We start from the raw sequence: 55,322 nt of genomic DNA, 5'->3' as shown, positions 1-55,322 counted from the left end.
GCGGGCCTGCATGGCCGGGATCCAGTCCGCGTTCACCGCGTCGATCACCGGCGCGGCTTCGGCGAGGTCGTCGGCGGGGGTGGCGAGCGCAGGCGTGGCGCTCATCAGGGCGGCGGCGGCGAGGCTCGCCAGGCGGACGCGCATGGGTTCTTCCTCAGGCTCTGCGGAACACGTGGATCTCGCCCACGCCGCCGAGCGGCGCGGGCGCGCGATGATAGGTCAGGCCGGCCGCCGCGGCGAACGGCGTCGGGTCGGCCATGTAGTAGGTCAGGCGCTCGGGCGAGCGGCGGAGCGAGCGGCCCTGCGCATCGAGCTCCTCGTACTCGATCACCTGCTCCAGCCGCCCGACGCTCTCCTTGAAGGCGCGGGCGGCGACCCGCAGGCGCAGCCGCCCGCCGCCGGGCAGGGGCTCGTCCAGCACGACCGCGTCGGGATCGGGCCGCGTGGCCTGTCGCATCAGCTCCAGCAGGGGCAGGTGCACGGCCGCGAGGCCGCCCGGCGCCAGGTGCCGGGCGATGGTCGCGAAACTGTTCCTCCAGGCCGCCCCGGCCGGCACGTGGGCGAGGGTGAAATAGGGACAGATCACCAGGTCGAAGGACCGCTTCAGGTCCAGGGCCGTCATGTCGCCGAGCCGCAGCTCCAGGCGACCGGCCGCGGCGGCGGGCAGGGCGGCTCGCCGCTTCTCGGCCTGCTCGAGCATGGGCCGCGAGAGGTCGACGCCGGTGACCGCCAGGCCGCGCTCGGCCAGGGCCACGGCGATCCGGCCCGAGCCGGCGCCGAGCTCCAGCACCGAGCCGGCGACCGGCGCCAGGCCCGCATAGATCTCCACGTCGCCGGCCAGCCGGGCGTCGGCGGCCGTGACCACGTCGTAGAACGCCGCGCTCAGCGCGCCCGGCGCATAGTAGGCCTTCACCCCCGCCATCCCGTCCCCCACGACACAGCTTGCGCCATGGTCATGCCGGAGCCGTTGCGCTCGATCAACGCGCAGGCCACATATTGGCCGACCAAGCGAGGCTTGGACCTGCCACGGACCCTTTGGGGGAGCCCCTGATCGTGACCACCCTTCGCCACCGCATTTCGCGCGCCGCCCTCATCGTGCTCGCGCCGCTGATCGTCGCCGGCTGCGGGATCAACACCATCCCGACCAAGGAAGAGCGCGCCAAGGCACAGTGGGCGGAGGTGCAGAACCAGTACCAGCGCCGCGCCGACCTCATCCCCAACCTGGTCAACACGGTGAAGGGCTACGCCGCCCAGGAGAAGAGCGTCCTCGTCGAGGTGACGGAGGCCAGGGCTTCGGCGACCCAGGTGAAGGTCGACGCCTCGACCATCACCAACCCCGCCGCCTTCCAGCAGTATGAGCAGGCCCAGGACCGCCTGTCCGGCGTGCTCGGCCGCCTGATGATGATCCAGGAGCGCTATCCGGACCTGAAGTCGAACGAGAACTTCATGGCCCTGCAGAGCCAGCTCGAGGGCACGGAGAACCGCATCGCCATCTCCCGCCGCGACTACAACGAGGCGGTCCGCGACTACAACACCACCCTGCGCACCTTCCCGCAGGTGTTCTGGGCCAAGACCATGTACTCGTCGTCGAAGCCGATGATGCTGTTCTCGGCGACCGCCTCGGCCCAGTCGGCGCCGACCGTCAGCTTCGACACCACCCCGCCGCCGGCCCCCTCCGGCACGGTCCCGGCCCAGCCGCAGGCCGGCGCTCCGGCGCCCGCGCCCCAGGCCCTGCCGCCCGGCCAGGCGCCGGCCTCTAAGTGAGCCTGGTTGCCGCCGGCCTCGGGCGCATGAAGGCGGTCCTCGCGGCCGCCTTCGTCCTCGTCCTTCTCGCCGTGCCCGCCCTGGCCGAGCCCAAGTTCCCGCCGCTCACCGGCCGGGTGGTCGACGACGCGCACCTGCTGTCGCCCCAGACCACCCAGAAGCTCGACGGCGAGCTCGCCCAGCTCGAGCAGCAGACCGGCCACCAGCTCGTCGTCGCCACCGTGCCCGACCTGCAGGGCTACGAGATCGAGGACTACGGCTATCAGCTCGGCCGCACCTGGCAGATCGGCCGCAAGGGGGTGAACGACGGGGTCATTCTGCTCGTCGCGCCCAAGGAGCGGAAGGTCCGCATCGAGGTCGGCTACGGCCTCGAGCCGGTGCTCACCGACGCCCTCTCCAACGTTATCCTGCAGCGCAAGGTGCTGCCCGCCTTCAAGGCCGGCAACATGGAGCAGGGCATCGTCGACGGGACCGAGGCGCTGATCCAGCAGCTCGGCCTGCCCGAGGACCAGGCCAAGGCCAACGTCGCCCAGGCCGAGCAGCTCCAGGCCCAGCGCGCCAACCAGGACCAGGCGCCGCCGATCCCGGTGATCATCGCCGTGGTGGTGATCTTCTTCATCCTCGCCGGCCTGTTCAGCCGCCGCCGCTACGCCGGCGGGGGCGGGGGACTGTGGTGGCTGCTGCCGCTCATCCTCTCCTCCGGCGACCGGCGCGACCGATGGGGCGGCGGCGGCGGCTGGGGCGGTGGGGGAGGCGGCGGCTTCTCCGGCGGCGGCGGCTCGTTCGGCGGCGGCGGCTCGTCGGGAAGCTGGTAGGGGGGAAGCTGGTGACATGACGAAGACCCTGACGCCTTCGGACCTCTCGGCCATCGAGGCCGCGGTGCGCGAGGCCGAGACCCGCACCTCCGGCGAGATCTACTGCGTCGTCGCCGAGGAGAGCGCCCACTACGGCGAGACCCCGCTGGTCTGGGCGGCCGCCGTGGCCCTGCTCGGCCCCGCCGTGCTGCTGCTCGGCGGCGTCCACGTCAGCGCCCCGGACCTTTTCGAAGGCTGGACCTCGGCCCAGGTCGGCGCCGTCGCCGAGGCCGCGGCCCGCAGCGCCCTGATGGGCGCGATCCTGATGCAGGCGGTGCTGTTCGCCGTCGTGGCGGTGGTGGTCTCGATCCGCGGCGTGCGGCTGGCGCTCACCCCGCGCGGCATCAAGCGCCACGAGGTCAAGCGCCGCGCCACCGGCATCTTCCTCAGCAAGAACCTGCACCTGACCCGCGAGCGGACCGGCGTGCTGATCTTCGTCTCCCTGGCCGAGCGCATGGCCGAGATCGTCGCCGACGAGGGCATCGCCCAGCACGTCGAGACCAAGGTCTGGGACAAGGCCATGGCCGCCCTCGCCGAGGGGCTGAAGCGCGGCGAGCCGGCGGCGGGCTTCGCCGCGGCGGTCGGCCTCTGCGGCGACGTCCTGGCCGAACGCTTCCCGCCGCATCCCGGCGACAACCCTAACGAGTTGCCGGATGCGGTGGTGCTCCTGCCGCGGGTATAGTCGGGCGGCAATCACCCGAGCGTGCGGGGGCGCGCAGCATTCGGTGTTGTTTTCAGAAGCTTAGCGGCTTCACAGTGTTGGGTCGCTCGGAAGGGCCCAGGCTTGACGGACCAGCGGAACGAAAGCGGCGCGCAGGACCTGCCCGCGTTCGGCCAGATGGCCGAGGCGCTCGGGCTCGGCATGGCCTACCAGATCCTCGTCGCGCCCGACCGCGCCGGGCGCCGCTTCACCTACGTCTCCGACAACTGCCTGGCGCTGAACGGGATCACCGCCGAGGCGGCGCTGGCCGACCCGGCCGCGCTCTACGGCCAGATCCTGCCGGAAGAGCGCGCCGCCTTCGCCGCGGCCGAGGCGGCGGCGCTGGACGACGACGGCCGGTTCGAGGTCGAGGTCCGCATGCGCCTGCCCTCCGGCGAGGTCCGCTGGCGCCGGATCGCCTCGGCTGGCCGCCGGCTGGCCGACGGCTCCACCGTCTGGGACGGGCTGCTCACCGACATCACCGAGGCCAAGCAGACGGCCCTGCAGGTCGAAGAGCAGCGCTGGCGGCTCGAGGTGGCCGTGGAATCCGCCGGCCTCGGCTTCTGGCAGTGGGACCCGCGGACCAACGCCCTCACCTGGTCGGAGCGCAACAAGACCCTGTTCGGCCTGCCGCCCGAGGCGCCGATCACCATCGACATCTACCTCGCCATGATCCACCCGGACGACCTGGCGCGCTGCGTCGAGACCTACCGCTCGGTGCGCGACCGGCCGGAGGGCGGCGACTTCGTGCTCGAGTACCGGGCCGTGGCCCCCAACGGCCAGCTCCGCTGGATCTCGACCCACGGCCGGGTCATCACCGACGCCCAAGGCCCGGCCCTGGTGGTCGGCACCACCCTCGACATCACCGACCGCCACGAGGCCGAGGAGCGGCGCAACCTGGTGATGGGCGAGCTCGCCCACCGGGCCAAGAACGGCCTGCAGGTGATGATGGCCATCGTCACCGAGACCGCCCGCTCGGCCGAGACGGTGAAGGGCTTCGAGAAGGTGCTGATGGCCCGGCTCGAGGCCATGGCCCAGTCGCAGGAGCTGGTCACCGCCGCCGGCGGCCGCCCGGTGCACCTCAACGACCTCGCCGCCCGCGCCCTCAAGCCCTTCGGCCTCACCCACTTCGACATCGAGCCGGCGATCGCCGACCTCATGGTGCAGGGCGACGTCGCGGCGGGCCTCGCCCTGCTGCTGCACGAGATGGCCACCAACGCGGTGAAGTACGGCGCCCTCTCCCGGCCCGGCGGCCGCATCAGCCTGCGCCCCGGCCGCGCCGGCCCCGGCATGGCCGCCCTCCACTGGAAGGAGCGCGGCGGCCCGCGCGTCGAGCCCACCAACCGCCGCGGCTTCGGCTCGCGCCTGCTGCAGGCGGCCCTGCGCCAGCAGGGCGGCAAGGTCGAGCCGCTGTTCGAGCCCGACGGCTTCGCTGCGCGCATGGAGTTCCGCGTCACCCGCTGAGGCCTTCGAGGAAATCTCGGCTCCCGCTTTCGCCAGCAGCGCCGTAGAATCCCCGCGCTCGTGGGAGGAGCGTCATGGCCATCAAGCTCAACATCAACGGCAAGGTCCTCACCGCCGACGTGGACCCCGACACCCCGCTGCTGTGGGTGCTGCGCGACACGCTGGGCATCGTCGGGCCCAAGTACGGCTGCGGCGTCGGCCAGTGCGGCGCCTGCACGGTGCACCTCGACGGCCAGCCGATCCGCTCCTGCCAGGCGCCGGTCTCGGCCATCGGCGCGGCCAGGGTCACCACCATCGAGGGGATCGGCGCGACGCCCAACGGCCAGAAGGTCCAGGCCGCCTGGAGCGAGCTCGACGTGGCCCAGTGCGGCTACTGCCAGCCCGGCCAGATCATGTCGGCCACCGCCCTGCTGAACAGCAATCCCAAGCCCAGCGACGCCGACATCGACGCGGCCATGAGCGGCAACATCTGCCGCTGCGCGACCTACACGCGGATCCGCGCGGCCATCAAGCGCGCCTCCGGCCAGCCGGTGGAGGCGTGAAGACCATGACCGTCCAACCGACCCTCCAACAACCTGCGGGCGCCTCGCGCCGCGACTTCATCAAGGCGACCAGCGCCGCCGGCGGCCTGGTGCTCTCCTTCTCCATCGCCCCCAAGGCGGGCGCCGCCGACGCCGGCGCCAAGCCGCTCAACGCTTACGTCCGCATCGCTCCCGACGGCGTCGTGACGATCATGTCCAAGAACCCGGAGATCGGGCAGGGCATCAAGACCAGCCTGCCGATGATGATCGCCGAGGAGCTGGACGTGCCGTGGGAGGCGGTCCGCATCGAGCAGGCCGACAACGATCCCAAGACCTACGGCCGCCAGTTCGCCGGCGGCTCCATGGCCACGCCCCTGCACTGGGACGAGCTGCGCCGCGTGGGCGCCGTCGCGCGGGCCATGCTGGTCCAGGCCGCGGCCCTCGCCTGGAACTGCCCGGCCGGCGAATGCGTCACCGACCGCGGCGTCGTCATCCACGCGGCCACGAAGCGCAAGGCGAGCTACGGCTCCCTCGCCGGCCAGTGCGCCGCCGTCACCCCGCCGGATCCCAAGTCCGTGCCGCTGAAGGACCCCAAGGACTACAGGATCGTCGGCCACGCCAAGCCGCAGTACGACACCGCCAGGATCGTCACCGGCCAGCCCCTGTTCGGCATCGACGTGAAGCGCCCGGGGATGCTCTACGCCACCTACGAGAAGGCGCCCGTCTTCGGGGCGCGCGTGGCCGGCGCCGACCTCGCCGCCGCCAAATCCGTGAAGGGCGTGAGAGACGCCTTCGTGGTCGATGGCGGGACCGAGCTCTCCGGCCTCCTGCCCGGCGTCGCCGTGGTCGCCGACAGCTGGTGGGCCGCCCGCAAGGGCCGCGACCGGCTCGCCGTGAAGTGGGCCGACCACCCCACCGCCCAGCAGGGCAGCGCCGCCTTCGCCCAGCGCGCCAGGGAGCTCGCCGCCGGCGCGCCGCAGAAGATCGTCCGCAACGACGGCGACGCCGACGCGGCCCTCAAGGGCGCGGCGAAGACGGTGAAGGCGGCCTACGCCTATCCCTTCCTCGCCCACGTGCCCATGGAGCCGATGAACTGCACGGCCGAGTTCAGGGACGGCAAGCTTGAGATCTGGGCTCCGACCCAGAACCCCGAGCCCGGCCGCCAGCTCGTCGCCCGCACCCTCGGCCTCCAGCCCGACGACATCACCGTCCACATGACCCGCTGCGGCGGCGGCTTCGGCCGCCGGCTCAACAACGACTACATGGTCGAGGCCGCGGCCATCGCCCGCCAGGCCAAGGCGCCGGTCAAGCTCCTCTGGACCCGCGAGGACGACGTCCGCCACGACTTCTACCGCCCCGCCGGCTTCCACTTCCTGGAGGCCGGGCTCGACGCCTCGGGCCGGATCACGGCCTGGAAGGACCACTTCGTCACCTTCGGCGCCGCGCCCGACCAGCCGGCCCCCTCGGCGGGCATGAGCCCCAACGAGTTCCCGGCGCGGTTCCTCGCCAACTGCCAGCTCGGCGTCTCGGCCATGCCGCTCGGCGTGCCCACCGGTCCGCTGCGCGCGCCCGGCTCCAACGCCCTGGCCTTCGTCATGCAGTCGTTCATCGACGAGCTGGCGCACGCCGCCGGCAAGGATCCGCTGGCCTTCCAGATCGACCTCCTCGGGACCGAGAAAGTGGTCGGCGGCCCCGGCGGCTACAACGCCGAGCGCATGCGCGGCGTGCTCAAGGCGGCGGGCGAGATGTCCGGCTGGGGCAAGGTGAAGCTGCCCTCCCGCACCGGCATGGGCGTCGCCTGCTATTTCAGCCACCTCGGCTACTTCGCCGAGGTGGTCCAGGCCACCGTCTCCCGCGACGGGACGGTCAAGGTCGACAAGGTCTGGGTCGCCGCCGACGTCGGCCGCCAGATCGTCAATCCGTCCGGCGCCATGAACCAGGTGCAGGGCGCGGTGATCGACGGCCTCTCGGCCGCCCTGTTCCAGAAGATCACCATCGAGAACGGCCAGGTCGTCCAGGCCAACTTCGACACCTACCCCTTGCTGCGCATGGCCGACGCCCCGCCGGTCGAGGTGAAGTGGGTCCTCACCGACTATCCGCCCACCGGCCTGGGCGAGCCGGCCCTGCCGCCGGCCCTGCCGGCGCTGTGCAACGCCATCTTCGCCGCCACCGGCCAGCGCGTCCGCGAGCTGCCGATCGACACCGGGCGCCTCAAGGCATGAGCGACGACGCCCAAACCCTGGACGGCCGGGAGTCCATCGCCGCCCTCGCCAAGCGGTTCTTCGACGCCGTCGAGGCGGGCGACATCGAGACCGTCGCCGCCTGCTACGCGGACGAGGCGGCGATCTGGCACAACACCGACGGCCTCGCCCAGACCAAGGACCAGAACCTGAAGGTCCTCAAGGGCTTCACCCGGCACATCGGCGAGATCCGCTACCGGGACCGGCGGCTCGACGTCTTCCCAGGCGGCTTCGTGCACCAGCACCGCCTCACCGGTCGCCGCCCGGACGGGGTCGAGGTCGAGCTGCCGGCCACCCTGGTCTGCCGGGTGAAGGACGGCCGCATCACCCGCCTCGACGAATATTTCGACTCCGCCCACGAGGCGAGGTTCCGGGGCTAGACCGGCGCGCGTCGGCCGAGCCTCGCCCTGAGGGTGCGGTTCACGCCATAGCCCAGCACGTCCAGGTTCCGGATCAGCCGCGGCAGCGCCGCGCCGAGGTCGCCCTGCGCCTTGGCGTCGAGGGCGAAGTGGTAGGCCCACTTCTGGCGCACGAAGTGGATGTGCCGCCGCAGCACGCGCCGCTCCTCCGGGGTCAGCTCCAGGGTCTGCAGCAACCGCCGGTCCGCCTGCAGAAGTGCGTGCAGGTCGCTGGAGCTGTGGCGGTGGCTCAGCGAATTGGCCCGCGCGACCGCCACGTAGCCGTAGCTTCGCACGACCTCGAAGCGGGCCCCCTGGCCCAGCGCCTCGGCGTAGAACAGGTAGTCTTCGCCCAGCCGCACGGCCTCGTCGTAGCGGATCGCATGGGCGTCCAGGAAATCGCGCCGGAACACCGGCTGCAGATAGCCGAGCTCGGTGCGCGGGCGCTTCGGATCGGTGATGTTGCCGCTCACGAAGGCGGCGAAGCTGACCAGGCCGTCGGCCGGTATGGCGCCGCCCCAGTGTTCATAGGGGCCGTCCTCGGCGCCTTCCCGCGCGAGCAGCAGCCGGTCGGCCGCCATGTCCCAGTCCGTCCGGCTCTCCTGGAAGATCCGCGTCAGGCGGCCGGGCAGGAAGAAGTCGTCGGCGTCGAGGACGCAGACATAGGGCGCGGTCGAGGCGGCATGCCCGCGGTTCAGGGCGCCCGAGGGGCCGGTGTTGGCCTGCCTGAGGATCCGCAGCCGGCCCGATCCGTCGTCCATCCGCCGGGCGGCATCGGCCGTGTCGTCCGTCGAGCCGTCATCGATGACGACCACCTCGGCGGTCGCCGCATCGGTCAGGGCGGAGCCGACCGCTCGCCCAACTGTCGGCGCGGCGTCCTTCGCGGGTATCAGCACGGCGACCTGCACGCTCGCCTTCTCCCTGGGAGTCGATCTCCCCGGAACATGTTCAGATCATTGAGGTTCCTGGCGCAATCCGTGGCCAGATCTCCTCACCAATCTTGGGGAGAGCCAGGCGCCGCATCGGGGCGTCGCGTGCATGCCGTGTCGTCAAAACCTGAGGTGGCGCCGCCCGGCGGGCGGGCGCCGCCCAAGCCCTCGCCCGCCGCAACAGCCGGTTGATCCGCCTCAGCCGCCGCGCGGGTAGAGGATGATCTGGGTGCAGCGGAAGGCGGCCATGAGCTTGCCGCTCGCCGCGTCCTCGACCCTGGCGTCCCACACCTGGGTCGTGCGCCCGCCGTGCAGCAGCTCGGCCGTGCAGCGCACCTCGCCCTCGCGCAGGGTGCCCATGAAGTTCGCCTTCACCTCGGCGGTGGTGAAGCCGCTCGCCCCCTCCGGCCAGGCGGTCGAGACTCCGTAGGCGCAGAGGATGTCGGCCACCGACAGCACCGCCCCCGCGAGCAGGTAGCCGGTATGGGCGACGAGGTCCGCGCGCACGGCGAAGCGGCCCACCACCTTGCCCGGCTCGACCTCGACGATCTCAAGCCCCAGATGCCCCGGCAGCTTGCCCGCGTTGGCCCGGTTCAGGTCCTCGACGCTGGTGCGGTTCACGGTCGCCGGCATGCGCTTTCCCCTAAGCTCCCGGACAGCCTAGCTGCTCCACCCTCGGTGTCATCCCGGTTTGGCCGCAGGCCACGCCCGGGACCCCTTGCACCGGGCCACCGCCTTCCGCGTCCTTCTGCGCTTTCCGCGGTTCTTTCCTTGACTTCCCGCAGCCTCGATGTTCTATATTTGTTCTCAATGGAAACCGACGCCGAGATGATGGAGCGGCACGGCCGGCTCCTGGCGCGGTTCGCCGAGCAGGCGGCCGAGCTGGCCGACGACCTGCACGCCGCCGCCCTCGCCGCCGAGGCGCCGGAGGAGAAGCGCGCCCACCATCTCGCCTTCCACCGCATGGGCCGCGCCCTGCGCCAGACCATCGCCCTGGAGGCCAGGCTGCGCCACGACGCCCGCCGCCAGGCGCAGGCGGCGGCGGAGGCCGGGCGCAAGGCCGCGATCGAGGACGAGAACCGCCGCATCGGCCGTCGCCGCGCCTACCTCCAGGCCGCCGTCACCCGCCTCGTCTGGGACGAGCACGAGCAGGACGAGGACCGCCGCGAGGCGCTGACCGAACACCTCGACGCCTTCCTTGCCGAGGACGTCCTCGAGGACGGCTTCGCCGAGGCCCCCGTCGAGACCCAGCTCCGCCGCCTCTGCGACGAACTCGGCCTCGCCTTCCCCGGCTGGAGTCCAAATCCTTCCCCGTCAAATCCTCCCCTCGGGGGGAGGTGGTCCGAAGGACCGGAGGGGGTTGAAGCCCGCTCACCTCTCCCCACTGCCCCTCAACCCCCTCAGTCCTTCCGGGACAGCTCCCCCTCGGGGGGAGCATTGGACGAGCCCGACCGCGACGTCTGGAACTCGGCTTAGAGTCCGCCATCGCCGAAGCCTTGGACCCGTAGGGCGCGGACCGGCCGCAGCGCCTGCCTGATATTGCCGAGCGCGCGGGTCCGATCCCGGCGACCGGTCCAAAGCGCCTGCGCCGCCCTCTCCAACCTCTCCCATGGCGCGATGCGCCTGGGAAAGGAGCAGGCCACTCCCGCCTCTTTCCGCTTCCCTCTCGAACAAGCGTTTGCATGATGGCTGGCGACGCGGCGTCGAGACCGCCCCAAGACCGCCCCAGGGGGAGTGCCAGTGAAGAAGCTTCTGATCGCCAACCGTGGCGAGATCGCCGTCCGCATCGCCCGCACCGCCGCCGAGATGGGCCTCGCCACCGTCGCGATCCATTCCGAGGACGACGCCGCCTCCCTGCACATCAAGAAGGCCGACGAGGCGGTGGCCCTGAAGGGCGCCGGCCCCGCCGCCTACCTCGACATCGACCAGATCATCGCCGCGGCCAGGGCCGCCGGCTGCGACGCCGTTCACCCCGGCTACGGCTTCCTCTCCGAGAACCCCGCCTTCGCCCGCGCCTGCGCAGCCGCCGGCCTCACCTTCGTCGGCCCGAGCCCCGAGACCCTCGACCTGTTCGGCGATAAGGGCCGCGCCCGCCAGCTCGCCACGGACGCCGACGTCCCGGTGCTGCCGGGCACGCAAGGGGCGACCAGCCTCGCCGAGGCCAAGGCCTTCCTCGCCGCCCTCGGCGCTGGCCGCGCCGTGATGGTCAAGGCGGTTGCCGGCGGCGGCGGGCGCGGCATGCGTCCCGCGGCGAGCGAAGCCGAGCTGGAACAGGCCTTCGAGCGCTGCGCCTCCGAGGCCAAGGCCGCATTCGGCGACGACGCCCTCTACGTCGAGCAGTTCCTGCCCCGCGCCCGTCACGTCGAGGTGCAGATCCTCGGCGACGGGGTGCGTGTCAGCCACCTGTGGGACCGCGAGTGCAGCCTCCAGCGCCAGCGCCAGAAGGTGATCGAGATCGCCCCCGCCGACAGCCTGCCCGAAGCCCTGCGCGCCGAGCTCTTCGCCGCCGCCGTGCGGCTCGGCGAGGCCGCCGCCTACAGGGGCCTCGGCACCATGGAGTTCCTGGTCGACGCCGAGCACCCGAACGATGGTCCCGGGCGCTTCGTCTTCATCGAGGGCAACGCCCGCCTGCAGGTGGAGCACACCGTCACCGAGGAGATCACCGGCCTCGATCTCGTCCGCATCCAGCTCCAGCTCGCCGCCGGCCGCAGCCTCGCCGAGCTCGGCCTGGAGCAGGCCCACATTCCCGCGCCCCGCGGCCATGCCGTGCAGGTCCGGGTCAACCTCGAGACCATGGCCGACGACGGCTCGGCCCGCCCGGCCGGCGGCGTCCTCTCGGTCTTCGAGCCGCCTTCCGGACCCGGCGTCCGCGTCGACCACTTCGGCTACGCCGGCTACACGACCTCCGCCCGCTTCGACAGCCTCCTGGCCAAGCTGATCGTCCACGCCGGCGCGGGCGGCCTCTCCCGCGCCGTCGCCAAGGCCTACCGCGCCCTCTCGGAGTTCCGCATCGAGGGCTCGGAGACCAACATCGCCTTCCTGCAGAACCTGCTCGCCCTGCCGGCCGTGGCGGCGGGGGACGTCCACACCCGCTTCATCGAAGAGCACATGGGCGCGCTCGCCCATCCGCCCGAAGCCCATCCCCGGCTCTACTTCGACGCCGCGGCCCGCGGATCGGCCGCCGCCGGGCGCGCCGCCGAGCCCGAGGCGCCGGCGGGCACGACGCCGCTGCGCGCGCCGCTCCAGGGCACCGTCATCGGGCTCCAGGTCCAGCCGGGCGACACCGTGCGCAAGGGCCAGGCGATGATGATCATGGAGGCCATGAAGATGGAGCACGTGATCGCCGCCGAGGCCGCCGGCGTCGTCCGCGCCATCGCCGTCCAGCCCGGCGACACGGTCTTCGAAGGCCATCCGCTCGCCTTCGTCGAGGAGGCCGCCGAGCAGGAGGTGGTGGGCGAGGCTGAGGCCGCCATCGACCTCGACGCCATCCGTCCCGACCTCGCCGAGGTGATCGAGCGCCACCGGCTGACCCTCGACGCCGCTCGCCCGGACGCCGTCGCCCGCCGCCGCAAGACCGGCCAGCGCACGGCGCGGGAGAACCTCGACGACCTCTTCGACCCGGGCACCTTCAGCGAGGTGGGCGCCATGGCGGTCGCCGCCCAGCGCCGCCGCCGAAGCCTCGAGGACCTGCGCGTCAACACCCCGGCCGACGGCATCGTGGTCGGCGTCGGCGAGGTCAACGGCGCCCTCTTCGACGAGGACCGCGCCCGCTGCGTCGGCCTCGCCTACGACTTCACCGTCCTCGCCGGCACCCAGGGCCACTTCAACCACAAGAAGACCGACCGCATCCTGGAGTTCGCCGAGCACTGGAAGGCGCCGATCGTCTGGTACACCGAGGGCGGCGGCGGCCGGCCGGGCGACGTCGACGGCGGCCAGCTCTCCGCCTCGTCGCTGGACACGACCAGCTTCACCACCTTCGCGCGCCTCTCGGGCCTGGCGCCGCGCATCGCCATCAACTCGGGCCGCTGCTTCGCCGGCAACGCCGTGTTCTTCGGCTGCGCCGACGTCACCATCGCCACCCGCTACTCCAACATCGGGCTCGGGGGGCCGGCGATGATCGAGGGCGGCGGCCTCGGGGTCTTCACCCCCGACGAGATCGGCCCCTCGGACGTTCAGTACGCCAACGGGGCCCTCGACCTGCTGGTCGAGGACGAGGCGCAGGCCACGGCGGCCGCCAAGCAGATCCTCGGCGTCTTCCAGGGCGCGGTGAAGGACTGGGCCTGCGAGGACCAGCGGCGCCTGCGCCACCTGATCCCGGAGAACCGGGTCCGCGCCTACGACGTGCGCGAGGTGATCCGCACCCTCGCCGACACCGGGACCTGGATCGAGCTGCGCGGCGGTTACGGCAAGGGGATGATCACCGGCTTCCTGAGGATCGAAGGCCGGCCCATGGGCCTGATCGCCAACGATCCGCGCCACCTCGGCGGGGCCATCGATTCCGAGGGCGCGGAGAAGGGCGGCCGCTTCCTCCAGCTCTGCGACGCCTTCGACGTGCCGGTGCTCTCGCTGTGCGACACGCCCGGGTTCATGGTCGGCCCACAGAGCGAGACCACGGCGGCGATCCGCCGGGGCTCGCGCCTCTTCGTCACCGCCACCAGCCTGACCGTGCCGTTCTTCACCGTCGTCCTGCGCAAGGGCTATGGCCTCGGCGCCCAGGCCATGGCGGCAGGCGACTTCTCGGCCCCGGCCATGACCGTCGCCTGGCCGACCGCCGAATTCGGGCCGATGGGCCTCGAAGGCGCGGTGCGCCTCGGCTACCGCAAGGAGCTGGAGGCCGAGCAGGACCCCGCCGCCCGCCAGGCGCTGTTCGAGAAGCTGGTCGGCCGGATGTACGAGACCGGCAAGGCGCTCTCCGTCGCCTCCGTGGTCGAGATCGACGCCGTCATCGACCCGGCCGAGACCCGCGCCTGGCTGGTCCGCGGCCTCAAGGCCTGTCCCGTCCCGCCGAAGGTCCGCGGCAAGAAGCGCCCGTTCGTCGACGTGTGGTGAGGCTCAGGGCCGCAGCGGCTCGCAACTCGCGGCCTGGCCCAGAGGGGCGGCCTGGACGCTCGCCGGCGCCTCGACCTTGGCGGACCAGACGGCGGCGTCCTCGAGGCCCATGCGCCAGAGGGCGACGCCGCGCACGCCCATGGGCGCCAGCATCGCCCGCTGGCGGGCGACGTCCGCGCCGCCGACCCACCAGACGTCGTGGCGCACGGCGCCGGCCTGGTAGGTGAAGTGGGGGTTGGAGCCGGGTACGTGGACGACCTTGGCGTGGTTGGCGGCGGCGATCTGCCGGGCCTTCGCCGCCGAGACCACCGTGGCCTTGCCGCCCTGCGGCCAGTCGTAGGCGTAGGAGGCGAGGGCGACCACGTAGCGCTTGGGGTCGCGGCTCCCCAGCTTGGCGGTGAGGTTCGCCTTCAGCCAGGCGTCGGCCGCGATCGGCCCGGGGTGGGAGGTGGCCCAGCACTGGTCGTAGGCCATGAGCACCACCGCATCGACGTCGTCGGCGAGGTCCGGCGGCAGGCCGTCGGTGTTGGTGATGGTGCTGGTGACCCAGACCTCGAGCCCGGCGGCGTTCAGCCGCTGGCGCAGGGTCTTCAGGAACGCCGGATAGCCGGCCACCGCCCGGGGCGTCAGGTTCTCGAAGTCCATGACGACGCCGGCGAGGTTGTCGGCCTTGGCGTGGTCGATCAGGCCCTGGGCGAAGGCTGCGGCTGCGGTGGGGTTGAGGATCACGGCCTCGGCCGCCTTGACGTCCCAGATGTCGTCGTGCGCGTTGGAGAGCATCGGCATGACCTTCGGCCGCCGCGTGGCCTCGCGCAGCACCAGGTGCGCCTCGGGGTCCTCCTCCCAGACGATCTTGCCGGACGGTGCGACGAGGCTCCCCCAGAACGGGGCGAAGACGTCGATGTCGTTCACATGGGCCTTGAGGGAGGCGAGCGCCGGCTTCTCCCACGGCACGTAGAAGGCCGTGAGCTCCTCGGCCGAAGCGGCCGTGACGGCGAGCGCCAGGGCCGCGCCGAGGCAAAGGGAGGTCGGAATCCGCATGGCGCGCCCCTTAGACCCGCGGGCCGTGCAGGGCTAGTGGGCGTAGGTGCGCAGCACGTCGTCGACGATGCGCTCGAGCTGGGCGAGCGTGTTGCAGTGCTTGGCCACGGTGCAGAACCGCTCGTAGCGGTGCATGACGCTGTCGCCCTGGTTCCAGTAGCTCTCCGGCTCCGGGTTCAGCCAGATCACCGCCCGCGAACGGTCGTGGATCTGCTTCATCAGGTCGAGCCGCGGCTCGGCGAAGTTGGAGCGCCCGTCGCCGAGGATGATCACCGTCGTGTGCCGGTCCAGCCGGTCGAGGTGGTCGTCGCAGAAGTCGGTCAGCGCCTGGCCGTAGTCGGTCTGCTGGAAGCCGATGGTCTGCAGCACCTTGAGGATCGCGCCCTCGACACCGTTCTCGTCGAGGATGTCGTTGACGCTGATCATCCGTCCGGAGAAGGCGAAGGCGTCCATCCGGTCGACCACCTCGTTGAGGCTGTAGAGGAAGGTCAGCAGGAACTGGGCGGCGGCGGCCACCGACTTGGAGACGTCGCAGATCGCCACGATCGACGGCTTGTCGATCTTCTTGATCTTCCATTCGATCTCGAACGGCACCCCGCCGTGCGCCATCGACTTTCGCAGGGTCTTGCGAACGTCCAGGTGGCCCTTGTTGGCGATGTGCCGGCGGCGCGAGTAGCGGTCTGCCAGGCGCTTGGCCATGCGCTTGACGATCGCCTGCATCATGGCGAGGTCGACCGGGTCGATGCCGCCGTCGGCGTTGAGCGCCTTGCGGGCCAGCATCTCCTCGCGCAGCGACTTGGCCGATCCCGCCGCATAGAGGTTGTGCTGGCGCTCGACGTAGGCCTGCGCCTGGGCGACCAGCGCCTTGCGCCGCTGATCGAGCTTCTCGGCGAGGGCCCGGCCCTCGGCCTGGCGGCGCGCGCTGGCGATGATCTGCTCGATCTCGGCCAGCCCCATCTCGTCCAGCAGCCGCCGCGTCATCCGGCTGCGCTGGGTGGTCAGGCGGATCTCGGCGACGCCGGCGCGCTGGGCGGCTTCCTCCATCGACTGCTGCAGCGCCGCCTGGTCGCCGCCCAGCAGCATCTGGGCGAGCTGCGAGCCCTCGGCGGCCGCATCGGATTGCGGCGTCTGGTCCTGCTCGGCGGACTCGCCCTCGTTGCTCTTCTCGCCCTCGTCCGGCGGCGGCATGTCGAAGGCGTTGCGGGTGAAGAAGGTCTCGAAGGTGACGTCGAACCGCTCCACCTCGTCCGGGCTCTTGGCGAGGCTGACGCACAGGGCGTCCTTGAAGAGCTCGCGGTCGGCATAGCCGGTGACCGCCACCGCCCGCGCCGCGTCGATCGCCTCGGCCGGCGAGACGCGCACGTCCGCAGCGCGGAGCGCGCGGATGAACTCCTCGAGGGTGTGCTGCATCGTCCCTTACGCCGGCCGGCGCTGCAGCAGGTCGACGATCTGCGGTTCGACCGCGGCGATGTCCTGCTCGAACTTCAAGATGACGTTGAGCGTGTCGCGCACCAGCGCCGGGTCGAGGCTGCCGGCGTGCAGCAGCACGAGGGCGCGGGCCCAGTCCACCGTCTCGGAGATCGACGGCGCCTTGCGGAGGTCGAGGCTGCGGAGGGTCTGGACGAAGGCCACGAGCTCCTTGGTGAGGGTGGCCTCGATGTCGGGCACGCGGCTGGCGACGATCCGCTCCTCCAGCGCCGGTTCGGGCAGCGGGATGTGCAGGTGCAGGCAGCGGCGCTTCAGGGCGTCGCCCAGGTCGCGCACGTTGTTGGAGGTGAGGAAGACGATCGGCGGCGTCTTGGCCGCGATCACGCCGAGCTCGGGAATCGACACCTGGTAGGCCGACAGCACCTCGAGCAGGAAGGCCTCGAAGGCCTCGTCCGATTTGTCGATCTCGTCGATCAGCAGGACGCAGCCGTCATCCTCGCGCAGCGCCCGCATCAGCGGCCGCGGCTCCAGGAACGGCTCGGAGAAGAACAGGTCGCCCATCCCGTGCAGGCGATCCATCGCCTGGTCCATGGTCTTGGCGTCGGCGAGCGTCTCGCCCATCCGATCCTTCAGGATCTGGGTGTAGAGCAGCTGCTTGCCGTATTTCCACTCGTACAGCGCCTTGGACTCGTCGAGGCCCTCGTAGCACTGCATCCGGATCAGCGGCAGGCCGAGCAGCTTGGCGGTGGAGAGCGCCAGCTCGGTCTTGCCGACGCCCGCCGAGCCTTCCACCAGGATCGGCTTCTGCAGGTTGGCGGACATGTAGAGCGCCGTCGCGATGCGGCGAGAGGCGATGTAGCCGACGCTGGCGAGGCCCTCGATCAGGGCGTCGACGGAGCTCATGGGATTGGCGGCGGCCGAAGCACGCGCCGCCGAAGTGGAAACGGTCAAAGGATCGGACTTTCGAAATGGGATCGTCGAAAGGCCCGATTGTGCAGAACCCCGGCGCTCAGGGCAAACCCCAAGCGCCGGCGCCCCTACGTCAGATGTCGAACTTCACGCCCTGGGCCAGCGGCAGGGTGCGGCCATAGTTCACGGTGTTGGTGGCCCGGCGCATGTAGGCCTTCCAGGAATCGGAGCCCGCCTCGCGGCCGCCGCCGGTCTCCTTCTCGCCCCCGAACGCCCCGCCGATCTCGGCGCCCGAGGGGCCGATGTTGACGTTGGCGATGCCGCAGTCCGAGCCGCGCGCCGAGGTGAAGAGCTCGGCCTCGCGCATGTCGTTGGTGAAGATCGAGGAGGACAGGCCCTGGGGCACGTCGTTGTTGAGTGCGATCGCCTCGGCCAGGTCCTTGTACGTCATGACGTAGAGGATCGGCGCGAAGGTCTCGCGGCGCACCACGTCGGTCTGGCCGGGCATTTCCACGAGGGCCGGGCGCACATAGGCCGCCTGGCCGCCCGCCACCTCGACGGGCTCGCCGCCGGTCACCTGGCCGCCGGCGGCGCGGGCGTCGGCCAGCGCGCGCTGCATGGCTTCGAAGGCGCCATGGTCGATCAGCGGGCCCACCAGCGTGCCCGCCGCGCGCGGATCGCCCACCGGCACGGAGGCGTAGGCCGACTTCAGCCGCGGCAAGAAGGCGTCATAGAGGCTCTCGTGCACGAACAGGCGGCGCAGGGTCGTGCACCGCTGCCCCGCGGTGCCCATGGCCGCGAAGGCGACGCCGCGCAGGGCGAGGTCGAGGTCGGCGGTGGGCGCGAGGATCGCGGCGTTGTTGCCGCCCAGCTCCAGGAGCGCGCGGGCAAAGCGGCTCGCCAGGCGGGGGCCGACGGCGCGGCCCATGGCGGTCGAGCCGGTCGCCGAGACCAGCGGCACCTTCGGATGGTCGACGAGGGTCTCGCCCACCTCGCGGCCGCCGATCACCACGGCCGACAGGCCCTCGGGCGCGTCGGGGCAGCGGGCGCAGGCCTTCTCGAACAGCGCCTGGACGGCGAGGGCGGTGAGCGGGGTCTTCTCAGACGGCTTCCAGATCACCGAGTCGCCGCAGACGAACGCCAGCGCCGAGTTCCAGGACCAGACGGCGACCGGGAAGTTGAACGCGGTGATCACGCCCACCACGCCCAGCGGATGCCAGGTCTCCATCATCCGGTGGTCGGCGCGTTCGGTGGCGATGGTCAGGCCGAACAGCTGGCGGGAGAGACCGACCGCGTAGTCGCAGATGTCGATCATCTCCTGGACTTCGCCCTCGGCCTCGGAGGTGATCTTGCCGGCCTCGAGGGTGACGAGGCGGCCGAGGTCCGCCTTGGCGCCCCGCAGCTCCTCGCCGAGCAGGCGCACCAGCTCGCCGCGGCGCGGCGCCGGGACGTTGCGCCAGGTGAGGAAGGCGGCATGCGCCGCCTCGATGGCCGCCTGGACGCGCTCGGCGCTGGTGTCCTGGACCTGGGCGATGGTCTCGCCGGTGACGGGCGAGCGGACGGCGCGGCTGCCGGCGCTCCACAGCTCCTGACGGACGCCCAGGCGTTCGAGGACTTCGGCGGCTTCCGAGGCCGCGGAGGCGATCTTGGTCTGCAGGTTCATGGTCTCGAAGCTTTACTCGGCGGCGGCGCGAAAGGCGATCTGGTCTTCCGGCGCGTAGTAACGGCCGAACCGGTTGGCGAGGAAGGCCTCCAGCGGAATGTCCTCCTGGCGGATGAAGCCCTTCTGCGGCAGTTGCCCCTCGGCCAGCATGTCCAGCACCGCGCAGATCGCGCCGGCGGTGGTGATCTGGATGGCGCTCTTCATCTCGCCGCCAATCATCTGGGCGTAGACCTTGTTGACGTAGGTCTCCTGCATCAGCCGCCCGTCCTTCAGGCCCGAGACGGTGACGAAAACGATGACCACGTCCTGCAGGGTCGCCGGCAGGGCGTTCTCCAGGATGTCCTTCAGGATGTGGCGGCGGTTGCGCAGGTTCAGGTCGTTGAGCAGCGCCTTCATGATCGAGGCGTGGCCCGGGTAGCGGATGGTCTTGTAGTTGAGGTTGCGCACCTTGCCGTCGAGGGTCTGGCACAAGGTGCCGAGCCCGCCCGAGGTGTTGAAGGCCTCGTAGGTCACCCCGTCGAGGGCGAATTCCTCGCACTCCTCGAGGGGCGGCACCTCGCGCAGCTTACCGTTCAGCACGGCCTCGCAGGGCTCGCAGTATTCGTTGATCACCCCGTCGGTCGACCAGGTGAGATTGTAGTTCAGGGCGTTCGAGGGATAGCGCGGCAGGGCGCCGACCCGCAGGCGAACGTCGTGCAGTTCGTCGAAGTGCTTGGCCAGCTCCCAGGCGGCGATGGTGATGAAGCCGGGGGCCAGGCCGCACTGCGGAATGAACGCCGTGCCCGAGGTCTGGGCGAGCTCGCGGGTCACGCGGCTGGAGGCGACGTCCTCGGTGAGGTCGAGGTAGTGGGCGCCGGCCGCCGCGGCGGCGCGGGCGACCGTCACCGTCAGGTGGTACGGGGCGCAGTTGACCACGGCGAAGCAGCCTTTCAGGCGCTCGGCCAGTTTGGCCGGATCGTCGATCGGCATGGCCGCCGTCTCGACGCCGCTCTTCAGGGCCGCCAGGGCCTCGGCGGACTGGTCGATGACCCGGACCTCATAGGCTCCCGAGCTGATCAGCAGATCGACGACAGTCGATCCGATCTTGCCCGCGCCGATGACCGCGATCTTGCGCATGTGCTCCGCCTCCCAGGATTTCGTAGACTCAAGCGTCGGCCACGGCTCAGCCGGATTCAATTGGCAGTTCGGCGGAATTGAGGGATGTTCTGGGCGTATCGCCGAACCATGGCGTCGGAATGGCAAGATGGACGACCTCGACCAGCACCTGCTCGCCCGGCTGCGCGAGAACGCCCGCGCCCCGGTGGCCGAACTCGCCCGCGCGCTCGGCCTGTCGCGCACCACCGTGCAGAGCCGGCTGGCGCGGCTGGAGCGCAGCGGTGTGATAGCCGGCTATTCGGTGAAGCTCTCCGAGGCCGAGACCGCCCGGCAGATCCACGCCTACGTCATGCTGACGGTGGAGCCGAAACAGGCCGCCGCGGTGATCCAGGCGCTGCGCCGCCTGCCCGGGGTGCGCACCCTGCAGTCGGTCAGCGGCCCCTTCGACATGATCGCCGAGGTCGAGGCGCCGTCGGTCGCCGAGATGGACGGCCTTATCGACGAGATCGGTGCGGTGAAAGGCGTGGAGCGCACGAACTCCTCGATCGTGCTCTCCACCAAGTTCGATCGCTAGCGCACCGGCTCCGGCGCAGGGGCGGTTTCGCCGGTGCGGGCGCGCCGCCGGGCCCGCACCGCCGCCGCCAGCTTGTCGAGCAGGGTCACCGACGACTCCCAGTCGATGCAGGCGTCGGTAACCGACTGGCCGTAGGTCAGCGGCCGCCCCGGGACGTGGTCCTGGCGGCCGGCGACGAGATGACTCTCGATCATCACGCCCATGATGGCGGTTTCCCCCGCGGCCACCTGGGCGGCGACCTCCAGCGTGACCGGCGGCTGGTTGCGGTGGTCCTTGCCGCTGTTGGCATGGCTGACGTCGATCATCACCCGCTCGGGCAGGCCCGCCTTGCGCAGCTCCACGGCGGCGGCGGCGATGCTGGTGGCGTCGTAGTTCGGCCGCTTGCCGCCGCGCAGCACGATGTGGGCGTCCGGGTTGCCGGTGGTGGCCGCGACGGCCGCGCGCCCCTCCTTGGTCACGGCCAGGAAATGATGCGGGCTGGACGCGGCGAGCACCGCGTCGACCGCGACCTTCACATCGCCCGCCGTGCCATTCTTGAAGCCGACGGGGCAGGAGAGGCCGGAGGCCATCTCGCGGTGGATCTGGCTCTCGGTGGTGCGCGCCCCGATCGCGCCCCAGGCCACCAGGTCCGCCAGGTACTGCGGCGTCATCACGTCCAGGAATTCGCAGGCGGCCGGCAGCTCGAGCGCATTGACCTCCAGCAGCAGCCGCCGGGCGCGGCGCAGCCCCTCGTTGATCTTGAAACCGCCGTCCATGTCCGGGTCGTTGATCAGACCCTTCCAGCCGACGGTGGTGCGCGGCTTCTCGAAGTAGACCCGCATGACGACCTCGAGATCACCGGCGTGACGCCGCCGCTCCGGCGCCAGCCGGCGGGCGTACTCCATGGCCGCGGCCGGATCGTGGATCGAGCACGGACCGATGACCACCACCAAGCGGTCGTCCTCGCCCTGCAGGATGCGGTGCACGGACTGACGCGCGTCGGTCACCACGTCGGAGATGCGCGAGGTGGACGGCAACTCGCCGATCACCTGCGAGGGCGGCGAGAGCACGTCGAGCTGGCGGATGCGGAGGTCTTCGGTCGGGCGGGTCATGGTCGGGTCCTGGAGTGGAGCAGGTCCGGCGGCATGAAAAAAGCCGCCAGGTTCCTGGCGGCTGCGAGAGGGTTCGGCGGTTGGTCTTAGGCCGAACGATCCTCTGCCGGCGCCAGGGGCGTCGGATAGCCAAAGTACCAAAACGAATATTGGCTGGCGGCGAGGATCATCGGGACAGGCTTATAGAGGCCGCACGTCGCGGAGTCACCCCCGGCGGTGACGCTCGGCCTCGCGCAGGCTGTTATGGATGCGGGTGGCCGCGATGGCGCCTTCCCCTTCGGCCGTGGAGATCTGATTCAACCCGCGCACCACGTCGCCGGCGGCGTACAGGCCCGGGATGGATGTCTCCTGGTGCTCGCCGACCACCAGCCGGCCGCTTTCGTCGAGCTGCGCGCCGGCCGCGACCGCCAGCTGGTTCCGGGGCAGTACGCCAAGCGCCGCATAGAGGCTGTCGAACACCTCTCTTCGGCCAGGCCCGAAGCAGACCGCGGCGATCCGTTCGCGATCCAGGACCACGCTCTCGATGGGTGTCTCGATCAGCTCGACGCCTGCGAACCCGAGCTCCTCGCGCGCCTCTGCCGGCAGGTCCTGGGGCGCCCCAACATGGATCAGGGCGACCTTCGGCGTGTAGGTCGTGATGAACATCGCCTCGCGGGCGGAGTGGGCGTCGGCGCCGATGACCCCCACCCTCTGGCCGATGGTCTCGTAGCCGTCGCAGATCGGGCAGATGCGGATCAGGCCCTTAGCGACCGCCTCCTGCACCCCCGGGATGGCCGGCTCGATGTCGATCAGGCCGGTAGCGATGAGGACGGTGCGGGCCCGGATTTCCTCGCCGGCGAGGTCGAGGCGGAAATCCTCGCCCTCGCGCGCGAGCCGTTCGACGCGGCCGTCGCGGAAGCGCGCGCCGTACTTCTCGGCCTGCAGCCGCATGCGGGCGAGGAGGTCGCGGCCGCGCACGCCGTCGGGAAATCCGGGGTGATTGCGGCTCAAGGGGATCCGCGCCGCCCGGCTGGAGCCGGCGTCCACCACCAGGACGTCGCGCCGGAAGCGGCCCAGATAGATGGCCGCGGTCAGTCCGGCAGGCCCGGCGCCCACCACTACGCAATCGTGCATTCGGCCCTTTCCGTCCCCTCAACCCACGGATCCGACAGCACAACCGCGGCTGTGCTCATAAACCGGACCTCAACACCTGAGGTTCAATTTGCGACCCGATTTCGGGTTCCCGGGCTGGGTCCATGAAGAGTTTGTCGCGTCGTTTCCTGGTGAGCGTCGGCCTGATGTCGTTGATCGTCACGATCCTCGGCAGCGTCGGCGCCTTCGTGGTCTTCAGCCGTGAGCTGTCCGACCGGCAGATCACCTTCCTCGGGGATTATGTCCGCGAACGCAGCAGCAATGTGGACAGCCGCTTCTCGAAGCTGACGGCCCTGCACGAGGCCGCGGCCGAGGAGCTCGGCCGGCGGATGAACCGGTTGAGCGCCGCCGATGTGGACGCGCTCGCCGAGGACTATTTCCCGCTCCGCCCCGACGGCACGCGCCGCAGTCTCGACAAGTGGTTCGACGGGGCGATGAACCATGGCGAATACACCTACGGCATGGGCGCGCTGATCGCCCACGCCGACAAGCTGACGCCGGAGCAGAAGAAGCTGCTGGTGGCCTCCTTCGAGCTGGTCTCCGACTTCGGCCAGGCGGCGCGCAAGGACTACGACAACTTCTACTTCTTCCAGGCGCCGGCGACCCGGCTGGTCATGTACGGTCCGGCGCGGCCCGACCGACTGATGTTCTACCGGCACGAGGCGCCGGCCGATCTCGACCTGACCAAGGAGGAGATCGCCTATCTCACCTCGCCGAAGGAGGATCCGTCCCGCGCGACCCGCTGCACGAACCTGCAGCACCTGGTCCAGGATGCGCACGGCGAGAAGCTCGCCACCGCCTGCATGACGCCCGCCTACGTGAACGGCCGCTACGTGGGTGCGTTCGGCTCCTCCATCGAGCTGACCGGCTTCCTGCTCGATGCGGTGAAGCGGCCGCTGCCGGGCGCCTCCAGCCTGATCGTCACCCAGAAGGGCGAGCTGATCGCCTATCCGGGTTTCATCGTCCCCGGAAAGGCCGCGGACGCCACCGTCGCGGGGTACGAGAAGACCCTGGGCCTCAGGCGCCTGGCCGCCGCCATCGCCAAGGACGGCCGCCGCTCCGGTGTCATCACCAGCCCCGATGGCCGCCAGATCGTCGCCTTCGGCCGCCTCGAAGGGCCCGACTGGTACATGCTGCTGACCTATCCCAAGGCCGAGGTCGCGGCCTCGGCGGCGCGGTCGGCTTCGTGGGTGCTGCTGCTCGGGGCGATCGCCTGTGTGCTGCAGACGCTTCTCGTGGTGATCCTCGCCCAGCGGACCATCGTCTGGCCGGTGCGCAAGCTGGCCGCCTCCTGCGAGCCGGAGACGTTCGGCGCGGCCGAGCGGCCCGACGTGGCCGACGTGGAGCGCCGGCCCGACGAGATCGGCGTCCTCGCCAAGGCGCTACGGCAGGAGCGCGAGAAGGTCGAGCAGGTCATGTCTTCGCTGGAGGACCGGGTTCGCGACCGCACCGCCCAGCTCGAACGGGCCAACGCCGAGAAGTCCCGTTTCCTCGCCAACATGAGCCACGAGCTGCGCACGCCGCTCAACGGGGTCATCGCCATCTCCGAGACCCTGGCCCGCAAGCAGACCACCAAGAAGGGACGAGAGCTCGCCGAGCTGATCGTCTCCTCGGGGCGGCTCCTGGAGCGGGTGCTCACCGACATCCTCGACTTCTCGAAGATCGAGGCCGGCGAGATCAAGCTGGCGCGCGACGAGTTCGACATGACCTCGCTGGTCGCCGGCATCGCCGAGCTGCACCGCGCCTCGGCCGAATCCAAGGGGCTGATGTTCGAGTGGTGTGTCGCGGAGGGGGCGGTCGGGCGCTTCGCCGGCGACACGGTCCGCCTCACCCAGGTGCTCTCGAACCTGCTCTCGAACGCGGTGAAATTCACCGAGACCGGCGAGGTGGTCCTGAGCGTGAAGCCCTACGGCGTTGGCGTCTGCTTCGAGGTGTCCGACACCGGCATAGGCTTCGACGCCGAGGTGAAGAAGCGCCTGTTCCGCCGCTTCGAGCAGGCCGACGCCTCGATCCGCCGCCGCTTCGGGGGCACTGGCCTCGGCCTGGCCATCAGCCGCTCGCTCATAGAGCTGATGGGCGGGCGTATCGAGGTTGCCTCCAAGCCGGGCGAGGGATCGACCTTCACCGTCCATGTGCCGCTGGAGCGCGTCGAGGGCGAGAGCGCGGCCGAGGCGGCCCAGGAGCCGGAGACCATCGACATCGCCGGGGCGCGGGTGCTGCTGGCCGAGGACCATCCGACCAACCAGAAGGTCGTGCAGCTCATCCTGGAGTCGGTCGGCGTCACGCCGGTCATCGTCGAGAACGGCGCCCTGGCGCTGGACGTCCTGAAGACCGAGCCCTTCGACGTGGTGCTGATGGACATGCAGATGCCGGAGCTCGACGGCCTGTCGGCCACCAGCCTCCTGCGGGCCCACGAACGGGAGATCGGCGGCCGCCGCACGCCGGTGATCATGCTCACGGCCAACGCCCTCGACGAGCACGTGAAGGCGAGCCTCGAGGCTGGTGCGGACGCCCACCTCTCCAAGCCCATCCGCGCCATGGCCCTGATCGAGGCGATCATGGTCGCCATGATCAGCCGCGAGGATCCTCAGAGCGGCGCGCGGGTGGCCTGATCCGGCCCGGCCTACTGCAAGGTGTAAAGGTAGGCCGCCATGTCCCGCGCCTGCTGGTCGGAGGCGCCGGTGGGCGGCATGGCGCTCTGCGGGTCGAACTGGTGCGGGTCCTGGATCCAGCGGACCAGGTTCGCCGGCGTATTGTTCGCCCGCCCGCCGATGAAGGCGCGCCCCGCGAAATGGGTCAGGGGCGGGCCGACCCGTCCGGCCGCGCCGTGGACGCCGGGAATCTCGTGGCAGCCGCCGCACGACAGCCTGGCGAGCGTATCGCGCCCCGCAGCGGGATCGCCGCCGGTCAGCACATGAACCTTCCGGTCGAGGCGGCGGTGCGCGTCGATCTGATTGGCGACGAAGCCGCCTCCCGCGATCAGCACCGCCAGCACGGCGAAGCCGGCCAGTGTCGGTCCCCTAGCCATGGGCCGCCTCCCGTGGCGCGTTGCGCAGCGCCGGCGCCAGCAGCAGCACCGCGATCAGGGCGTGGAACAGGCCGCCCGGCGCCCACATCAGCACGCCTGCCAGCTGCTGGTCCTGGCTCGGCGTCAGGCCGAAGGCGGCCAGGCCGAGGGCGGCGTAGGGCCCATACCAGGGGCTTTCCGACAGCGCCATGAAGGCGCCGAGCGCGCCGGTCGCCATGGAGGTGACGAACAGCAGGGCCGCCGCCATCCACGGGCTGCGGCGCGGCGACAGCATGGCCTGCCAGAAGAGCAGGGCGGCGATGAAGAAACTGAGGTGCTGGGCCGCGTGCCAGGCCTCCGACCGGAGGGCCAGGTCGAACAGCGAGGGCAGGTGCCAGATCCACAGCGCCGCCGCCTGCAGCACCGTGGCGAGCACCGGGTCGGTGATCGTCCGCCAGGCTCCGGCGGCCGCATCGTTGCGCGCGACCTCGGCCAAGCCCCGGCGCGCCGCCGCCGGGAAGGCCCAGAGCAGCACGCCCAGCGGCCGGGCGAGAACGAGCAGGGGCGCGGCGGCGAGCATGATCAGCTCGTGCTCGACCATGTGGGCCGTGAAGGAACGGGCGCCGAGCGCATGCAGCGGGGTCAGGGTCGCGCCACCCAGCACGATCATACCCGCGGCGAACAGACGGCCGCGCCGGTCGAGCTCGCCGCGACCGGGCCCTGAGCGGCGGCGCAGGCGCAGGAAGCCCGTCGCGTGAAGCCCCACGGCGACCAGCATCGGGATCAGCATCCAGGGCTCGGGACCCGGCCAGCGGTGTGGCTCCACGCTCGCCGTGTGGGCCAGCGCCGGGCGGGCCGACACGGCGAGGACAAGGCACAGGAGCAGGCGGGGCGCCGGCCGTCTCATCGCGCGCACGCCGGCACGATCAGGCTGGCGAGGGTCCCGAACAGGATGGCCAGGAAGAAGATGGCGGCGGTCGCCGCGCCCACCGCAGCGGAAAAGCGCCGGGTGTCGGAGCGCTCCTCTCCCCTGCCCGCCGCGCGGGCGGTCCAGGACATCCATCCGCCGGCGATCGTCACCAGGCCGCAGACGGCGGCCAGCAGCAGGGTCCAGAGCACGCCGCCGAAGTGGCAATCCCAGTAGTTGGCGTTGGCGCCGAACTGCTGGTGGGCGAACCAGGCGGCGGCGCCGGCGAACAGGCCCGTCCATGGGGTCCAGGGGGATCGGCGGAGCTCGGGGGTCATGGGGCCCACCTCGGCGCCCAGTAGACGAGAAGGTAGATCGGCAGCCAGGTGGCGACCACGAAGCTCCAGTAGACGGCGTCGTCGTCCACGTCGGAGAGCCGTTCGCTGCTCACCGGGTGCGTGAAGAGGAAGACGGTCAGGAAGCCGGTGTCCACGAAGTCGGTGATCAGGTGGACCGTGTGCAGCAGCATCAGCGCCCAGGTGACCGAGCCATAGGCGTCCTGGTCCCAGCGGGTGTTGAGGTGCGGGAACTCGAAGGCGCGGATGACGAGGCAGATGGCGTTCAGGATGGCGACGATCACGGCCAGCTTGCGCGTCGCGGCCCGATCCAGCCGCCGCGAGGCGCGCGACAGCAGGATCGTGGGGTAGAGGCTGACCAGCAGCAGCACGGTCTGGGCCGTGCCCCAGAAGAGGTCGGGGGCCGAGGTGGCGAGGGGCCACTGGCTGTTGGCGTTCATCAGATAGACGTAGGCCGCGCAGCCCAGGGCGAAGCCGGCGCTCTCCATCAGCATGAAGGCGCACCCGGCCCAGTACCAGAGGCTGTGGCTCCGGAAGCCGGAGGCCGGCAGCGTCGAGAGGTCCAGTCCCCGCGGCGCCTTCATGCGAGGGCTCCGGGGATGTTCTTCTCGGCTGCGCCGATGCGCTTCGAATGGCCCTTCTTGGGCCAGAACCAGCCGAGGATGCAGAGGGCGAAGGGGATCGAACCCCAGACCAGCCACCATTCGTCGAAGACCGAGCCGACGAACAGCACGGACACCGAGAGGGTGGTGATGAACGGCCAGATGCTGGGCTCGGGCGAGCCGTGGCGCACGTCGGGCTCGGCGTCGACGAGGCCAGTCAGCAGCACCTCGCGGTGTTCGACGCTGAGCCCCTGAAGCGTCGCCGGCCCGCCCGGGGACATCCACAGCGGCTCGCGCCCTTCCACCACCGGCGGGCGCGGGAGATTGTACGACGGCGGCGGCGAGGCAGTGGCCCACTCCAGTCCGCCGCCGCCCCAGGGATTGGGTCCCGCGATCCGTCCGCGCCGGTAAGCCATTGCGAAGTTCACGAGGTAGACCAGGACGCCTGTGGCCAGCACATAGGCGCCGAGCGTGGAGAGCAGGTTGAGCCCGCCCCAGCCCATGTCCTGCGGATAGGTCCAGACCCGCCGCGGCATGCCCCAGAGCCCGAGGATGTGCATGGGGAAGAAGGCCGTGTGGAAGCCGAGGAAGATGAGCCAGAAGCTGAGCTTGCCGGCGCGTTCGTTCGGCATCCGTCCGATCGCCTTCGGGAACCAGTAGTAGAGGCCGCCGAGCAGCGGGAAGACCGCGCCGCCGATCAGCACATAGTGGAAGTGGGCGACGACGAAGTAGGTGTCGTGCACCTGGGTGTCCAAGGGCACCGAGGCCAGCATCACGCCGGACAGTCCGCCCATCACGAAGGTGATGATGAAGCCGACGACGAACAGCATCGGCGTCGCCAGTCGCGGCTTGCCGTCCCACATGGTCGCCAGCCAGCAGAAGATCTGCACGCCCGAGGGCAGGGCGATGGTCATCGAGGCGGCGGTGTAGAAGCTGTCGCCCATGTGCGGCAGGCCCGTCGCGAACATGTGGTGGACCCACAGGCCGAAGGCGAGGAAGCCGGTGGCGAGCAGCGACAGGACGATGGCCGGATAGCCGAACACCGAACGCCGGCAGAAGGTCTGGGTGATCTCGCTGACCATGCCCAGGCCCGGCAGGAAGATGATGTATACCTCCGGGTGGCCGAAGAACCAGAAGAGGTGCTGGTAGAGCAGGGTCGAGCCGCCCTCGGCGTAGTTGTAGAAGTGGGTGCCGATCAGCCGGTCCGAGATCAGGAAGCTCGAGGCCAGCATGACCGCCGGCATGGCCAGCATGATCATGAAGGCGGTGACGAGCTGCGCCCAGACGAACAGCGGCATGCGGGCGAGCGTCATGCCAGGCGCGCGCATCTTGAAGATGGTGGTGGCCGTCGAGGCGGCGGCGGCCATGCCCGAGACCTCGGTGAAGGTGATCATCTGGGCCCAGAAGTCGGCGCGCTTGCCCGCCCCATACTCCGGCCCGGAGAGCGGCACGTAGGCGAACCAGCCCACGTCGGGCCCGACGTTCATGACGAAGCCGATCCAGAGGAAGAGGCCGCCCGCCAGGTACATCCAGTAGCTGAAGGCGTTGAGCCGCGGGAACGCCATGGATCGCGAGCCGACCATCAGCGGCACCAGGTAGAGGCCCATGGCCTCCATGATCGGCACGGCGAACAGGAACATCATCGTCGTGCCGTGCATGGTGAAGATCTGGTTGTAGCGGTCGGGGCTGATCAGGCCGCTCTCCGGCCGCGCCAGCTGGGCGCGCATCACCGCCGCCAGCAGGCCGGCGAGCACAAAGAAACCGATGGCGGTGACGATGTAGCGCTTGCCGATCTCCTTGGGATCGACGGTGGTCAGCCAGCCCCAGAGGCCCGGCGGCGTCGCCCAGGTGCGAGCCAGCCGCTCGGTCTCGGCGGCGGGTGCGGCGCTGGTCTCGGCCGCGCTCATTTCAGCGTCTCCAGATAGCTCACCACCGCGTTCAGCTCGTCGGACGACAGCGCCACCCGCGGCATACTCGTGCCCGGCTTCACCCCTTGCGGATCGGCGATCCAGGCCTGCAGGTCGCCGCGCGTGTTCGGCCGCGTGCCCGCCGCGATGTGGGCGCGGCTCATCAGGTGAGTCAGGTCGGGGCCGACCGTCCCGCCGGCGTCGGTCCCCTGGATGCGATGGCACATGACGCAGGCCTTGGAGGTGAAGACCTGCTTGCCCTCGATGGCCTCGAAGTCCTTCGGGTCAACCGCCGAGGCCACCTGCCGCTGGCGCCAGGCCTCGAAGGTCTTGGGATCGTCGACCTGCACGTCGAAGGCCATCTTGGCGTGTTCGAAGCCGCAGAACTCGGCGCACTGGCCGCGGAAAGAGCCGACGCGGCGCGGCGTGATCGCCATGTAATTGGTGCGCCCCGGGATCAGGTCGGTCTTGCCGGACAGGTTGGGCACCCAGAAGGAGTGGATGACGTCGTTCGCCTGCAGCTCGATGACGGCCGGCCGGTTCACCGGCAGGTGCAGCACGTTGGCGGTGGTGAAGTTTTCGGACGGGCCTTGCCCGCGGTAGTCCACCTGCCACCACCACTGGTTCGCCGTCACCTTGATGCGCAGCGGGTCGGGCCCGACCTCGGCCAGGCTGCGGTCGACCAGGAAGCTCACGGTGGTGAGCAGCACCAGCCCGGCGACGATCAGGGCGATCCATCCGGTCAGGCCGCGGGACAGCAGGTCGTCGGCCGCCGTCTCGCCCACGGCCGGGGTGTCCGGCTCGGCGCGCCGCTGGCGGGCCCGCCACAGGGCCCAGGCGAGGAAGGCCAGCACCAGCAGGTACATCACCCCGCAGACGCCGAGCATGGTGCGCCAAATCAGGTCGATGTGCCGCGACTGGTCGGCGGCCGGATCGAGCATCGTCTGGACGCCGCGGCAGCCGGCGAGGCAGCTTGCCAGGCCCGCGGCCGCGAGGGTTTTCCCCCAGCGCCTCATCAGCCGCCGCCCGCCTTGACGGCCGCAGCGTCGCCCGCCTGAGGCTTGGCGTCGGCGTTGTTGATCGGCGGCGTCGAGCGGATGGCGTCCTGCCGGCTGGGCGCGGCGATCTTGTTCGCCTCACCCGACAGCGAGCGGACGTAGGCGGCGATCTCCCAGATCTGCGCCTCGGGGATCTTGTCCTTGAAGGAGGGCATCCCGTTCGGCCGCCCTTGCGAGATGGAGGCGTAGATCTGCTCCATCTTGCCGCCGTAGCGCCACGTCTCGTCCATCAGCGGCGGGCCGATGCCGCCGCCGCCGTTGAAGTGGCAGCCCACGCAGTTGAACCATTTGAAGTACCGCTGCCCGTTGGCGATGTGGAAGGCGTTGCCTTCGTACTCCTGGGCGCGGGGATCGTCGGGCGTCGGCGAGGGGACCGGCCCCGGATAGAGGTCGCTGACGCTGACGGCGTGCGGACCGGTCTCGGCGGTCGGCGTCGGCTTCAGGTCCCGCGCTTCGCGGTTACAGGCGCCAAGCGTCAGCGCGGCCACCGCCGGCGCAATGCTGATCGCGCGCGCGAGCACACCCATGCGTCTCCTCCGGGACAGACCAACTCGCAGAGCTCGGCCGTGTTCCCGGAGGAGGGTGGGTTATCGCTCGCCGGTCAGGGCGCTTCGTTGGAGAAGACGATGGTGCCGGAAGCCGCGAACATGCCGCCGACGCCGTGCGCGATGCTGATCTTCGCGCCCGGCACCTGGGCCGGAGCGATGCCGCGCATCTGCCTGACGCTCTCCTGCAAGGCGTACATGCCGTACATGCCCGAGTGCATGTAGGACAGCCCACCGCCGTTGGTGTTCAGCGGCAGCTTGCCCCCTGGTTTTCCATTTGAAGGCGGCCGGGTGTTCCCCTCGCGGATGAACGCCGCCGCCTCGCCGGGCTTGCAGAAACCGAGGTCCTCCAGGCCGTAGAGCGGCAGGTGGGCGAAGGCGTCGTAGATCATCAGGTGATCCACGTCCTTGTGGCTGATGCCCGCCTCGTCGAAGGCCTTCTTCCCCGAGACACGGAACGCCTTGGAGGTGGTGAAGTCCTCCATCTGGCTGACCATCGGCGTCTCGACGCTCTCGCCCGTGCCGAGGACGTAGACCGGCTTCTGCGGGAAGTCCTTGGCCCGATCGGCCGAGGTCAGGATCAGCGCCCCGCCGCCGTCGGTGACGAGGCAGCACATCAGCAGGCGGAACGGCCAGGCGATCATCGGCGAGTTCAGCACGTCGTCGACGGTGATCGGGTCCTTGAAGGTCGCCCGCGGGTTCTTGGCCGCCCACTCGCGCTGGACCACCGCAACCTGGGCGAGGTCTTCCTCGGTGTAGCCGCGCTCCTTCAGGTAACGGAGCACCGGGACGGTGAACATGGTCGGCGGGCTGGTCACGCCGTAGGGCATCTCGAACTGGCCCATCAGGCTCGACGGCGAACGGCCGAAGCCGCCGGCGCCCACGCGCGAACGGCCGCTCTCGCCGTGGGTGATCAGGATGGTCTTAGCCAGACCCTCGTTGATCGCCGCGGCGGCGTGCCGGACGTGCAGCATGAAGGAGCAGCCGCCGACGCTCGTGCCGTCGGCGTAGGTCGGGGTGATGCCCAGGTAGTGGGCGAGCTCGACGGGGCTGATGCCGGCGGTTGCCACGCCGTCGATGTCCGACGGCTTCAGGCCGGCGTCGGCCATGGCGTTGAGGGCTGCGTCAGCGTGCAGGCCGATCACGGAGACGTCCGGGATCTTGCCCATCTTGGTGGTCTCGGCGGCGCCGACGACCGCGACGGATTTCTGCTTCATGGGTTCACGCCCCCGCCGGTTCGAAGAAGGGAAGGCTGATGTCGTCGTTCTGCTTGGCGAAGGTGACCCTCACCGGCAGGTCGAGCGGCAGGGCCTCCGGCGTCTGGGGGCAGCCGACGATGTTGGTCATCATCTTCGGGCCTTCCTCCAGCTTCACCACAGCGATGGCGTAGGGCTGGTCGCCCATGTCCGGGCGGGGCCGGTGGTTGATCACATAGGACCACAGCACGCCGCGTCCGGAGGCCTTGAAGACCTCGACTTTGCGGCTGCCGCACTTGGGGCAGAAGGGCCGAGGCGGGAAGTAGCTCCCGCCGTCGCATTCGGTGCAGCGCTGAAGGCGAAGCTCGCCCTCCCTGCACCCGTCCCAGAAATGCCGGGTCTCCGGCGTGGGCTCAGGCAGCATCCGTGGTGGCATCAATAGGTCCTGAAAAAAGGTCTTGGGTTTAAGGTCGCGCAGCAAAGCCGAGCCCGCGCCGCTTGTCGAGCCGCCGACGTTTCAGCGGGGCCTGAACCATCGGCCGGCGGCCTGGGGCTAATGCACCGCCTCCCCCACGGAGGACCCGATGACCGTCACCTGCTGCATCCGCTATGTGATCGATCCCTTCCAGAAGGACGCCTTCGAGGCCTACGCCCGCAACTGGCTGAGCATCATTCCGGCCTGCGGCGGCGACCTGCTGGGCTACTTCCTGCCGCACGAGGGCACGAACAACGTGGCCCTGGCGCTGATCTCCTTCGACAGCCTGGCGGCCTACGAGGCCTATCGCGCCCGCCTGAAGACGGACCCGGCGGGACGCGCCAATTTCGAGATGGCGCAGCGGGGCCGCTTCATCCTCGAGGAGACCCGCACCTTCCTGACCCCGGTCGCCCCATGATCGCAGTGATTTTCGAGGTCGCGCCCGCCGAGGGGCGGCGCGAGACCTATCTCGACATCGCCGCCGCCCTGGCCCCGCAGCTTTCGACGATCGACGGCTTCATCTCCATCGAACGGTTCGAGAGCCTCACCCAGCCCGGCAAGCTCCTCTCGCTGTCGTTCTGGCGCGACGAGGCGGCGGTGGCGGACTGGCGGGCGCGCGCCGATCATCGAAAGGCCCAGGGCGCAGGCCGCGGCGGCGTCTTCGCCGACTATCGGCTGCGGGTCGCGGCCGTGGTCCGCGACTATGGGATGGACGCGCGTGACCAGGCGCCGGAGGATTCGCGGGCGTTTCACCAAGCCTAGAGGCGGCCATGGCCTTCGACCTGCAACGCTTCGTCGACGCCCAGGCGAGCGTCTACCCGGGCGCCCTGGCGGAGCTGCGCGCGGGCGCCAAGCGCAGCCACTGGATGTGGTTCGTGTTCCCGCAGATCGCGGGCCTGGGCCTCAGTCCGACGGCGCAGTTCTACGCGATCGCCTCCCTGGCGGAGGCGAAGGCCTACCTGGCTCATCCGGTGCTTGGGCCCCGGCTGGTGGAATGCACGGCGGCGGTGAACGGCGTGCAGGGGCGAACCGCCCACGCCATCTTCGGCAGCCCGGACGACATGAAGTTCCGCTCCTCGATGACCCTGTTCCGGGAAGCGGCGCCCGAAGAGCGGGCTTTCCAGGCCGCGCTCGACACCTACTTCAGCGGCGCGCCGGACCCGGCGACCCTGCGCTTGCTCGGGCGATAGGCGCGGCCGGCCGCGGCTGCTAAGCCTGAGCATGTCATGACCTAGGGGGAGCGCGGCGTGCGTAAGGCTGTCTTCGGAGTCCTCATCGCGATGCTGGCGGCGCCGGCGATCGCCGCGCCCAATGCGGAGCTCGCGCGCCAGAAGGCCGAGGCCGCGGCGGTCACCATCACGCGCGACGACTGGGGCGTCGCCCACGTCCATGGCCACACCGACCGGCAGGCGGTGTTCGGCATGGCCTACGCCCAGGCCGAGGACGACTTCAACCGGGTCGAGACCAACTACATCGAATCCCTGGGCCGTTCGGCCGAAGCCGAGGGACCTGCCGCGGTCTGGAAGGACCTGCGGATGAAGCTCATCGTCGATCCCGTGGAACTGAAGGCCGACTACGCCAGGAGCCCGGCCTGGCTCAAGGCGCTGATGGACGGCTGGGCCGACGGGCTCAACTACTACCTGGCCACCCATCCCGAGGTGAAGCCGAAGGTCATCCGGCGCTTCGAGCCCTGGATGGCGCTCTCCTTCTCCGAGGGCAGCATCGGACCGGACATCGAGCGCGCCGATCTCGAGGGGCTGAAGGCCTTCTACGGCGGCGACCACCTGGCCTGGACGCGGCCCGCTCCGGACGGCCGCTACATCGAGCCGACGGGCTCGAACGGCTTCGCCATCGCGCCCTCGCGGACCAAGGACGGCCACGCGCTGCTGCTGATCAACCCGCACACCTCCTTCTTCTTCCGCTCCGAGCTACAGATAGCGAGCGACGAAGGCCTGGACGCCTATGGCGCGGTGACCTGGGGCCAATTCTTCATCTACCAGGGCTTCAACCGCCACGTCGGCTGGATGCACACCTCCACGGGCGCCGATGTGGTCGACGAGTTCGCCGAGACCGTCGTGAAGAAGGACGGCAAGCTCTTCTACCGCTACGGCTCCGAGCTGCGGCCGGTGCGCGCCAGGACCATCGTGGTTCCCTACAAGGACGCGGGCGGCGGGCTCTCGCGGCGCGCCTTCACCGCCTACTTCACCCATCACGGGCCGATCGTGCGGGCCGAGGGCGAGAAGTGGATCGCCATGGCGCTGATGAACCGACCGCTGCCGGCCCTTCAGCAATCGTGGCTGCGCACCAGGGCGCGTGACTACGCCTCCTACCTGAAGGTCGCCGAGCTCAAGGCCAACTCCTCCAACAACACCCTCTTCGCCGACGACAAGGGCGAGGTGGCCTATCTGCACCCGCAGTTCATCCCGCTGCGGGACGACCGGTTCGACTACACCAAGCCCGTCGACGGCGCGGACCCGGCCACCGACTGGCGCGGCCTCACGCCGCTCGCCGACGCGCCCCGGGTGCTCAACCCGAAGAGCGGCTGGATCTTCAACACCAACGACGAACCCTGGAACGCGGCGGGCCCCGACAGCCCGAAGAAGGCGGCCTTCCCGCGCTACATGGACCAGTTCGGCGAGAACCCCCGCGGCGTCCACGCCGCGCGGGTGTTGTCGAAGCGATCGGACTTCACCCTCAAGAGCCTCATCGAGGCGGCGTTCGATCCGGACCTGCCCGCGTTCGACCGACTGATCCCCGCGCTGAAGGCCGCCTACGACGCCACGCCGGAGGGCGATCCCCTGAAGACCCGGGTGAAGGACCAGGTGGCCGCGCTCGAAAGCTGGGACCGGCGCTGGGCCGCCGCCTCGACGGAAACCTCGCTCGCTGTGTTCTGGGGCGAGGGCCTGTGGGCCAAGGCCGCGCCGCTCGCCAAGCGCGAGGGGGTCGACGTCTACGACTACATGGCCACGCGCCTGACCCGTCAGGACGTGCTGCAGGCCCTGGCCGAGGCTTCGGACCGGCTGACCACCGACTTCGGCTCATGGAAGACGCCGTGGGGCGAAATCAACCGCTTCCAGCGGCTGGACGATTCCATCGTCCCGCACTTTGACGACGCCAAACCGAGCCTGCCGGTGCCCTTCACCTCGGCTCAATGGGGCTCGCTCGCCTCGTTCGGGGCCCAGCGCTACCCCAATACGAAGCGGTACTACGGCACACGCGGCAACAGCTTCGTGGCGGTGGTCGAGTTCGGGCCCAAGGTCCACGCCTACGCCGTCACCGCGGGCGGCGAGAGCGGCCATCCCGGCGACCCGCATTTCAACGACCAGGCGGGCCGCTACGCCGGCGGCGACCTGCGCGAGGTCTATTTCTGGCCCGAGCAGCTCAAGGGACACGTCGAGCGCACCTATCGGCCCGGCGAGGGCCTCTAGGGAGCACCCTCAGACGATGCTGACCGACAGCTTGCGACGCTCGGTGGACGCGCGCAGCTCGGCCCAGATCGCCTGTTCGCGCCGTGTGTCGCCGGCCTTCTCGGCGGCCACATGCGCCTCGATCAGCTTGGCCCGCAGCCGCTCGTTCTCCTTTTGGAGCACGGAGACGCGGAGGTCCTGGTCCTCGCCGCTGTCGTCCAGCAGGACGCGCAGCGAGCGGTTCTCCTCCACCAGCCGGTGGGCGGCGGTGTCCCAGACCTCGGCGGCGAGGGCCAGCAGCATGGCCGTCAGGCCCAGGTCGCTGGCGCGCTCGGGCTCGGGCACGCCGGGCATGGCGTTGCGCCCGACGATGGCGGCGAGCTGCATCAGGACGGCGGGAACGGGCGGGTTCATAGCTTCCCCATCACCTTGAGGATGGCGCGGTCCTGCGCGTTCAGGAGCCACCAGGCGGGATAGATCATGATCGGCTCGCGGTTGCCGCCGCGGTTGAACGCCCCGGCCGAGCCGACCCAGATCCCCTGGCCCTTCACGCAGTTGAAGAGGATCCACCAGTGCAGCGCCTTGGGATCGGCCTTCAGGCCGCTGGCGCGCTCCCAGATGGCGACGGCCTTGGACTGGTCGATCAGCCCGCCGGCCAGGCCGCGGCCGAACTCCCACACCGGGTTGAGGCCCCAGGCCAAGTCCTCCAGCGGATCGCCGAGGTGGGCCATCTCCCAGTCGAGGACGCCATGGATCTCCCCGGCCTCGTCATAGAGGAAGTTGCCGGTCCGGTAGTCGCCGTGGACGACGGAGAGCTTCTGGGCCGGGGGCGGCGGGTTGGCCCGCAGCCAGCGGATCGCCGCGCGGACGATCGGCATGGGCTCGGCCTCGTCACGGTCGATCATCCCCTCCCAGTAGTCGAGCTCGCGCTTCCAGCAGGCGTCCAGCGCCGGGGCCTCGAGCACGGCGGGCAGACCGGTCTCGCGGGGGTCGGCCCTGGCGATCTCGCCAAGGATCGTCCACTTGCGCTCCGCGACCGTCTCGAGAACGGCATCATAGCCGCCGGCGAACAGCGTCTGCGGCGAGGCCTGGAAGCCGGCCACCTCGGCGGCGATGAAGAACGGATGGTCGAGGTGGGCCTCGTCCTCCTCCAGCCACAGCATCTCCGGCACAGGAACGGCCGAGCCGAAGAAGGCGCGATAGGCTTCGAACTCCACGCGCCGCTCGGTCTCGATCAGCGAGGCCGGCGGATCGCGGCGCAGGATCATCTTGCGCTCGTGCGTCTTGCCGTCCTCCTGCCAGGTGGCGCGGAAGCGGTAGGTCTCCCGGGAGGCGCCGCCGGAGATCCGCTCCATGGCTTCCACGGAGACGTCGGCGGCGTGCGGCATCTTCGCCGCCAGATAGGCCGCGACGCGCGGCGCGAGGGGATGGGACACTTTGGGTCTACTCAGTCCATCTTGAAGCGGATGGGCAGGCGCTTGGGCCCGTTCACGAAGACGGCCTCGCTCATCGCGGGCTCGCCGGCAAGCTCAAGCTCGGAGAGCCGCGGCAGCAGCTCTTCCCAGAGGATCCGCATCTCCATACGCGCCAGGTGCTGGCCCAGGCACACGTGGGCGCCGTAGCCGAAGGCGAGCTGCTTGTTCGGCTTGCGGTCGACCTGGAACTGGTAGGGGTTGTCGAACACCGCCTCGTCGCGGTTGCCAGAGGCGTAGCAGAGCATCAGCCAGTCGTTCTTCTTCAGGCTGCGGTCCGCGAACTCGGTGTCCTCGGTGACCGTGCGCATGAAGGTCTTCACCGGCGTCGTCCAGCGGATCGACTCCTCCACGAGGCCGGGGATGAGGCTCGGGTCCTTCTTGACCTTGGCGAGTTCGCCCGGGTTCTCCGCCAGGGCCCACAGGGCGCCGGCGGTCGAGGACGAGGTGGTGTCGTGCCCGGCGGTGGCGACGATGATGTAGTAACTCATCGCCTCCAGGTCGGAGATCGGCTGGCCGTCGATCCGGGCGTTGGCGATCAAGGTCGCCAGGTCGTCGGTGGGGTTGGCGCGCTTCCGTTCCGAAAGGGCGCGGAAGTACATGAAGAAGTCGGTGATCACGCCCATGTCGAAGGGGCGCTCCTCGGCGGCCTCCTTGTTCATGAAGTCGGCGTCGCGGTTGCGGCCGAGCTCGGGATCGGCGGCGCCGAACAGCTCCTGGGTAAGCTTCAGCATCCGCGGCTCGTCCTCCTCCGGCACGCCCAGGATGCTCATCACCACGTGCAGCGGGAAGTGCAGGGCGACCTGGTTGACGAAGTCGCACTGGCCGCCGGTGGCGGCCATCCGCTCGACCGCCGCCTTGGCGATCACCCGGATGCGGTCCTCCATGGCCCGCAGGTTCTGCGGCAGGAACCAGGCCTGGGTGAGCAGGCGGTACTTCATGTGGTCCGGCTCATCCATGTGGATGAGGGTGCGCAGCAGGTGCGGACTGCCGCCCATCATCTCGCGGACCTTGCGGTCGACTTCCTGCGAGGTGAGCGTCGGCGAGCGGTCGCCATTGTGGAACAGCGCGTTCTGGCGGCTGATCTCGAGGATGTCGGCATGCCGCGTCGCCACCCAGAAGGGGTCGACGCCCTCGACCTCGGCGACACCGAACGGCTCGTTCTGGCGCAGCCACTTGTAGGCCTCGTGGATCTCGCCGTCGGCGTAGGCGCGCGGCTGGACGAGGAGGTTGGCCACATCGTCTGGGATGCGGTGCTTGGTGGGGGCGGCCACGGTCATGAAACTTTCGCCGGCCAATGACCTTGGGTCATCGGAGACGGCGCCTCCCTTTCTTCTTATGGTCTGCCGAAAGATTGATACCCGCCCGCCGTGCCCGGCAAGTGTGACGGAGGGGAAAGGGCTGCAAACGGGAGGGCCGCGATGCTGACCAAAGGCGACGACTATCCGATCCACCAGACGCCGGAGCCGATCGCCTACGCCGGCACCACCGACCGCAACTTCTACGACCGGTACTTCTTCAACGGCTATTCGCCCGACGGCACGCAGTTCGTGGCGGTGGCCTTCGGCGTCTATCCGGCGCTGAACGTCGCCGACGCCCACGTCTCGATCATCAAGGACGGGGTACAGCGCTGCCTGCACGCCTCGCGCATCCTCGGCATGGAGCGCATGGACCTCACCGTCGGCCCCGTGAAGATCGAGGTCCTCGAGCCGCTGCAGAAACTGAAGGTGACGCTGGAGCGCGCCGAGGGCCTGGCCTGCGAGCTGGTGTTCGAGGGCCGCTCGTTCCCGATCGAGGAGCCGCGGTTCATCAAGCGGGTCGGTCCGCGGGTGTTCATGGACTACACGCGCCTGACCCAGAATGTCCGCGTTTCCGGCTGGATCGAGATCGACGGCAAGCGCGAGCCGGTCGGCGCCGGCTGGACCGGCACCCGTGACCGCTCCTGGGGCATCCGGCCGGTCGGCGCGCCGGACTCCCAGCCGACGCCCGGCGGCGTCATCGGCGGCTTCTTCTGGCAGTGGACGCCGGTCAACTTCGAGGACCGCTCGGTCTTCTTCCACATCAACGCCGACCCGGACGGCACGGCCTGGAACACCCGTGCGGTGATCCTGCCGGACGGCGCGGGTCCGGAGGAGGGCATCGAGGCCGACGGCGCGCGGATGGAGGACGTCACCCTGCGCCAGGGCCTGCGCCACGCCGAGCGCGGCACCCTGAAGATCCCGGTGGAGGGCGGCGAGGCCACGGTCCATCTGGAGCCCGTGGGCCAGCCCTTCCTGATGCGCGGCATCGGCTACGGCGGCGACTGGCGCCACGGCGGGCTGAAGGGCGAGCTGGCGGTGGGCCGCGAGGACATCGACCTCGCCACCGTCGACATGGGCGCGATGGAGAACTGTCACATCCAGGCGATCTCCAAGGCGACCCTCGAGCAGCCAGGCAAGCCGACCCAGCAGGGTATCGGCGTCTTCGAGCAGCTGATCCTCGGGCCCTACAAGCCCTACGGGATCTGAGGCGCGGAGGGGCGGCGGTGAGCTGGCCCTTCTCTCAGGCGGTGCGCGCCGAGCTCGCGGCGCGCTGCGCGGTGTTTCCGCGCCTGGCGCAGGACGACCCGGGGCTCAAGCGGGCGGCCGTCGCAATCACCCTGACCGACGCCGGCGACGGCTCGGGCGAGACGGCCTTCCTGCTGACCCGGCGCTCCGAGGGCCTGCGCGCCCATGCCGGCCAATGGGCGCTGCCGGGCGGCCGCTGCGATCCTGGCGAGACCCTGGAAGAAGCGGCGCTCCGCGAGCTGCACGAGGAGCTCGGCCTGCGCCTCGCGCCCGAGCACATCCTGGGCGTGCTGGACGACTATCCGACCCGCTCGGGCTACGCGATCGCGCCCGTCGTGGCCTGGCTGGACGATGCGGCCGAGCTGTCGCCCAACCCGGACGAGGTCGCCTCGGTGCACCGGATCCGGCTCGATCAGGTCGGCCGCGACGCCGCCGTCTCCTTCGAGACCATTCCGGAGAGCGAGCGGCCGCTGATCCGCCTCGACATCGGCGGCCACGACATCCACGCGCCGACGGCGGCCCTGGTCTACCAGCTGCGCGAACTCGTCCTGGGCCGGGTGACCCGCGTGGCCGAGCTCGAGCAGCCGGTGTTCGCCTGGCGATAGATCGTCCGGCTCAGATCGAGCGGGCGACCATCTCCTTCATCACCTCGCTGGTGCCGCCATAGATCCGCTGGACGCGGGCGTCGCGCCAGATGCGGGCGATGGGGTACTCGTTCATGTAGCCGGCGCCGCCGTGCAGCTGCAGGGCCGTGTCGCAGGCTTCCCATTGCAGCTCGGTGTGGAACAGCTTGGCGGCCGAGGCTTCCGCCGCGCTGAGCTTGCCTTCCATGTGCCGGGCGATGCACCAGTCGAGGTGCGCCCAGCCGGCCTGCAGCTTGGCCTTCAGGGCGCCCAGGGTGAAGCGGGTGTTCTGGAAGTCGAAGATCGTCTGGCCGAAGGCCTTGCGGTCCTTGGTGAACTTCACCGCCTCGTCGAAGGCGCGCTGGGCGCCGGCCTGGCCCGACACGGCGATGCCGAGGCGCTCCTGGGGCAGCTGCATCATCAGGTAGGGCAGGCCCGAGCCTTCCTGGCCGAGGCAGTTGGTGATCGGCACCCGCACGTCCTCGAAGAACAGCTCAGAGGTGTCGGCCGAGTGCTGGCCGATCTTGTCGAGGTTGCGGCCGCGCTTGAAGCCATCGCGGGTGGCCTCCACCAGGATCAGCGACACGCCCTTGGAGCCGGCGTCCGGATCGGTCTTGGCGACGACGATCACCAGGTCGGCGTTCTGGCCGTTGGTGATGTAGATCTTCGAGCCGTTGACGACGTACTCGTTGCCGTCGCGCTTGGCGGTGGTGCGCACGCCCCGCAGGTCCGAGCCGGCGCCCGGCTCGGTCATGGCGATGGCGGTGATCACCTCGCCGGAGACCATCTTCGGCAGCCACTCGCGCTTCTGGTCCTCGGACCCGTAGTTGGCGATGTAGTCGGCGACGATGTCCGACTGGAGGGTGATGCCGGCGCTCGACCCGGCATAGGCCAGCTCCTCGTCGATCACCGCGTTGTAGCGGAAGTCGAGACCGAGCCCGCCGTACTCGGCGGGAACGCCCGGACACAGCAGGCCGGCCTCGCCACAGGCGCGCCAGAACTTGCGGTCGACGATGCCTTCCTCTTCCCAGCGGTCGAGGTTGGGGATTAGCTCCTTCTCGAAGAACTTCCGGACCTGGTCGCGGAAGAGGTTGAGCTCTTCGTCGTAGATCGTGCGGGTGTCGGTGGTCAGCATCGGGGCCTCGTTGTTTGAGGACGCCCTTAGCTCCCTGACGCAGCGTATGGCTAGAGCTGGCAGGCTGCGACGATTTCGGCGCGCAGCTCGGGGATCCCGGTCCCCTTGGCCGAGGAGGTGGCCAGCACCCGCGGGAAGGCCGCGGCGCGCTTGGAGATCTGGGCCAGGGTTTTGGCGACGACGGCGTCCACCTCGGCCGGCTTCAGCTTGTCGGCCTTGGTGAGGATGATCTGGTAAGAGACCGCGGCCACGTCGAGCGCCTCGAGCGCCTCCTCGTCGACCTTCTTGAGGCCGTGGCGGGCGTCGATCAGCAGATAGGCGCGCTTCAGGTTCGGCCGGCCGCGGAGGTAGTCGCGGCCGAGGTTCTGGAACTTCCGGGCGGCGTCGCGCGCGACCTTGGCGAAGCCGTAGCCCGGCAGGTCCACCAGGCGCAGGACCTCGTCGAGGACGAAGAAGTTCACCTCGCGGGTGCGCCCCGGCTCATTGGACGCCCGCGCCAGGTGCGTGCGTCCGGTCACCGCGTTGATCAGCGAGCTCTTGCCGACGTTGGAGCGGCCGGCGAAGGCCACCTCCGGCAGGTCGGCGGCCGGCAGGTCGTCGATCCGCACGCAGCCCATCATGAACCGCGTCTCGCGGGCGAAGAGCTTGCGCGCCGCCTCGAGCGCCTCGGCGTCGAAGATCTCGTCCGTGGGCTCGCTCACCCGGCCGTGCTCGGCTTGCCGGTCAGCCGGTTGATGATCCGGTCGATCGGGTTGTCCACCTTGTAGCGGCGCATGATCACGTACTGCTGCAGCGTCGTCAGCACGTTGGACCAGGTCCAGTAGATCAGGAGGCCGACGGCGAAGGGCGCCATGATGAAGGTGAAGATGATCGGCATCAGCTGGAATATCCGCTGCTGGGCGGGATCGGGCGCCGGCGGATTCATCGAGGTCGTCAGCCACATGGTCACGCCGTAGAGCAGCGGCAGGATGCCGATGTGCAGGGTGGTGTCCAGGAAGCCGCCGATCAGCGGCGTATGGGCCGGGTTCCAGGGGATCAGGCCGAACAGGTTCCACATGGTGGTCGGATCGCGCGCCGACAGGTCCTTGATCCAGCCGAGGAACGGCGCGTGGCGCATCTCGATGGTGACGGTCAGCACCTTGTAGAGCGAATAGAAGACCGGGATCTGCAGGAGGATGGGCAGGCAGCCCGCCAGCGGGTTGACCTTCTCGCGCTGATAGAGCGCCAGCATTTCCTGCTGCTGCTTCGCCGGGTCGTCCTTGTACTTCTTCCGCATCTCCTCGACGAGCGGCTGGACCTTCTTCATCTTGCTCATCGACTCGTAGGACTTGTTCGCGAGCGGGAAGAAGATGAGCCGGACCACGACGGTGAGGACCAGGATGGCCACGCCGATCGAGGCGACGTTCTGGTTCAGGAACAGCAGGAACGAGAAGATCGGCCGGGTCAGGAACCACAGGTGGCCCCAGTCGACCGAGTCGTCGAAGCGCGGGATGCCGAGGTTCTTCTCGTAGCCGGCGAGCACGGGCACGACCTTGGCGCCGGCGAAGAAGCGGGTGGTCTCGGTGGTCTGCTGGCCCGGCTGGATGGTGCGGGGCTGGCCGACCACGTTGGCGTCGAACACGTCGATGCCGGCGGTCTTGGTGTCGCGGAACTGGCCGGTGACCTTCTCGCTCTGGTTCGGGACCAGGGCGGCCAGCCAGTACTTGTCGGTGATGCCGACCCAGCCGCCATGCGAGGCGATCTCCGGGCTGCCGCCCTTCTTGGCCCAGTCCTTGTACTTGATCAGCGTCAGGGTCGGCTTGTCGGTCCCGAGCGCACCGACGGCGCCCTCGTGGACGATCGAGCTGGCGCGGCTGTCGGTGGTCGGCAGGCCCTGCCGCTGCACCGAGCCGTAGGGGGCCAGGACCAGGGCCTGCGGGCCCGCATTGGCCACGGTGTCGGTCACCGTGAACATGAACTTGTCGTCGACCTCGACCTTGCGGGTGAAGGTCAGGCCCGCGCCGTTGGCGTAGGTCAGGACCACGGGCTGGCCGGGCGCCAGGGTCGAGCCCTGAGCCAGCGTCCAGACGGTGTCGGCGGTGGGCAGGCCCGGCACGTTGGCGCCGGTCCAGCCGAACTCGGCGAACCAGGCGTGCTGGGCGCCTTCGGGGCGCAGCAGCTCCACCGGCGGGGAGTTCTTGTCCACCGTCTCGCGGTACTGGTTGAGGTAGAGGTCGTCGATCCGCGCGCCCTTCAGAGAGAGCGAGCCCTTCACCGAAGGCGTGGCGATCGCCACGCGCGGGCTGGCGGCCAGCGCGGCCTGCCGGGTGAGGGTGGTCGGGACCTGGACGGGCGCGCCCGGCCGGGCGGCGGCGGGCCCCTGCGCCTGGGCGACGGCCGCAGCGTGCTGCGCCTCGGCCTGGCGGCGTTTGGCCGCCGGCTCCAGGACGAAGAAGTTATAGAGAAGGAACAGCCCGAAGGCGCACACGAGGAAGATGATCGTGTTGCGGGATTCTTCTTGCATCGGCGGGCGCGCGCTCAATCGGTTTTCGAGGGGAGGGCGGACGAGGTTGGCTCTTGCGTCCGGCGGTCGCGTTCGGCGGCGAGCCTTATCAGCGCGCTTTTCACATCGTCAAGCAAACGGGGCCAGGGTCGCGTGGTCACGCCGCCGCGGGCGATGAACACATAGTCGAAACCCGGCACGGCCAGTTCGGGCAGGAGCAGGCGGGCGGCCTCGCGCATCCGCCGCTTGGCGCGGTTGCGGACGACGGCGCCCCCGATGCGGCGGGTGGCGGTGAAACCCGCGCGGACCAGGGGCTGCTCGTCACGGGGGCGAGCCTGAACGACGACGGCCCCCTTCGCGCACGAGGGGGCTTGCGCGCAGGCCAGGAAGTCGGCGCGCTTCTTCAGACGTTCGATGGCGAAGGCGGCGTCGGCCATGCCGACAGCCTATAGCAACGCGTCGTTAGGCGCTCAGGCGCTTGCGGCCCTTGGCGCGACGACGGGCGAGCACCTTCTGTCCATTCTTGGTGGACATGCGCAGGCGGAAGCCGTGACGGCGCTTACGCACGAGTCGGGACGGCTGATAGGTCCGCTTCACGAGAGGGCTCCGGGGTCGAAAATCGAGCGGCGGTGGATAGTGGAATGGTGGGGCCCTGTCAACTCGCGCCTAGCCAAGATTGCGCAGAGCCGTCAGCGGCCAGAGCCGGCGGGGGTCGGCCATGATCGCCTCATGATGGCGGAAGGCCTGCCAGACCGCGTCGACGACCTCCGATCCCAAGGGCGTCGAGCCGTCTCCGAACAGCAGGCTGTCGATATCGAGGGCCACAGCCCGCCGACCGAGCTCGACTCGCCAGGCGTCGTCGCGGATCAGCCTCAGGGCCGCGGCGACATATCCCGCCTCGTCCTGGGCGATGAGGGCCTCCGGCATACCCACGCGGCGCAGGATCATCGAATCCGTGCGGCTGTGGGGCTCGGCGCCCTCCAGGGCCACGACCGGCAGCCCCTGGCGCAGGGCGTCCACGACGCTGTGCAGCCCGCCGAACGGGAAAGGGCTGAGGACCAGGTCGCAGCGGTTCAGCGCCTCGGCGTAGTCCTGCGCGGAGGTCCGGCCGTGGATCACCGCCTTGCCGAGGAAGGGGCTCGCCGCCTTCAGCGCCGCCAGCCGCACGCCGCCGGCGTTCGGGAAGACGTGCAGTTCGATGGCGCGGCCGGCCTCGTCCAGGATCCGCCGCAAGACCGCGAGGTAACCCGGATTGAGCTTCAGAAGGTTGCTGGGGATCGCGACCCGCAGCGGCTCGGGCCGCTCGCGGATCTCCGGCGCCGGCGGGGCGAAGCGCGGATGCCGTTCGAAGCGCAGGCTGGCGTCGGGCAGGGCCAGCACCTTCTCCGAGAAGAGCGCCGGGTCGGAGACGTAGCCTTCCTCGGTCAGGTAATAGTCCATCTCCGGAATGAAGGTGGAGGCCGAGTGGCCGAGGGCCGTCATCTGGATGGGGGCCAGGCGCAGATTGGCGAGTAGCGGGCCCCAGCGGGCCATGCCGACGCTGGGCCAGAAGACGATGTCGGGCGCCTGGGCGGCGACGAAGCCTGCCACGTCGCCGAGGAAGCTCGGCGGGCCGTAGGGATCGAAGCCGAAGGTCTCGTCGAAGAGCGGCCGCACATGCTCGTCGATTTCGCCTTGCGGCGCTGCGAGGACCAGGCGGAAGCGGGTGCGCAGCTGGCGCAGGTATTGGCCGAAGTAGCGGTACTGGACGTGGCCGGAGCGTATCACCTCGGCCACCACCACCATCGTCGGGCGCTCCGGCCGGGGCCGCGGGCTCGCCGGCTCCGGAAGGGCGAAGCCGATCTCCGCGTTGAGCCGGCGCAGCACCTGGTTGAAGACCGCCTTGATCCGGTGCTTGCCCGGTCCAGAGGCATAGCTGCAGATCATCCAGGCCGAGGCGAGCACGGCGACCAGGGTCATCCGCGGCGCCAGCCGTGCGCCCGCCAGCCGCTCGGCTGCGGCCAGCAGGGCCTCGCGACGCGCGGCGCCGAGCGGGGTCAGCACGGGCGAGGTCGACAGCAGGCTCGCCGTGACGAGCAGGGCTTCGTCCGCCGGCAGGTCGAGGACGTCGGCGGCCGAGAGCGCGTTGGCCGTGTCCAGGCCCTGCAGGGCCTCGATGCGGCGGCGCAGCCCGACCGGCAGGCCAGGCAGGCGCGCGCCGGCAGGCGTCATCGCCTCGAGGGCGAAGGCCGTGCTGCCGAAGCCGCTGGCCGCGAACAGGCTGCCCATGATGGCCCGGTTGATGACCAGCGACTGGGCCTCGGCCTCGCTGAGCGACAGGTCCGGATCGCCGAGCACAGCGGCGATCGCGGCGGCGAGGCGCGTGTAGGCGGCGGCTTCGGTCTCGGCGCCGCCGACCGGCTGGACGCGCTCGAGCGCCGCGAGGGCGCCGAGGACCAGGTCGACCCGATCGGCGCCGCGCCCATAGGCGGCCCGCTCCAGGGCCTTCAGGTCGATCATGGATCAGTCCGCGAGGGTCACCACGACCGGCCCGCGCCGGGTGGCGACGAGGGTGTGCTCGTACTGGACAGTCGGCTCGCGGCCGAGCGGGCGCAGGGTCCAGCCGTCGCCGGTCTCCTCCACCCAGTCGCCCCCCAGGGACAGGAAGGGCTCGATGGTGAAAACCAGGCCCTCCTGGATCACCCGCCGGTCGCTGGGGTCGTGCCAGGTGGCGATCTCGGTGGGATCCTCGTGCAGGCTCCGGCCCACGCCGTGGCTCGCCAGGTTGCGGATCAGGCTGTAGCCGTTCTTCCGGGCGAAGGCCTCGATGGAGCGGCCGACCTCGTTCAGCCGGCCGCCGGTCTTCACCGACCGGATGCCCGCCCACATGGCCCGGCGCCCGTCGCGGCACAGGCGTTCGATGCGCGCCGCGGTCGGCGGAACGGCGAAGCTCGCGCCCGTGTCGGCGAAGAAGCCGTCCACCTCGGCCGAGACGTCGATGTTCACCAGATCGCCGGCTTCCACGCGGCGATCGCCCGGGATCCCGTGGGCCACGTCGGGGCCGATCGAGATGCAGGTCGCGCCCGGGAAGTTGTAGGTGAGCTCCGGCGCCGATCGCGCGCCCTCCTTGTCGAGCAGATCGCGGCCGATCCGGTCGAGCTCGGCGGTGGTGATCCCGGGCTCCAGGGCCTGGCCCATGGCGGTCAGGGTCCGCGCAACGATGCGGCCGGCTTCCTTGAGCTTCTCGAGCTCGTCCTCGTGTCCGACGGTCATTCTAGAGGTCCGGCCTGACGATGGTCTTGCCCACGACCTTGCGGTCGGCGAGGGAGTCGAAGGCGGCGCGCCATTCGGACAGCGGATACTCCTTGTCCACCCGCGGGCGGACCTTGCCCTCTTCGGCGAGCTTCCAGATCGCCTCGTTGTTCTCGCGGCCCTTCTCGGGGAACTGGCGACCGTACTCGCCGGCCCGCACGCCCATCACCGAGAAGCCCTTGATGAGGGCGATGTTGACCGGCAGCACCGGCAGCCGTCCCGAGGTGAAACCGATCGACAGGATGCGTCCGCCGAATGCGATGCAGCGGATGCTCTCGTCGAACACATCGCCGCCCACCGGATCGTAGATCACGTCGGCCCCGCGGCCGCCGGTGATCTCCTTCACCCGCTCGCGGAAGCCGCCGGTGACGTTGACGATAGCGTCGGGGGCGTACTCCTTCTGAAGGATCGCCAGCTTCTCGTCCGAGGCGGAGGCGGCGATGACCTTGGCGCCGAGCACCTTGGCGAGGTCGACGGCGGCCAGGCCTACGCCGCCGGCCGCGCCGTGCACCAGAACCCATTCGCCGGCCTGCACCTGGGCGCATCGGACCAGGGCCACATAGGCGGTCAGGTAGGCCACCGGATAGCCCGCCGCCTGGGAGAAGGAGAGCCCGTCAGGCTTTCGGCGCAGCCCCGCCGCCGGCAGCACCGCGTACTCCGCCATGCCGCCGCGGCCGCCGCCGGCCACCGGATCGCCGACCTTGAACTGGGTGACGCCCGCGCCCAGGGCGTCGACCTCGCCGGCCAGCTCCATGCCGGGCGTGAACGGCACCGGCGGCTTGTGCTGGTGCTCGCCACGGGTCTGCATAAGGTCCGGGAAGTTCACCGCCGCGGCGTGGACCTTGATCCGCACCTCGCCTGGCCCGGGCTCGGGCACGGGAATGTCCTTCAGCCGGCAGCCGGCGTATTCGGGGGCGAGTTCTTCGACGACAAGTGCGCGCATCAGGCGATCCGGCCTTCGAAGCCCTCGCGCACCAGCCCGGCGATCTCGCGGCAGGCGGTGTCGGCGCAGGGCACGGCGCCGGTGAAAGCGGTGAATCCATGGGAAAGGCTGTCGTAGCAGCGATAGACCATCGGCACGCCCGCCTCCTTGAGCTTGCGGGCGTAGGCCTCCCCCTGGTCGACCAGGGGATCGAAGCCGGCGGTGACGACGATGGCCGGCGCGAGGCCCTTGAGGTTCTTCTCGGCCAGCGGCGACAGTCGCGGGTCGGCGGGGTTGTCCTCGGGACCCATCAGGTGTCCGGCGAACCAATCCAGCAGGGGGCGGTTCAGGGGGTAGGCGTCGCCATAGATGGTCATCGAGGCGCTTTCACAGGCCACGTCCACCCACGGATAGACGAGGAGCTGGAGCGCGGGCTGTGGCTCGCCCGCCTTCTTCAGCGCCTGGCAGACCGCCGCCGCGAAGCCGCCGCCCATGGAGTCGCCGCCGATCGCCACCAGCCCTTTGGGCGCGCCGAAGCGCTCGGTGTTCTCGCGCGCCCAGCGGTAGGCGGCCAGCACGTCCTCGAGCCCCGCCGGGAACCGGTGCTCGGGAGCCAGCCGATAATCCACCGACAGAATCGGGGCCCGCGCGCATTTGGCGATGATCGAGCAGAAGACGTGGCTGGTCTCGAGACTGCCGATCACGCCGCCGCCCATGTGGGCGTAGACCATCAGCGGGGCGGCCGGATCCTGTACCTCGGGGCGATAGGCCCGCGCCGGAATGGCGCCTCCAGGCCCGTCGACGGTGAGGTTCTCGATGCGTACGCCGGGTTCAGGCGCGCCGGTGACCAGGGCGACCCCCGCATCGTTGGCCTGACGGGCGGCTTCCGGCGACAGGGTCTGCATGGGTGGCGCGTTGCGGCCCTGCGCGGCCAGGAACTGGATACGGGGATCGAGGGTGCGGCCGCCCTGATAGACCACTCCGCCGCCGGACATCAGCCGAAGGATCGGCGACGGCAGGCTGAGCAGCTTATGGGCGATGAAACGTTGCGTCGCCACGCTGGCCATCAGTCGCCCGCCTTCGGAAGGCCCTTGAGGCCGTTGAGGATCATGGCGGCGGCGAACTTGGCCGCCGCGCGCGTGTCGATGGGCCGGCGCTCGAGCATCTTGTCGCCGATGTCGCGGGCCACCGCGATCGCCGCCGCGGCCATGTAGTCGGGATCGGCCGCCAGGCTGTCCCGTCCGGAGATGGCCTGCTCCATGGCCGCCCGGACCTCGTTGAACACCGCCGCCATCTCCGGGGTCTCGCCCTGGATGTGCAGGTGCGGCTCGTCCGGCGGCCGGCGGGCCGCCCAGTTGCGGTGCTCGTCCGCGAGGAATTCGAAGTAGGCCTCTATGGCCTTGCGCACGAAGACCTCGAAGTCCGGCGACTGGGCGCGGATCGCCTTCAGTTGCGGGGCGAAGCGGCGCGCGCCCTCGTCGGCCAGGGCGGCGAACACCTCCTCCTTGGAGCGGTAGTAATTGTAGAAGGTGCCTGCCGCGAGGCCGGTGCGCCGGATGATGTCGCGCACCGTCGCGGTCTCGTAGCCGAGTTCTCCAAAGACCTCGCGGGCCGCATCCAGGATCGCCTGACGGTTCTGGACCTTGGTCTGCTCACGCTTGCCGACCGGGAGATAAGCGACTTGGGACATTCGTATCCGCGAGAGACTCAAAAATGACGCGCGTCACTCTAGCGGACGCCGGCCGGCAAAGCCAACCGGCGAGTTCCGCTGGAGGCTTCAGACGGTGCGCTTGGCGCGGTCCGCCTCGTTGGCCGACTTGATCGACTCGCGCGCCGCCTCCCATTCCTTGTCGCCCCAGGCCGCGAGGCGGTTGAACCCGCCGCCACCCGCCAGATGGCTGCCGCCGTCGATGGCGATGGTCTGGCCGTTCACATAGGCCGAACCGGGATCGAGCAGATAGACGGCCAGATTGGCCAGCTCGCGCATCTCGCCGTTGCGGCCGAGCGGGATGGTCGGGTCCTTCGTCTCGCTGGCCGTGGTCGAGCCCGGGTTGAGCCGCGCCCAGGCGCCTTCGGTCGGGAAGGGCCCAGGGGCGATGGCGTTGAAACGCACGCCGCGATTGCCCCACTCCACGGCCAGAGATTGGGTCATGACGTTAAGCCCCGCCTTGGACATGGCGGAGGGCACGGTGAACGGGCCGCCGTGCCAGACCCAGGTGGTCAGGATCGAGACGACCGAGGCGTGCTTGCCCTCGGCCAGCCAGCGCTTGCCCGCGTCCAGCGTCACGAAGAACGAGCCGCGGAAGACGATGTTGGCGATGGCGTCGAAACCGCGCGGGGAGAGGTCCTCCGTGCGGCTGATGAAGTTGCCGGCAGCGTTGTTGACCAGGCCCGTCAGCGCCCCGCCATCGGCCCACACCTGGTCCATGGCGTCATGGATGGCCTCCGGCACGCGGATATCGCAGGCCATGCCGACCAACCGGCCGCCCGACGTCGGATGGGCGTCCATCAGCTCCTTGGCGGTTTCCTCGACCACCCCGCCGCGGCGGCCCCAGATGTAGACCTCGGCGCCCAGCATCAGGCAGGCCTCGGCCATCACCTTGCCGAGTCCCGTGCCGCCGCCGGTGATCAGGATCCGCTGGCCCTTCATCAGGCCGTCGCGGAACATCAGGTCATTCCTGGAAAGCTCGGCCATGGCGTCCTCCCTATGTCTGACGCCTATCCGGAAGCCGTTCCGCTACGTCCGTCAACGGCGCTGCGCGGGCGCGACGGCGGCCTTCGCATGCTGTATGCGCAGGCCGGCCATGGGTGCGTCCTCATCCGAAGATCTCGGCGCGGCGCTGCAACTGCGCGAGGCCGGCCGCTACGCCGAGGCGGAGCGGGCGCTGGAAGCATGCGTCGCGGCCCGCCCGCAGGACCTCGAAGCCTGGGCGGCGCTCGCGCATGTGCGCCTGCTGCAGAACCAGATCGGGACGGCCGGCGAGGCGCTGGCGCAGGCGCTCCGTGTCGACGCCGCAGCGGCGCCGGCGCTCAGGACGGCCGCCCGGCTGGCCCTCGCGGCCGGTGACGTCCAGGCCGCCATCGGCCATGCCCGAAAGGCCTGTGCGGCGCCTGACGTCCACCCCGAAGACCGGCTCGTGCTCGCCATGGCGCTCGCCCGCGCCGACCTGCTCGACGAGGCGGTGGCGCTCGCCGACGAAGTGCTGGCCGAACCGCCGCCGCGGGCCGAAGCCCACGTGGTGCGGATGCAGGCGCTGAGCCGCCAGGGGCGGATGGCCGAGGCGGTGGCGGACGGCGAGGCCGCCATGCGGCTGAAGCCGCACCTGCCGCTCTGGGGATCGATCGGCGCGCTGCAACTCGCACTCGGCCGGCATGTCGAGGCCGCGGTGGTCCTGCGCCGCGCGGTCGAGCTCAATCCGCGAGATCTCCAGGCCCTGGTCAATCTGGGCGAGGCCGAGCGACGCTCGGGGCGCCTCGTCGAGGCCGGCGAGGCCCTGGGCCGCGCCACCGAACTCGATCCGGCCTCGTCCGTGGCGTGGGGCAACCTCGGCGCCGTCCTGCAGCAGCAGGGCCGGATCGAAGCCGCCCGCGGCGCCTACGATCGCGCCCTGGCGCTCGACCCGGGCGCAGCGGCGGTCATGGTCAACCTCGGCCGACTGCTCGCCGACCTGGGGCGCTACGGGGAGGCGGAGCAGAGCTGCCGTCGCGCCATCGAGCGGCGGCCGGATCTCGCCGTCGGCCATTACGTCCTCGCCGGCGTGCTGCGCGCCACTGGGCGCATGGCCGAGGCGGAGAGCGCCTACGGCCGGGCGCTCGCGCTGCAGCCCGGATTCGACGAGGCCGAACTCGGGCTCGCCGAGGCGCTCGCCGAGCAGCTCAAGACGGAGGAGGCGCGGGCGCGGTTGGAGTCGGTGCTCCAGCGGCGGCCGAGCCTCGAGGTCTTCCTCCAGGCTCGCCTGACGCTGTCGGTCGTCGCTCCCTCGAAGGACGCCATCCTCGCCGAGCGGGCCCGCTTCGCGGCCGGCCTCGAGGAGGCGCTGCATTGGCCCGGCGAGGTCGTCGACGGCGCCCGCCTGGTGGCCAGCGACTGGTTCTACCTGGCCTATCACGGCCTCGACGACCGGCCGCTGATGAGCGCCCTGGACCGCATGTTCACGGCCAAGGCGCCCGGCCTCGCCTTCGAGGCTCGCGGCCTTGCGGCGCCGGCTCCGCTGACCGGACGGCGGATCAGGGTGGGCTTCGTCTCGCAGTTCCTCTGCAATCACACGATCGGGCGGGTCTATCGCGGGCTGATCGCGGCGCTCGACCGCAGCCGGTTCGAGATCATCATCGCCCATCTGCCCAAGACCCAGGCCGATCCCCAGCGCGCGGCGATCGACGCCCTGGCTGACCGGGTGATCGATCTTCCGCCGGCCCTGGTCGAACAGCGCCGCCTGCTGGCCGAGACCGCACTCGACCTGTTGTTCTTCACCGACGTCGGCATGGCGCCGGCCAGCTATCTCCTGGCCCGCTCGCGCCTCGCGCCCGTGCAGGCGGTGGGCTGGGGTCACCCGGACACGACGGGCCTGAAGACGCTCGACTATTTCGTGTCCTTCGACGGCGCCGAACCGGCCGGTGCGGAGGCCTTTTATGAGGAGCGGCTGGTGCGCCTGCCAAGGCTCGCCTGCTTCTACGACCCGCCGGCCAGGCCCGCCCGGCTCGACCGCCAGACGCTCGGCCTGCCCGCGCAGGGCGCGCTCTACGGCTGCCTGCAGAGCCTGTTCAAGATCCACCCCGACTTCGACGCCGTGCTCGCTGAGATCGCCGCCCGCGACCCCACGGGCTGGATCGTCTTCGCCGAAGGCCCTCAACCGGCCTGGAGCCAGGCCCTGCGCCGACGCTGGGAGACGAGTGCGCCTGGGCTCGGCGCCCGAACGGTCTTCCTGCCGCGGGCGCCGATCGAGCGCTACCTCGCCACTCTGGCCGAGATGGACATCCTGCTCGATCCGCCTCACTTCGGCAGCGGCACCACCTTCTTCGACGCCATGATGTGGGGCGCGCCGGTGCTCACCTGGCCGGGCGGTTTCTCGCGCGGGCGGATCGTGGCGGCGCTCTATGAGCAGATGGGCGCCGGCCGCGAGCTGGTGGTCCAGCGCCTGGACGACTACGCCGCCCGCGCGGTGGCCCTGGCGGCGGACAAACCACAGCTCTCGGCGCTGCGCCGGGAACTGGAGACCGCCGCCGAGCGCAACCTGTTCCGCGATGCGCGTGCCGTCCGCGCCTTCGAAGCCTTCCTCCTGGCGGCGGTCGACGCCGCCGCCGACGGCCGGCAGCTCGCGTCGGGTTGGCGTCCCGCTGCGTCATTCGCGGTAGGGTGAACCTATGGAACTCCTGCTCATCCGCCACGGCCTTCCCGAGCGCAGCGCCGAATCCTCCGACCCGCCGCTCTCCGCCGAGGGCCGCGACCAGGCCCGGCGCGTGGCGCGCTGGCTGACCGACGAGAAGATCCATGCGGTCTATTCGAGCCCCATGGCGCGCGCGGTGCAGACCGCCGAACCGTTCGCCGCGGCCGCTGGCCACGAGGTGAACCTGCATCCGGGCATCGTCGAGTTCGACCGCGATTCCGGCTCCTACACCCCGCTCGAAGTGCTCAAGCGCGAGGACTACGAGGCCTGGAAGGCCTTCGTGGCGGGCGGCGCCGGGGCCGACATCGCCGGCTTCCAGAAGATGGTGGTGGCCGCGCTCGAGGAGATGATCGAGGCCCACTCAGGCCAGCGGATCGCGGTCTTCTGCCACGGCGGGGTGATCAACGTCTGGACGGCCCATGTGCTCGGCATGGCGCCGCGGCTCTTCTTCGAGCCGGGCTACACCAGCGTGCACCGCTACCTCTGCGCCCGTTCGGGCGAGCGAAACGTGGTGGCGCTGAACGAGCGGGCCCACCTGAGCGCGCGGTTCGCGCCCGCCGATCCGGTCGGGGCTGGAGCCTAGAGGCTCGCCTCGCCGCGGACGTACTTCCAGAGGATGTTGGTGGGACGGATGCCGTAGCGGACCGTCGGCCGGTCCACCACCCCGTGCGGCAGGTCGCGGAGCGCGCGGAAGAACCGCCGGTCCGCCCTCTGGCTTGCACGGTTGAGGCCCGGTTCGGACCAGAGCCCGAAGGCGTCGGCGGCGGCAAGCTTGTCGACCAGCAGGCAGTTGGTGTCGACGAAGCCGCCCTCGGCGGCGAAGCGTCCCTTGTCGAGTCCCACCGAATCCCAGCGATCGACGCTCACGTCGCGGCCCGTCTCCTCGTCGACGAGCATGCGCTGGCTGTAGGCCCAGGCCTTGCCGTTCATCGCCTGGGCGAGGGAGGCGAGGTGGTCGCGTTCCCAGAGGTTGTCGTCATCGAGGTAGGCGACCGCTCGGCTATTGGCGACGTAGCTCAGGATCGAGCGCAGCGCGCCGCCGTCGACCGCCCGATGGACGCCGCCGTGCCGGATCGAGGTGGAGTACGGCAGGGTGAGCACCACGGCCGAGATGTGCGCCGGGCGCTCGGCCAGGGCGGCATAGAGCTCGCCGGTG

At 70.4% G+C, this 55,322-nt stretch carries 54 protein-coding genes (2 of these 54 cut by a window edge); 19 read left to right on the top strand and 35 right to left on the bottom strand.

The features are described 5' to 3' along the window. Both DJ017_RS00545 and DJ017_RS00540 read right to left on the bottom strand, forming a co-directional pair. On the bottom strand, positions 1–144 hold the 5' portion of the coding sequence (locus tag DJ017_RS00545) for a YybH family protein (protein WP_111526877.1). The gene continues 318 nt to the left of window position 1, outside the view; the window shows 144 of its 462 coding nt (coding positions 1–144); it begins with the start codon at positions 142–144; its stop codon lies off the left edge, out of view. A 10-nt stretch (positions 145–154) separates the two neighbouring features. After that, on the bottom strand, positions 155–922 hold the full coding sequence (locus DJ017_RS00540; protein ID WP_111526876.1) for a class I SAM-dependent methyltransferase: 768 nt from the start codon (positions 920–922) through the stop codon (positions 155–157). A 131-nt stretch (positions 923–1,053) separates the two neighbouring features. Here DJ017_RS00540 and DJ017_RS00535 point away from each other — a divergent pair, with 131 nt between their 5' ends. The 7 genes from DJ017_RS00535 (at position 1,054) to DJ017_RS00505 (ending at position 7,923) form a co-directional block, all read left to right on the top strand. Further along, positions 1,054–1,764, top strand: coding sequence for a LemA family protein (locus DJ017_RS00535; RefSeq protein WP_111529903.1), 711 nt, complete (start codon positions 1,054–1,056; stop codon positions 1,762–1,764). A 26-nt stretch (positions 1,765–1,790) separates the two neighbouring features. Beyond that, on the top strand, positions 1,791–2,579 hold the full coding sequence (locus DJ017_RS00530) for a TPM domain-containing protein (protein WP_111526875.1): 789 nt from the start codon (positions 1,791–1,793) through the stop codon (positions 2,577–2,579). 16 nt (positions 2,580–2,595) lie between these two features. Continuing rightward, positions 2,596–3,300: a TPM domain-containing protein gene (locus DJ017_RS00525; RefSeq protein WP_133255356.1), complete on the top strand. Its 705-nt coding sequence runs from the start codon at positions 2,596–2,598 to the stop codon at positions 3,298–3,300. 102 nt (positions 3,301–3,402) lie between these two features. Beyond that, complete coding sequence (locus DJ017_RS00520; RefSeq protein WP_111526873.1) at positions 3,403–4,782, top strand: sensor histidine kinase; 1,380 nt, start codon at positions 3,403–3,405, stop codon at positions 4,780–4,782. A 74-nt stretch (positions 4,783–4,856) separates the two neighbouring features. Then, positions 4,857–5,324 (top strand): (2Fe-2S)-binding protein, encoded by a 468-nt coding sequence (locus DJ017_RS00515; protein WP_111526872.1) that lies wholly within the window; start codon positions 4,857–4,859, stop codon positions 5,322–5,324. A 5-nt stretch (positions 5,325–5,329) separates the two neighbouring features. Further along, positions 5,330–7,525: a xanthine dehydrogenase family protein molybdopterin-binding subunit gene (locus DJ017_RS00510; RefSeq protein WP_111529902.1), complete on the top strand. Its 2,196-nt coding sequence runs from the start codon at positions 5,330–5,332 to the stop codon at positions 7,523–7,525. Continuing rightward, positions 7,522–7,923: a nuclear transport factor 2 family protein gene (locus tag DJ017_RS00505; RefSeq protein WP_226999966.1), complete on the top strand. Its 402-nt coding sequence runs from the start codon at positions 7,522–7,524 to the stop codon at positions 7,921–7,923. The genes DJ017_RS00510 and DJ017_RS00505 overlap by 4 nt, the downstream gene beginning before the upstream one ends. On the opposite strand, the gene DJ017_RS00500 is transcribed toward DJ017_RS00505, so the two are convergent. Both DJ017_RS00500 and DJ017_RS00495 read right to left on the bottom strand, forming a co-directional pair. Further along, positions 7,920–8,849 carry a glycosyltransferase family 2 protein gene (locus DJ017_RS00500; protein WP_111526871.1) on the bottom strand — a complete coding sequence of 310 codons (930 nt, stop codon included), beginning with the start codon at positions 8,847–8,849 and terminating at the stop codon, positions 7,920–7,922. The two genes, DJ017_RS00505 and DJ017_RS00500, sit on opposite strands and share 4 nt — an antisense overlap. A gap of 219 nt (positions 8,850–9,068) precedes the next feature. Continuing rightward, positions 9,069–9,503 carry a PaaI family thioesterase gene (locus DJ017_RS00495; RefSeq protein ID WP_111526870.1) on the bottom strand — a complete coding sequence of 145 codons (435 nt, stop codon included), beginning with the start codon at positions 9,501–9,503 and terminating at the stop codon, positions 9,069–9,071. A 177-nt stretch (positions 9,504–9,680) separates the two neighbouring features. Here DJ017_RS00495 and DJ017_RS00490 point away from each other — a divergent pair, with 177 nt between their 5' ends. Then, positions 9,681–10,346 carry a hypothetical protein gene (locus DJ017_RS00490; RefSeq protein ID WP_111526869.1) on the top strand — a complete coding sequence of 222 codons (666 nt, stop codon included), beginning with the start codon at positions 9,681–9,683 and terminating at the stop codon, positions 10,344–10,346. A 264-nt stretch (positions 10,347–10,610) separates the two neighbouring features. Next, positions 10,611–13,919: a carboxyl transferase domain-containing protein gene (locus DJ017_RS00485; protein ID WP_111526868.1), complete on the top strand. Its 3,309-nt coding sequence runs from the start codon at positions 10,611–10,613 to the stop codon at positions 13,917–13,919. Positions 13,920–13,922: 3 nt separating this feature from the next. On the opposite strand, the gene DJ017_RS00480 is transcribed toward DJ017_RS00485, so the two are convergent. From DJ017_RS00480 to DJ017_RS00460, 5 genes are all read right to left on the bottom strand, one after another. Next, entirely contained in the window at positions 13,923–14,960 is a 1,038-nt protein-coding gene (locus DJ017_RS00480) for a glycosyl hydrolase family 18 protein (protein WP_111526867.1), read from the bottom strand. Positions 14,961–14,993: 33 nt separating this feature from the next. Next, positions 14,994–16,370, bottom strand: coding sequence for a vWA domain-containing protein (locus DJ017_RS00475; protein ID WP_111526866.1), 1,377 nt, complete (start codon positions 16,368–16,370; stop codon positions 14,994–14,996). A 6-nt stretch (positions 16,371–16,376) separates the two neighbouring features. Continuing rightward, positions 16,377–17,291, bottom strand: a complete 915-nt coding sequence (locus DJ017_RS00470) for an AAA family ATPase (protein WP_111529900.1) — start codon at positions 17,289–17,291, stop codon at positions 16,377–16,379. A 139-nt stretch (positions 17,292–17,430) separates the two neighbouring features. After that, positions 17,431–18,960, bottom strand: coding sequence for an L-piperidine-6-carboxylate dehydrogenase (gene amaB, locus DJ017_RS00465; RefSeq protein ID WP_111526865.1), 1,530 nt, complete (start codon positions 18,958–18,960; stop codon positions 17,431–17,433). A 12-nt stretch (positions 18,961–18,972) separates the two neighbouring features. Continuing rightward, positions 18,973–20,076: a saccharopine dehydrogenase family protein gene (locus DJ017_RS00460; RefSeq protein WP_111526864.1), complete on the bottom strand. Its 1,104-nt coding sequence runs from the start codon at positions 20,074–20,076 to the stop codon at positions 18,973–18,975. A 127-nt stretch (positions 20,077–20,203) separates the two neighbouring features. Here DJ017_RS00460 and DJ017_RS00455 point away from each other — a divergent pair, with 127 nt between their 5' ends. Then, complete coding sequence (locus DJ017_RS00455) at positions 20,204–20,629, top strand: Lrp/AsnC family transcriptional regulator (RefSeq protein WP_111526863.1); 426 nt, start codon at positions 20,204–20,206, stop codon at positions 20,627–20,629. Here DJ017_RS00455 and DJ017_RS00450 read toward each other — a convergent pair. Both DJ017_RS00450 and DJ017_RS00445 read right to left on the bottom strand, forming a co-directional pair. Further along, entirely contained in the window at positions 20,626–21,720 is a 1,095-nt protein-coding gene (locus DJ017_RS00450; RefSeq protein WP_111526862.1) for a 3-deoxy-7-phosphoheptulonate synthase, read from the bottom strand. The genes DJ017_RS00455 and DJ017_RS00450 overlap by 4 nt on opposite strands. 204 nt (positions 21,721–21,924) lie before the next feature. Then, positions 21,925–22,833 (bottom strand): NAD(P)/FAD-dependent oxidoreductase, encoded by a 909-nt coding sequence (locus tag DJ017_RS00445; RefSeq protein WP_111526861.1) that lies wholly within the window; start codon positions 22,831–22,833, stop codon positions 21,925–21,927. Between the two features lie 164 nt (positions 22,834–22,997). Here DJ017_RS00445 and DJ017_RS00440 point away from each other — a divergent pair, with 164 nt between their 5' ends. After that, positions 22,998–25,463, top strand: coding sequence for an ATP-binding protein (locus DJ017_RS00440; protein ID WP_165830484.1), 2,466 nt, complete (start codon positions 22,998–23,000; stop codon positions 25,461–25,463). Positions 25,464–25,474: 11 nt separating this feature from the next. Here the strand turns inward: DJ017_RS00440 and DJ017_RS00435 are convergent, their stop codons facing one another. The 9 genes from DJ017_RS00435 to DJ017_RS00400 all read right to left on the bottom strand — a co-directional run bounded on the left by DJ017_RS00435 (position 25,475) and on the right by DJ017_RS00400 (position 32,853). After that, positions 25,475–25,879: a c-type cytochrome gene (locus DJ017_RS00435; RefSeq protein ID WP_111526859.1), complete on the bottom strand. Its 405-nt coding sequence runs from the start codon at positions 25,877–25,879 to the stop codon at positions 25,475–25,477. Next, positions 25,872–26,720, bottom strand: coding sequence for a cytochrome c oxidase assembly protein (locus tag DJ017_RS00430; RefSeq protein WP_165830483.1), 849 nt, complete (start codon positions 26,718–26,720; stop codon positions 25,872–25,874). The genes DJ017_RS00435 and DJ017_RS00430 overlap by 8 nt, the downstream gene beginning before the upstream one ends. Before the next feature lie 41 nt (positions 26,721–26,761). Then, a complete protein-coding gene (locus DJ017_RS20200; RefSeq protein WP_165830482.1) occupies positions 26,762–27,103 on the bottom strand; it encodes a hypothetical protein in 342 nt (113 codons plus the stop codon). After that, on the bottom strand, positions 27,100–27,705 hold the full coding sequence (locus DJ017_RS00425) for a cytochrome c oxidase subunit 3 (protein WP_111526857.1): 606 nt from the start codon (positions 27,703–27,705) through the stop codon (positions 27,100–27,102). The genes DJ017_RS20200 and DJ017_RS00425 overlap by 4 nt, the downstream gene beginning before the upstream one ends. Continuing rightward, positions 27,702–29,630 carry a cytochrome c oxidase subunit I gene (ctaD, locus tag DJ017_RS00420; protein WP_111526856.1) on the bottom strand — a complete coding sequence of 643 codons (1,929 nt, stop codon included), beginning with the start codon at positions 29,628–29,630 and terminating at the stop codon, positions 27,702–27,704. The genes DJ017_RS00425 and ctaD overlap by 4 nt, the downstream gene beginning before the upstream one ends. Continuing rightward, positions 29,627–30,646: a cytochrome c oxidase subunit II gene (gene coxB / locus DJ017_RS00415; RefSeq protein WP_111526855.1), complete on the bottom strand. Its 1,020-nt coding sequence runs from the start codon at positions 30,644–30,646 to the stop codon at positions 29,627–29,629. Before coxB ends, ctaD begins: the two co-directional genes overlap by 4 nt. Beyond that, positions 30,646–31,215, bottom strand: a complete 570-nt coding sequence (locus DJ017_RS00410) for a c-type cytochrome (RefSeq protein WP_111526854.1) — start codon at positions 31,213–31,215, stop codon at positions 30,646–30,648. The genes coxB and DJ017_RS00410 overlap by 1 nt, the downstream gene beginning before the upstream one ends. A 74-nt stretch (positions 31,216–31,289) precedes the next feature. Continuing rightward, on the bottom strand, positions 31,290–32,450 hold the full coding sequence (locus DJ017_RS00405) for a thiolase C-terminal domain-containing protein (protein WP_111526853.1): 1,161 nt from the start codon (positions 32,448–32,450) through the stop codon (positions 31,290–31,292). Between the two features lie 4 nt (positions 32,451–32,454). Next, positions 32,455–32,853, bottom strand: coding sequence for a Zn-ribbon domain-containing OB-fold protein (locus DJ017_RS00400; protein ID WP_226999965.1), 399 nt, complete (start codon positions 32,851–32,853; stop codon positions 32,455–32,457). A 160-nt stretch (positions 32,854–33,013) separates the two neighbouring features. On the opposite strand from DJ017_RS00400, the gene DJ017_RS00395 reads away from it, so the two are divergent. The 4 genes from DJ017_RS00395 to DJ017_RS00380 are packed head-to-tail and all read left to right on the top strand — an operon-like array spanning position 33,014 to position 36,332. Then, the gene (locus tag DJ017_RS00395; RefSeq protein WP_111526851.1) at positions 33,014–33,322 is read left to right on the top strand and encodes an NIPSNAP family protein; all 309 of its coding nucleotides are present in this window, start codon (positions 33,014–33,016) and stop codon (positions 33,320–33,322) included. Beyond that, on the top strand, positions 33,319–33,666 hold the full coding sequence (locus DJ017_RS00390; protein WP_111526850.1) for an antibiotic biosynthesis monooxygenase family protein: 348 nt from the start codon (positions 33,319–33,321) through the stop codon (positions 33,664–33,666). The genes DJ017_RS00395 and DJ017_RS00390 overlap by 4 nt, the downstream gene beginning before the upstream one ends. A gap of 8 nt (positions 33,667–33,674) precedes the next feature. Next, complete coding sequence (locus tag DJ017_RS00385) at positions 33,675–34,094, top strand: DUF1810 domain-containing protein (RefSeq protein WP_111526849.1); 420 nt, start codon at positions 33,675–33,677, stop codon at positions 34,092–34,094. A gap of 57 nt (positions 34,095–34,151) precedes the next feature. Next, a complete protein-coding gene (locus DJ017_RS00380; protein WP_226999964.1) occupies positions 34,152–36,332 on the top strand; it encodes a penicillin acylase family protein in 2,181 nt (726 codons plus the stop codon). A gap of 9 nt (positions 36,333–36,341) precedes the next feature. Here the strand turns inward: DJ017_RS00380 and DJ017_RS00375 are convergent, their stop codons facing one another. Genes DJ017_RS00375 through DJ017_RS00365 form a run of 3 tightly spaced genes read right to left on the bottom strand, consistent with a single transcriptional unit; the run spans position 36,342 to position 39,063 of the window. Continuing rightward, positions 36,342–36,725, bottom strand: coding sequence for a hypothetical protein (locus DJ017_RS00375; RefSeq protein ID WP_111526847.1), 384 nt, complete (start codon positions 36,723–36,725; stop codon positions 36,342–36,344). Beyond that, a complete protein-coding gene (locus DJ017_RS00370; protein WP_111526846.1) occupies positions 36,722–37,747 on the bottom strand; it encodes a phosphotransferase family protein in 1,026 nt (341 codons plus the stop codon). Before DJ017_RS00370 ends, DJ017_RS00375 begins: the two co-directional genes overlap by 4 nt. Before the next feature lie 11 nt (positions 37,748–37,758). After that, positions 37,759–39,063 (bottom strand): cytochrome P450, encoded by a 1,305-nt coding sequence (locus DJ017_RS00365; protein ID WP_111526845.1) that lies wholly within the window; start codon positions 39,061–39,063, stop codon positions 37,759–37,761. 141 nt (positions 39,064–39,204) lie between these two features. Here DJ017_RS00365 and DJ017_RS00360 point away from each other — a divergent pair, with 141 nt between their 5' ends. Then, positions 39,205–40,290 carry a hypothetical protein gene (locus tag DJ017_RS00360; RefSeq protein ID WP_111526844.1) on the top strand — a complete coding sequence of 362 codons (1,086 nt, stop codon included), beginning with the start codon at positions 39,205–39,207 and terminating at the stop codon, positions 40,288–40,290. A 17-nt stretch (positions 40,291–40,307) separates the two neighbouring features. After that, positions 40,308–40,934, top strand: a complete 627-nt coding sequence (locus DJ017_RS00355) for an NUDIX hydrolase (protein ID WP_111526843.1) — start codon at positions 40,308–40,310, stop codon at positions 40,932–40,934. 10 nt (positions 40,935–40,944) lie between these two features. Here DJ017_RS00355 and DJ017_RS00350 read toward each other — a convergent pair whose 3' ends face one another. From DJ017_RS00350 to DJ017_RS00300, 11 genes are all read right to left on the bottom strand, one after another. Next, the gene (locus DJ017_RS00350) at positions 40,945–42,087 is read right to left on the bottom strand and encodes an acyl-CoA dehydrogenase family protein (RefSeq protein ID WP_111526842.1); all 1,143 of its coding nucleotides are present in this window, start codon (positions 42,085–42,087) and stop codon (positions 40,945–40,947) included. 50 nt (positions 42,088–42,137) lie between these two features. Then, on the bottom strand, positions 42,138–42,707 hold the full coding sequence (yihA, locus tag DJ017_RS00345; RefSeq protein ID WP_227000188.1) for a ribosome biogenesis GTP-binding protein YihA/YsxC: 570 nt from the start codon (positions 42,705–42,707) through the stop codon (positions 42,138–42,140). Positions 42,708–42,784: 77 nt separating this feature from the next. After that, positions 42,785–44,590 carry a membrane protein insertase YidC gene (yidC, locus tag DJ017_RS00340; protein WP_111526841.1) on the bottom strand — a complete coding sequence of 602 codons (1,806 nt, stop codon included), beginning with the start codon at positions 44,588–44,590 and terminating at the stop codon, positions 42,785–42,787. 14 nt (positions 44,591–44,604) lie between these two features. Beyond that, positions 44,605–45,006, bottom strand: coding sequence for a ribonuclease P protein component (gene rnpA / locus DJ017_RS00335; protein ID WP_111526840.1), 402 nt, complete (start codon positions 45,004–45,006; stop codon positions 44,605–44,607). A 25-nt stretch (positions 45,007–45,031) separates the two neighbouring features. After that, positions 45,032–45,166, bottom strand: a complete 135-nt coding sequence (gene rpmH, locus DJ017_RS00330; RefSeq protein ID WP_111526839.1) for a 50S ribosomal protein L34 — start codon at positions 45,164–45,166, stop codon at positions 45,032–45,034. Positions 45,167–45,235: 69 nt separating this feature from the next. Further along, positions 45,236–47,068: a tetratricopeptide repeat protein gene (locus DJ017_RS00325; RefSeq protein ID WP_111526838.1), complete on the bottom strand. Its 1,833-nt coding sequence runs from the start codon at positions 47,066–47,068 to the stop codon at positions 45,236–45,238. Between the two features lie 3 nt (positions 47,069–47,071). Continuing rightward, a complete protein-coding gene (gene map, locus DJ017_RS00320; protein WP_111526837.1) occupies positions 47,072–47,821 on the bottom strand; it encodes a type I methionyl aminopeptidase in 750 nt (249 codons plus the stop codon). Position 47,822: 1 nt separating this feature from the next. Next, entirely contained in the window at positions 47,823–48,803 is a 981-nt protein-coding gene (locus DJ017_RS00315) for an NADPH:quinone oxidoreductase family protein (RefSeq protein WP_111526836.1), read from the bottom strand. Next, on the bottom strand, positions 48,803–49,849 hold the full coding sequence (locus DJ017_RS00310) for an alpha/beta hydrolase (protein WP_111526835.1): 1,047 nt from the start codon (positions 49,847–49,849) through the stop codon (positions 48,803–48,805). Before DJ017_RS00310 ends, DJ017_RS00315 begins: the two co-directional genes overlap by 1 nt. Continuing rightward, on the bottom strand, positions 49,849–50,472 hold the full coding sequence (locus DJ017_RS00305) for a TetR/AcrR family transcriptional regulator (RefSeq protein WP_111526834.1): 624 nt from the start codon (positions 50,470–50,472) through the stop codon (positions 49,849–49,851). The genes DJ017_RS00310 and DJ017_RS00305 overlap by 1 nt, the downstream gene beginning before the upstream one ends. 87 nt (positions 50,473–50,559) lie before the next feature. Next, positions 50,560–51,477 (bottom strand): SDR family oxidoreductase, encoded by a 918-nt coding sequence (locus DJ017_RS00300; protein ID WP_226999963.1) that lies wholly within the window; start codon positions 51,475–51,477, stop codon positions 50,560–50,562. Between the two features lie 94 nt (positions 51,478–51,571). Between DJ017_RS00300 and DJ017_RS00295 the strand changes: the two genes are divergently transcribed. Both DJ017_RS00295 and DJ017_RS00290 read left to right on the top strand, forming a co-directional pair. Then, positions 51,572–54,139, top strand: a complete 2,568-nt coding sequence (locus tag DJ017_RS00295) for a tetratricopeptide repeat protein (protein ID WP_165830480.1) — start codon at positions 51,572–51,574, stop codon at positions 54,137–54,139. Between the two features lie 4 nt (positions 54,140–54,143). Then, positions 54,144–54,749 carry a histidine phosphatase family protein gene (locus DJ017_RS00290; RefSeq protein ID WP_111526832.1) on the top strand — a complete coding sequence of 202 codons (606 nt, stop codon included), beginning with the start codon at positions 54,144–54,146 and terminating at the stop codon, positions 54,747–54,749. Here DJ017_RS00290 and DJ017_RS00285 read toward each other — a convergent pair. Further along, on the bottom strand, positions 54,746–55,322 hold the 3' portion of the coding sequence (locus DJ017_RS00285; RefSeq protein ID WP_111526831.1) for a glycosyltransferase family 2 protein. The gene runs 194 nt beyond the window's last position; the window shows 577 of its 771 coding nt (coding positions 195–771); its start codon lies off the right edge, out of view; its stop codon occupies positions 54,746–54,748. The genes DJ017_RS00290 and DJ017_RS00285 overlap by 4 nt on opposite strands.

Source organism: Phenylobacterium soli (assembly GCF_003254475.1).
Classification (GTDB): Bacteria; Pseudomonadota; Alphaproteobacteria; order Caulobacterales; family Caulobacteraceae; genus Phenylobacterium; species Phenylobacterium soli.
This window is presented reverse-complemented; position numbering and strand designations above follow the sequence as displayed.

Bases quoted from the DNA above. Each gene is read 5' to 3' on its own strand.
- DJ017_RS00310 (WP_111526835.1), bottom strand. From the start codon at position 49,849: ATGGCCAGCGTGGCGACGCAACGTTTCATCGCCCATAAGCTGCTCAGC.
- DJ017_RS00460 (WP_111526864.1), bottom strand. From the start codon at position 20,076: ATGCGCAAGATCGCGGTCATCGGCGCGGGCAAGATCGGATCGACTGTC.
- DJ017_RS00385 (WP_111526849.1), top strand. From the start codon at position 33,675: ATGGCCTTCGACCTGCAACGCTTCGTCGACGCCCAGGCGAGCGTCTAC.
- DJ017_RS00315 (WP_111526836.1), bottom strand. From the start codon at position 48,803: ATGCGCGCACTTGTCGTCGAAGAACTCGCCCCCGAATACGCCGGCTGC.
- map (WP_111526837.1), bottom strand. From the start codon at position 47,821: ATGACCGTCGGACACGAGGACGAGCTCGAGAAGCTCAAGGAAGCCGGC.
- DJ017_RS00480 (WP_111526867.1), bottom strand. From the start codon at position 14,960: ATGCGGATTCCGACCTCCCTTTGCCTCGGCGCGGCCCTGGCGCTCGCC.
- DJ017_RS00505 (WP_226999966.1), top strand. From the start codon at position 7,522: ATGAGCGACGACGCCCAAACCCTGGACGGCCGGGAGTCCATCGCCGCC.
- DJ017_RS00435 (WP_111526859.1), bottom strand. From the start codon at position 25,879: ATGGCTAGGGGACCGACACTGGCCGGCTTCGCCGTGCTGGCGGTGCTG.
- DJ017_RS00405 (WP_111526853.1), bottom strand. From the start codon at position 32,450: ATGAAGCAGAAATCCGTCGCGGTCGTCGGCGCCGCCGAGACCACCAAG.
- DJ017_RS00300 (WP_226999963.1), bottom strand. From the start codon at position 51,477: ATGGCCGAGCTTTCCAGGAATGACCTGATGTTCCGCGACGGCCTGATG.
- DJ017_RS00410 (WP_111526854.1), bottom strand. From the start codon at position 31,215: ATGGGTGTGCTCGCGCGCGCGATCAGCATTGCGCCGGCGGTGGCCGCG.
- DJ017_RS00455 (WP_111526863.1), top strand. From the start codon at position 20,204: ATGGACGACCTCGACCAGCACCTGCTCGCCCGGCTGCGCGAGAACGCC.
- yidC (WP_111526841.1), bottom strand. From the start codon at position 44,590: ATGCAAGAAGAATCCCGCAACACGATCATCTTCCTCGTGTGCGCCTTC.
- DJ017_RS00290 (WP_111526832.1), top strand. From the start codon at position 54,144: ATGGAACTCCTGCTCATCCGCCACGGCCTTCCCGAGCGCAGCGCCGAA.
- DJ017_RS00295 (WP_165830480.1), top strand. From the start codon at position 51,572: ATGCGCAGGCCGGCCATGGGTGCGTCCTCATCCGAAGATCTCGGCGCG.
- DJ017_RS00440 (WP_165830484.1), top strand. From the start codon at position 22,998: ATGTCGTTGATCGTCACGATCCTCGGCAGCGTCGGCGCCTTCGTGGTC.
- DJ017_RS00425 (WP_111526857.1), bottom strand. From the start codon at position 27,705: ATGAAGGCGCCGCGGGGACTGGACCTCTCGACGCTGCCGGCCTCCGGC.
- DJ017_RS00395 (WP_111526851.1), top strand. From the start codon at position 33,014: ATGACCGTCACCTGCTGCATCCGCTATGTGATCGATCCCTTCCAGAAG.
- DJ017_RS00515 (WP_111526872.1), top strand. From the start codon at position 4,857: ATGGCCATCAAGCTCAACATCAACGGCAAGGTCCTCACCGCCGACGTG.
- DJ017_RS00325 (WP_111526838.1), bottom strand. From the start codon at position 47,068: ATGATCGACCTGAAGGCCCTGGAGCGGGCCGCCTATGGGCGCGGCGCC.
- DJ017_RS00450 (WP_111526862.1), bottom strand. From the start codon at position 21,720: ATGACCCGCCCGACCGAAGACCTCCGCATCCGCCAGCTCGACGTGCTC.
- amaB (WP_111526865.1), bottom strand. From the start codon at position 18,960: ATGAACCTGCAGACCAAGATCGCCTCCGCGGCCTCGGAAGCCGCCGAA.
- DJ017_RS00445 (WP_111526861.1), bottom strand. From the start codon at position 22,833: ATGCACGATTGCGTAGTGGTGGGCGCCGGGCCTGCCGGACTGACCGCG.
- yihA (WP_227000188.1), bottom strand. From the start codon at position 42,707: ATGATGGGCTGCGTGCGGATCGACGACCTGCCGGCCGCCGACCTGCCG.
- DJ017_RS00350 (WP_111526842.1), bottom strand. From the start codon at position 42,087: ATGCTGACCACCGACACCCGCACGATCTACGACGAAGAGCTCAACCTC.
- DJ017_RS00495 (WP_111526870.1), bottom strand. From the start codon at position 9,503: ATGCCGGCGACCGTGAACCGCACCAGCGTCGAGGACCTGAACCGGGCC.
- DJ017_RS00540 (WP_111526876.1), bottom strand. From the start codon at position 922: ATGGCGGGGGTGAAGGCCTACTATGCGCCGGGCGCGCTGAGCGCGGCG.
- DJ017_RS00360 (WP_111526844.1), top strand. From the start codon at position 39,205: ATGCTGACCAAAGGCGACGACTATCCGATCCACCAGACGCCGGAGCCG.
- DJ017_RS00375 (WP_111526847.1), bottom strand. From the start codon at position 36,725: ATGAACCCGCCCGTTCCCGCCGTCCTGATGCAGCTCGCCGCCATCGTC.
- DJ017_RS20200 (WP_165830482.1), bottom strand. From the start codon at position 27,103: ATGACCCCCGAGCTCCGCCGATCCCCCTGGACCCCATGGACGGGCCTG.
- DJ017_RS00510 (WP_111529902.1), top strand. From the start codon at position 5,330: ATGACCGTCCAACCGACCCTCCAACAACCTGCGGGCGCCTCGCGCCGC.
- DJ017_RS00530 (WP_111526875.1), top strand. From the start codon at position 1,791: ATGAAGGCGGTCCTCGCGGCCGCCTTCGTCCTCGTCCTTCTCGCCGTG.
- ctaD (WP_111526856.1), bottom strand. From the start codon at position 29,630: ATGAGCGCGGCCGAGACCAGCGCCGCACCCGCCGCCGAGACCGAGCGG.
- DJ017_RS00525 (WP_133255356.1), top strand. From the start codon at position 2,596: ATGACGAAGACCCTGACGCCTTCGGACCTCTCGGCCATCGAGGCCGCG.
- coxB (WP_111526855.1), bottom strand. From the start codon at position 30,646: ATGAGGCGCTGGGGGAAAACCCTCGCGGCCGCGGGCCTGGCAAGCTGC.
- DJ017_RS00475 (WP_111526866.1), bottom strand. From the start codon at position 16,370: ATGCAGCACACCCTCGAGGAGTTCATCCGCGCGCTCCGCGCTGCGGAC.
- DJ017_RS00400 (WP_226999965.1), bottom strand. From the start codon at position 32,853: ATGCTGCCTGAGCCCACGCCGGAGACCCGGCATTTCTGGGACGGGTGC.
- DJ017_RS00470 (WP_111529900.1), bottom strand. From the start codon at position 17,291: ATGAGCTCCGTCGACGCCCTGATCGAGGGCCTCGCCAGCGTCGGCTAC.
- DJ017_RS00305 (WP_111526834.1), bottom strand. From the start codon at position 50,472: ATGTCCCAAGTCGCTTATCTCCCGGTCGGCAAGCGTGAGCAGACCAAG.
- rnpA (WP_111526840.1), bottom strand. From the start codon at position 45,006: ATGGCCGACGCCGCCTTCGCCATCGAACGTCTGAAGAAGCGCGCCGAC.
- DJ017_RS00390 (WP_111526850.1), top strand. From the start codon at position 33,319: ATGATCGCAGTGATTTTCGAGGTCGCGCCCGCCGAGGGGCGGCGCGAG.
- DJ017_RS00490 (WP_111526869.1), top strand. From the start codon at position 9,681: ATGGAAACCGACGCCGAGATGATGGAGCGGCACGGCCGGCTCCTGGCG.
- DJ017_RS00365 (WP_111526845.1), bottom strand. From the start codon at position 39,063: ATGACCGTGGCCGCCCCCACCAAGCACCGCATCCCAGACGATGTGGCC.